This window comes from Plebeiibacterium marinum (assembly GCF_026013615.1).
Taxonomy (GTDB): Bacteria; Bacteroidota; Bacteroidia; order Bacteroidales; family Marinilabiliaceae; genus Saccharicrinis; species Saccharicrinis marinus_A.
This window is the reverse complement of the sequence record NZ_JAPDPI010000001.1, coordinates 115,343-173,013: the sequence shown is the minus strand read 5'-3', so window position 1 is coordinate 173,013 and position 57,671 is coordinate 115,343. Positions and strand designations below refer to the sequence as shown.

Genomic DNA, 57,671 nt, shown 5'->3' with positions numbered 1-57,671 from the left:
CTTTAGGACCAATTGTGATACTGAAGTAGTAGTTCATATGTATCAGGAGTATGGGGTAGCATGTCTTAATTTATTAAACGGACAATTTGCTTTTTCAATATGGGATACGCATAAAAAGGAGTTGTTTTTGGCTCGGGATAGAATGGGAATCAGGCCATTATATTATACCCGGCAAAAAGGTGAGTTTGTATATGGGTCAGAGATTAAAGCAATATTCGAGCATCCTTCTGTTGAACGGAAAATCGATTATAGGGGATTGCGGCAGGTTTATACTTTCTGGACTACTTTAACTCCTAATACTGCTTTTGAAGATGTTTTTGAAGTCCCGCCAGGTCATTATGCCTTGTATAGCCATGGGCAATTGCAGATAAAACCTTATTGGAATTTTAATTTTGATAAGAAGGTTTCATTAACCATAGAAGATGCTGTAGGGGAATTTAGAACCTTGTTTAAAGATGCTCTTTCATTAAGGATGAGAGCAGACGTTCCGGTTGCAGCATATTTAAGTGGCGGTTTGGATTCCACAAGTACTACCGCATTTATTAAGCAGATGTTTCCTGAGGCACTAAATACTTTTTCAATAGGATTTGAGGAAAAGGATTTTGATGAGTCAGATTTCCAGAAAGAGGTTGCAGATTATTTTAACACCCGTCATCATTCTGTGTCATTTAAAAATGACAATGTGGTTGATTTATTTGATAAAGTTATCTGGCATACAGAGATTCCTGTCCTTCGATCTGCTCCTTTTCCAATGTATAGGTTGTCTAAGTTGGTGAGAGATAATGGTATTAAGGTAGTTATTACAGGAGAAGGCGCTGATGAGATGCTTGGTGGGTACAATATCTTTAAAGAAACTATTATCAGGCATTTTTGGTCAAGAATACCTAATTCAAAAATAAGGCCCCTGCTGCTTAAAAAATTATATCCTTACATGCCCCAAATGCAGGGAGCAGGTAATAGCATGTTGAAGTTATTCTTTGGATATAAACTCCAGGAAAAGGATTCGCCGGCTTATTCACATTTGCTAAGATGGAACAATACTGGTAGGATTGTTAACCATTTGTCGGAAGACGTAAAATCCCTACTCAATGGGGAGAAATTAGTTGATTCATATGAATCACAGATCAAAAGCAGGATTGATGCTTATTCACCTTTAAATAAAGCTCAATATATAGAGTCAACAATTTTTATGTCGGGATATTTATTGTCATCTCAAGGAGATAGGGTTGCAATGGGTAATTCCGTTGAAGGACGTTATCCATTTTTAGATCATAGACTTATTGAGTTTTGTAATAGTTTGCCAGATGAGTTTAAACTAAAGGGTTTAAATGAAAAATTTCTTTTAAAAGAAGTTGTGAAAGATGTAATTCCGCAATCCGTTTTAAAAAGGCCAAAGCAAGCTTATAGGGCTCCAATAGCACAGGCTTTGCTAAATGATAAAAATGGATTTGTAGATGATATTTTAAATTCCTCAAGAGTTAAGAGTATTGGGGTTTTTAATAGTGAAAGTATTGGGAGTTTGTTGACAAAAATGCGAAAAAGTCCAACTATCTCGGAAATTGATAATATGGCTCTGATGGCTATGCTGTCTACTCAGGTTTTGCACGAGCAGTACATAGGAGGGTTTAGATATTTAAAAGATAGTGAGGTTCGCCAAGGGGTGGTGAGAAACTGAGCTGTTTTTAGCAGGTACTCCAAGAGCGACTTTGAGTCGCGCCCGGAGTAAAAAACATACAAAAAGCTAATGGCTATAATATAATAGTAACCTTTTGGTATTAAAGTTTATAAGTAAGATATATGTTGATCTTTATACTTTATACTTTATACTTTATACTTATTGTAAATTATGACTAAAAAACCTTTTTCAAAAGACATACTTCATTTAGAAAATATAGATGAAGTGATTGATGGAATTTGTGAGAAATTAAGAGAAGATGTTTATAAGCGTTTTCGCCGATATGGTGGTGTGATCGGTATTAGTGGGGGAATTGACTCTTCTGTTACCCTGGCTATAGCAACCAAAGCATTTGGATCGGATAAATTATTGGGGATAATGTTGCCAGAAACAGACTCTAGTCCGGAAAGTGAAGAGTTGGCCAGAGAATTGGCCAATAAATTTGGAGTGAAGAGTATTGTTGAAAATATTAGTGGTGCCTTAGAGGGATTTGGATGTTACAGGAGAAGGGATGAAGCTGTTGCTAGTGTTATTCCTGAATATAATCCTGTAACGGATAAAATGAAGGTGGTTATACCAGAGGAGTTCGTGAATAAAAATTTGCCACCGGTGCATTATGTGTCTGTTACATTTAAGGATGGTACGGAAAAGAAGGTGCGATTGCCAATGAAAGAGTACCTGCAAATTGTTGCTGCCTCAAATTTTAAACAACGCTGTAGGGCAAATATGCTTTATTATCATGCAGAGGCATTGAACTATGCAGTTTTGGGTACTCCAAATAAGCATGAGGTTCAGCAAGGTTTTTTTGTTAAGTATGGTGATGGGGCAGCTGATGTGATGCCAATAGGAAACTTATTTAAAACACAGGTGTATCAAATAGCCAGGCATTTAGGTGTTCCTGAGGCTATAATTAATAGAACTCCAACAACAGATACATATTCAGCAGAGCAAACACAAGAAGAATTTTTCTATCAGATGCCATTTGATAAAATGGACTTGCTGTGGTATGGCTGGGAAAATGATTACTCTCCGGAGGAGGTTGCTCCTGTTATGGAAATGACACCCGATGAGGTGAGCAAGATATTTAAAAACTTTGCCCGAAAACAGAAAACAACAGATTACCTTCGGACACCGCCATTGCATGATTATAATATTATGGAAGGTAGTTTGGTATAGTGCTGTGAGAATTAGGGTAGAGGTGAGTTAAGAGAATTGAGCTATAAGAGAAGGATTAATCTGAAAGATGTTTTTAAGTCTGTACTTCTTTTCTGATGTTATTAATCATTTTGTGTTCTTTGGGGTTAATCAAAAAACTAAAACTCATGAACTGTATAGATTATTTATTGCCAAAAGACATAAACAAGGATGACTTATTTGTTTTGGGACAGAGAGAGCCATTGACTTTTTATGATATTAGGAGAAAGGTAGCTTCGCTTGCTGTTGAATTGAAAAGTGAATTTGGATCTGGAAATAAGTTTGTATTGTTATCTCCAAACAATAATTACTTTATTATATGCTATCTGGCAATAATGAAATCGGGAAACGCAGTTATTCCATTGAATCCTGCAACAGAAAAAGAATCTTTGGACTTTGTAAAAGGACAAGCAGAAGTTAGGTTGGCTTTTATTCCTCAACTTTTACAAAAGAGGGTTCAGGTTTCTTTTGAGAATATTTGGGGTGAAGATGAATTGGAAAGGATATCTCTTGAAAACCCGGATGTATATTATGAAGAGGAAGGGGATTTTGATCCCAATACTCTGGCTCAGATAATATATACTTCGGGGTCAACTGCCATGCCCAAAGGGGTAATGATATCCCATAAAAACATTATAGCCAATACTTCCTCAATCATAGAATATCTTCAATTAACAGATGAGGATATTATGGAATGTGTGTTGCCATTCTTTTATTGCTATGGACTTTCGTTACTGCATACGCATCTTAAAGTAAAAGGAAAGATTGTTTTAAATAACAACTTTATTTTTTTAGGTTCAGTAATTAATGATTTTAAAAAATATAAGTGTACCGGATTTGCAGGTGTGCCAAGCCATTTTCAAATCTTGTTACGAAAATCAGATTCCTTTAAAAATGAGGTTCTCCCTGATTTAAGGTATGTTACCCAAGCTGGAGGTAAGTTACATACCGTGTTTATTGAAGAATTTAGGAAAGCTAAGCCGTTTACTAAGTTTATTGTAATGTATGGACAAACGGAAGCTACTGCACGATTGTCGTATCTTCCTGTTGATAGATTAGATGATAAGCTGGGGTCTATTGGCAAAGGTATTCCCGGAGTTGAGCTTAGGGTGGTGAATGAAAAAGGTGATCCTGTTAAAGCGGGTGAAGTTGGTGAAATTATTGCTAAAGGAGATAATGTGATGCGGGGCTATTATAAGGATGAGGAGTCGACTTCCGAAACAATAAAGAAGGGGTGGCTTTATACGGGAGATCTTGCAAAAGTGGATGAAGATGGTTTTATATACCATGCGGCCCGAAAAAAGGAAATCATCAAAGTAGGCGGTAGGAGGGTTAGTCCAAAGGAAATTGAGGAAGTCATAGTGTCAATGCCAGGAGTAGTTGATTGTACTATTGAAGCTGTTGCTGATGATGTTCTTGGCGAGGCCATTAAAGCTGTTCTTGTAAAAAATGAGTCTGCAAATGGATTATCAGGCGATGATGTGAAAGAGTTCTGTAGCACAAAGCTTGCTGCTTACAAAATACCACATATTGTTGAATTCACTACAAAAATGCAGGTTAACTCTGCAGGGAAGAAAGTGAAGGGGAAGATGTAAGGATAGGTAAATAGTCACTTGGTATTAGCTACTAGATCTGTAAACAAAACTAGTGACTAATGGCAAGTGACCGATAACCTATGTGTCTGATTTACTCCCTGTGGGTATAATAAGCATTGGCTTGTTGTGCCGGCATAATCAAAATATCATTTATATTGACGTGGCCAGGCCTGGTGACAACAAATTCAATAGAATCTGCAATATCTTGAGCAGATAAGGGAACTACACCTTTGTATACATTGTCAGCTTTATCCTGATCTCCATCAAAACGTACCAGGGAAAATTCTGTATCAACCATTCCCGGAGATACCGATGTTACTTTAATGTTGTACTTAAGCAGGTCAATACGCATTCCTTGGGTAATTGCGTTTACAGCATGTTTTGATGCGCAATAAACACTTCCTCCTTCATAAACGTTGATCCCTGCAATTGATGAGATGTTAACAATATGTCCATTCTTTCTTTCTGTCATTCCTTTGATAATTTCTTTCGAAAGAAAAAGGAGTCCGGTAATATTTGTGTCGATCATTTGTTTCCACTTGTCCCATGATGCATCATCAACCTTCTCCGCTCCGGCAGCAAGTCCTGCGTTGTTAATTAAAATATCAATTTTTTGCCATTCAACAGGAATCTTTTGCAATGCAGCCATAGTGTCTTCCTGATTTCTGATATCAAAACATAATGTAAGAACTTTAATTTTATGATTATTTTCTAAGGTGTTTTTTAATTTTATCAGCCGCTCTTCTCTTCTGCCTGTAATAATAGTATTGTATCCTAGTTTAGCAAGGGTTAATGTTGTTGCTTCTCCAATGCCGGATGTGGCTCCGGTAATTAATGCTATTTTGTTCATAACTATGTTTATTGAATGATTTCATTAATATATCTATCCTTTATATCAGCCTGTTTATAAAATGCTTCAATGCTACCTTTGATGTAATGCTTTTTTTTTATACTTTCAAAAGGTTAAAAAATGTTTAGAACAACATGTTTTTTATGCTGATTTTATGCCTAAAGATAGGCAACATTGAGTGTAAAATTATTGATCTTTTACAGTAGTAAAAAAAAGAAAGCATTATGGATAGTCGCCTTATTAGTCAAAATACCGAAAATGCCAACCTTACAGGAGCGGAACTTGAATTGATATCCGAGATTCTTCAGCGGGAACCCAATGAATTGGAATTAGATGTGTTTTCGCGCTTGTGGACAGAGCATGCCTCATATAAGAATTCGTTAAAATGGTTGGGCAAGCTGCCAAGAACTGGTGAAAATGTAATTGTGAAAGCGGGTGATGAGTCTGCCGGAGCTATTGATGTCGGAGATGGTTATGTTTGCGTGTTTAAGATAGAATCGCATAATCATCCCTGTTCTATCCAGCCCCGACTGGGAGCGCTTACTGGTTTGCGGGTGGTGAATCGGGATGTGTTTTCGATGGGTGTAAAACCAGTTGCCTTTCTTGATTCATTGCGGTTTGGAGAAGGGGATCGTGATACTGCAAAGTGGTTGTTCCGGGAAGTTGTTAACGGGATTAAAGATTTTGAAGAGCACATGAAAGTTCCCGTAGTAGGCGGAGAGGTGTATTTTGATAAAGGTTTTAATTCAAATCCCATAGTCAATAATATGACTGTTGGGCTTGGCCGCAAAGAAGATTTGATCTCGGGTATTGCTCAAGGTCAGGGAAATTTGATTATGGTTGCAGGGGCTTTAACAGGAAAAGAAGGTGTGGATAGTGACGCCTTTTCTGCTGATGTTATTTCCGGGAACGGATCAGGTACTTTTACTTATGATCAAATGCAGGATGCCAATATAGAAAGGAGTCTGTTGAAGGCAGTAAAAAGTTTGAATGAGAAAAAACTTGTGGTTGGTATACAAACCATTGGGGCAGGAGGTATTGTTGGGGCTGCTACTGAGATGGCAGCCAGGGGAAATTCTGGTGTTATCATGGATTGTAGTAAAATTCCGGTTAGGGATGAGGATATTACAGAAAGGGAAAGGCTGTTGTCAGAAACCTGGGGAAGGGTGTTGTTATGTGTTAAAGAAAGGGACTTGTCTGAAGTTCTGGAGATTTTACAACCAATGCAACTGGCTTCAGCTGTAATAGGTGAAGTTTCAGATGGTGATAGGTTGATATGTAAAAATAATGGAGATGTACTGGCTGAAATACCTGTTTCTTATGTAGGTTTGGGAGGGAAGGCTCCAATTTATGAGAGAGAAGTTCGTGAGCCTGGCGAAAACGAAATAAAATCTTTGTCTATTGAGGACATTCAGGAACCGGATCATTACCCAAAGGTAATCGCCGAACTGATGAAGAGCTTGAACCTTGTTTCCAAGAGCTACCTTAAAGATACTTTTGATCAATCGCTTCAAACTGAAAGTTTAAGTAATAAATACCCGTCTGATGCTTCGTTTGTTTTTGTTGAGGATGCGGGAAAAACATTGGCACTGACAGTGGATTGTAATTCTTATTACGTAGAAGCCGATCCTTATGTTGGAGCCCAGATTGCAGTGGCCGAGGCTGCTCGTAATATTATTTGTGGGGGAGGGGTGCCATTGGCAGTAACTGATTGCCTGAATTTTGGTAATCCATATGATCCTGAAGTTTTTTGGCAGTTTACCCAGTCTATAGAGGGCTTGTCGGAAGCTTGTAAGGCATTTAACACACCTGTGGTTAGTGGAAATGTTAGCTTTTATAACCAACGGTCTGTAGAAGGTCGGTTAACGGCTATTAGTCCTTGCCCGATAGTTGGAATGGTAGGGGTGGTTGAATCCAAGGAGCACCATACTGTATTGCCATTCAAACATAAGGGTGATATGATATTCTTAATAGGTACATCAAGAGATGATATCAATGCATCTGAGTATCTGAATTTCTATCATAAACAAAAAGGTCATGCTGCTCCCTATTTTAATATGGAAGAAGAACTTGAAGTTCAGGATGTAGTGAAAAGATTAATCCGTGATAATTTAGTCAGGTCTGTTCACGATGTTTCCTCAGGTGGGCTGTTCTTTAATTTATTGGAGTCAGCTATCCCACTTGATTTTGGTTTTGATATTACTACTGATGCTGAGGTCAGGAAAGATGCCTTTTTGTTTGGAGAATCCCAGAGTCGTATCGTAGTTTCTGTTTCGTCAGAAAAGCAGGATGATTTTGTTGATTTAATGTTGGAGGCAGAAACTCCATTCTCAGCACTGGGTCATGTAACAAAAGGTGAAATCAGAATTGATGATGAATCTTATGGGTACATAAAAGATTATAAAGAGCGCTTTGAGACACATCTGAAAAAATGGATGGATGAAGATTAGGGTATGTTTTGTATTGGTTAATTTGAAAAAAAAGTAACAAAGCCCGGTAAAGTGATTTGCCGGGTTTTGTTTTCTATATTAATAAGTAAACCTTATTTTTTAATGAAACGGGACGTCTTCTGGGTGTTGCTTATTTCTGTTTTTACAATATAAATACCCGAAGTCAGGCTTTCAATAGCAATTGGTTGTCCTGCTTTGTAGTTTTCTTTTGATATAACCTCAACCCCGGAAGTGTTGAATATTGTAATTTTATCAAATACTGTTGCGCCGTCACCAAGTACCTGAATCATTGTGCTGGCTGGGTTAGGCGAAACCGTAATTGTTGTGTTGCTTTTGTCAGTAATGGCAGATGAGATATCTTCTGCTACTTTTATTGTCCAGGTTTGGGTAGCAAAAGGATTTACTGTCTGGTTAATGGTGTAGGTAACATCATTGGTGAAGTCAACTACTGTGGAACCACTTGTTTGGGTAATGTCATTTACCTGCACTTCTGTATTGGCCGGTAGTGCATATGTGGCAACAAGTGAGCTTAAGTCAGTACCCTTAGGTACTGTTAATGTAACAATGCGGTTGTTGTAATCAATTTCACCATTCACATTCAGTGATTCAAAACTGAAAGCTTTAAAGTCGTGTTGGCGGTAAAGGTTTACATTCAGCTCATAGTGACAAGAGTAATCAGTCCATTTGTCAACTACAAGGTAATAGGTTTGTGCTGCATAACAATATCCGTCTGAAAAGCTTGCGATCCAGGTATCGTAACCTGTAGCTAATTCAACATCAAGGTCTGGATAATACTTGTCGAAAGTGCTTGGTTTTTCATTGATAAGGGCTATTCCTGGTTTTGGAGCAAACGATCCTGCATAGCTGGCCTCAACAGAAGCATCTACATACATCTGATTTTCAGTGGTGGTAAATGAATATACTATATCTTCAGCTTGCATGTAATTAGATATACTGAAACCTGTGCCGTAGTTGTTTATGTAATATACATACTCACTACTGTGGGAATAAGGAAATGAAGAGATCTGAAAAGGTTCATCATCCACATCTCCAATCAAGTAGTTCTTTACCTCTTCGGTATGTTCGTTATTACTTAAATCTTCATCACCATCCAGTGTTATTTTTCCAGTAATAATGTATGTTGCCCCGTCAGTACCCACAACGGCATAATTAGATGAGAAGGTGTATACCAGGTAGCCTCCTGGATTGATTGTTGATGTTACCGTTTCTTCTTTAAAAGTATCTCCTCCATCTTGCGAAAATCCAACGGTAAAGTTTGACACAGCCTCCAAACCAATGTTTTTTATTGTAAACCTAACGGTTTCACTATCTGTTAGGGCTCCTTTACTTCTGGGTGACGACCATGAAAAAATCTGAAGGTCTTTATTATATTGTGCCAATAGGTTTGTGTTGCTCAATAATAGTGATGCAATTAAAGAACAAGTTAAGAGTAATGTTTTTTTCATATGTTTTGTTTTTCTAATTATTTTATGGAGCATCTACGCTTAATTGGATTAAAGGTTTGCTGTGCATGATTATTTGGGAAAAACAAATATTCTATTCGAATGTTTTTGAATGGGGGATGTTTAAGGGTAATGTTTACAGTAGCGTGTTTATTAGAATGTGATTTTTAGTCAGTGAAATAGTTAGTTGGGTTCGAGAGTGTGGCATTGTTATTATTTCTTTTTTCTGATTAAAGTTGATAGATTTGTGGATATATAAAAACTGTAATATGTTAAGATTAATTATTGTTTCGGTATTGGTCTTGGCCGGTCATATTGTAATGGCACAAACGGCGGGCGATATTGTTAATGTTGGCGATAAAATGCCTGCATTTGCTTTTAAAACAGAATCAGGAAATGTTTCGTCATCTTCATTAAAGGGCAAGGTGGTGATGTTGAACTTTTTTGCAACCTGGTGTCCCCCTTGTAGAAAGGAGCTTCCTCACGTAGAAGAAAAAATATGGGGAAAGTATAAAAGTAATTCGGATTTTAAATTGATGGTTATTGGAAGGGAGCATACCCTTGAAGAAATTTCTGATTTTTCAGAGGGTAAATATACAATGCCTTTTTTTCCTGATGAAGGCAGGGAGATATTTGCCTTGTTTGCTGAAAATTCCATACCCAGAAACTACATCATCAATAGAGAGGGTGAAATAGTGTATGCTTCGGTTGGTTTTTCTGAAGAGTCGTTTGATGAACTGTTGAAAGTGTTGTCTTCCTTGTTGGAAGTGGAGTGAGGTTTGAAATGGTATTTTTAGCAACGGTTTAGTCCTTTTTTATTTAAAAGATATATCAGGATGCTATCAGCGTATGAAAAGGAAGGGTGAGTATCTTGTCGTATCACGAACTTTCTTATTTTTGCAGACATATTAAATTATAAATCTGTTTCATGACGGTAACACCTTATAAATCCTCATCTGAAGGAAAGAAAAAACAAATACGGGCCATGTTCAATAATATTGCGCCTAAATACGATTTTTTGAACCATTTTTTGTCGATGGGCATTGATAAAATATGGAGAAAAAGGGCCATTGGTTTACTGAAGGAATTAGAAAAGCCTGAAGTGTTGGATATTGCCACCGGAACAGGCGATTTGGCCATCGCATCTATGAAACTTAAACCTAAAAGAATTGTGGGATTGGACTTATCTCCGGAAATGTTAAAAGTTGGAGAAAGTAAAATACAGAAAAGGAACCTGCAGGAAGTTATTTCGATGGTAGAGGGAGATTCAGAAAATATGCCTTTTAAAGATGAAGAGTTTGATGCAGCAACGGTAGCTTTTGGTGTACGTAATTTTGAAAACCTGAACAAGGGATTGGTGGAGATTAATCGGGTGCTCAAAAAAGGGGGGAAGTTTATGGTGTTGGAGTTTTCAAATCCTTCCGGTTTTCCCTTTAAGCAGATTTATGGGTTTTATTCTACTAAGATATTACCGTGGTGGGGAGGTTTGTTGTCAAAAGACAAGGCTGCTTACACCTATTTGCCCAAATCAGTTGCAGCTTTCCCTGAAGGCGAAGCCTTTGTGGCCGAGTTGAATAAAGCCGGTTTTGAAAGTTTGAGAGTGTGGCGGCAAACATTTGGGATAGCAACCATATATTTTGCCCGGAAAAAAGCACAATAATTATTAAAAGAGTGAGTTTGTTTAATAAGTAGAGTTCGATTGAAATTGTAGGTTAAAATTAAATATTGTAGCCTTTGTTTGGACGGAATTATAATAGTTTAATAATAAAAGGATGATTAAAAGTGCTAAATATATATGTGTGGTTTTGTTTTTGATAATTCAATATTCAAATCTGGTGGCACAATCCTCTACTTCAAAAAAAGTTCCTAACCTAACAACTTTCGATGAGAAACCAGTCCACTTTGGATTTATCATTGGTTTTAATACTATGAATTTTACCATCCATCATTCTGGGTACTATGATGCAGATGCAGCTACGCCTGATGTGGGAGATGATGTCCCTATGTATACAGAAGTTCTGGATCTGACTCCCGGGATTAATTTAGGGATAGTATCCAGTTTCAGGTTAAGGAAAAATCTGAATTTAAGAATTTTGCCAGGAATCTCTTTCGGACAAAGGAATCTTACTTATACATATAATGATGGAAACCGAAATACAGAAATTGATAACCCTATAGTCAATGCAACTAGTAACAGGGATATCAATGAGCCACTAAAAATTAAATCTACTTTCATAGAAATGCCAATTCTGTTGAAATATGGTTCGGACAGAATGCATAATATAAAGCCTTATGTGGTGGCGGGGATTAACCCTCGTTTCGACCTGGCAAAAAATAAGCAGGATAGGATGCTGTTGCGAAATATGGATTTGTATTATGAGTTTGGTGTTGGTTTTGATTCATATCTGAATTTTTTCCGTCTTTCTACAGAATTAAAAATATCTATAGGGATGGCTGATGTTTTAAATCATGATGGAACAGGGGATGCAGTGGATTATCGTTATACCCAGTCCATAGATAAACTAACATCGCGTATTTTTGTGCTATCGTTTTTTTTTGAATAGGGGAAAGGTTGTGGCAGAGAGCTGATAGCTTATAGCCGGTAGCCTATAGCTGATAGCCAATAGGATCCGATCTTTATAAGCACCTTGTAATAAGATCGGTTCCTTATTTTGAAACAATAGCAAAGTCTCTGTATGTGAAAATCACTATTCGGGCATAGGTTTTAGTAACGCCCCGTCCTAACTGCTACCCGCTCGCTATTGGCTATCCGCTACCTGCTATCTGCTATAATCTATTGGCTATCCGCTAAAATTATTACTATCTTTGCCGCACAATTTTTAAATACGGATGAAGAAGGATATTGCATTAAGATTAACACCACAGGAAGCCTCAGATGAAAAGTTTTATAAGCCATTAGTGGCCAAAAAGATGAAGGTTAGCCCTGATAAAATTACTGCCATTAGGGTGCGAAAGCGTTCCATCGATGCACGCCAACGTCAGGTTATGGTGCAGTTGTATCTTGATGTATATGTAAATTCTCCGGCTCCTGATCCGGAAAAGACTGTTTTTGAATATCAGGATGTTTCATCTAAACCAGAAGTGATTGTTATTGGGGCTGGTCCCGGTGGATTGTTTACTGCTTTGCGATTAATAGAGCTTGGGTATAAGCCTATTGTATTGGAGCGTGGTAAAAGTATTAGCGACCGTAAAAAAGATATCGCCCTTTTAAATAGAAACCATCCGGTAAATCCTGAATCTAATTATGCCTTTGGAGAAGGTGGTGCCGGAACCTTTTCGGATGGAAAGTTATATACCCGTAGTACAAAGCGTGGCGATTTTAAAAAGATCTTAAATGTGCTTCATTTTCATGGTGCCCAGGATGATATTTTAATTGACTCGCATCCGCATATTGGTACAGATAAACTTCCAGGAGTCATAAAAAGTATGCGGGAATCCATTATCAATTCAGGAGGAGAAGTATTGTTTAATTCATGTGTGTCTGATTTACTAATCGAAGATGCACAAGTAAAAGGGGTGGTGCTAAAGGATTGTGCTAAAATTTATGGAGTGGCTGTAGTGTTGGCAACTGGCCATTCAGCACGCGACGTTTATGAAATGCTCCATCAAAAGTCTATCGAGGTTGAAGCAAAAACATGGGCTATGGGTGTTCGTGTGGAGCATCCGCAAGAATTGATTGATCAAATTCAATATCATAATCCTGAAGGAAGAGGGCCGTATTTGCCTGCAGCTTCCTATAGTTTTTCATGTCAGATTGAAGACAGGGGCGTGTATTCGTTTTGTATGTGTCCCGGAGGGTTTATTGTTCCTGCCATGACAGGCGAAAATGAAATGGTAGTCAATGGGATGTCGCCTTCAAAAAGGAACTCCCCCTTTGCCAATTCAGGCATGGTGGTTGAAATTAGGCCGGAGGACATACCTGCTGAGTTTAAAAAATATGGAGTGTTGGCAGGGTTGGAATATCAGAAAGAAGTGGAGCGGTTGTGCTTTATTAATGGAGGGAACAACTTGGTGGCACCAGCTCAGCGCCTAACCGATTTTGTGGATTCAAAGTTGTCTTTTGATTTGCCTGAAACATCCTACGTTCCGGGGGCTATTGCCTCTCCTTTGCATTTTGTTTTGCCTGAAGGAATTTCGAAAAGATTGCAAGGTGGGTTTAAGCAGTTTGGAAAATGGGCTAAAGGTTTTATAGATCCGGAGGCTATTGTTATGGGAACTGAGTCCCGTACGTCATCTCCAGTCAGAATCCCACGTGACCCTGTATCAATGCAGCATAAACAGATTAAGGGTTTGTTTCCTTGTGGTGAAGGGGCCGGTTACGCAGGGGGTATTGCATCATCTGCCATTGATGGTGAAAGATGTGCAGAGGCTGTGGCTAGGATGATAGGCGGGCAATAAACTGCATCAAATTACAATATTATATTCATCTTTATTATTGCTCCCCCCTTTAAGTCTGGCTGTTTAAATCCTTCTTCTGAATTCGCTTAGGGTTATGGCTGTTGCTGTAGATACATTTAATGATTCAGAGAACTCCTGGTTCAATGAAAAAGAAGGGATTAATAGTTTATCAGAAATCAAATTCTCTATTTTCGGAGAGATGCCTTTTCCTTCGTTACCCATTACAATAATTCCATGGCCGGAAAGTCTTTTTTCATAAATACTTGTGCCATCTAAGAAGGTACCATATACGGCGATGTTTTGGGATTTGGCTTCCTTGATAAATTCTTCCAGGTTAGTATAAATCACTTTTACCCGGGAAATAGCTCCCATAGTAGCCTGAACCACTTTAGGGTTAAATGCATCGGCGGTATTGTTGGAGCAAACAATATAGTCAACTCCAAACCAGTCAGCAAGCCTGATGATAGTGCCCAGGTTTCCTGGATCCTGAATATCATCCAAAGCAATTGTTAGGTTTTCTCCAAATAAGGAGTCACAATGCTTTGCTGAAGGAATTTTGCAAATAGCCACAACCGGCGAGGGATTTTTTAGCTGACTTATTTTTTTTAGCTGAATCAGGTCGCATTCCTGAATCTCATCTGCTTTTATTTCCTTGTGGGCATCAATCCAGTTCTTTGTGGCAAAAATCCATTTTATATTTATAGAAGAGTTAACAATGTCTCCAACCAATTTTTCACCTTCAGCAATAAAAAGTTGGTTTAAGTCGCGGTATTTTTTTTTCGATAACGAATTAATGAGTTTTATTTTGCTCTGGCTAATCATTTTTTCTTTTATTAGATGTAGGCAAAATTAATTTATTCCATTGGAATTAGATACTTTTGCATAAAATTTGAGTGCGGGTGTCAAAAAAAACAGCATCATTTTATTTTTATCTGATACATTAGCAAAATAAAAGTTAGCGCATACCTTGAAAAATATTTTTTTTTATATAGTCCTTTTTTTATTGGTCACAGGATGTAGCACGGTTAAGCATGTGCCCGATAATCATTATTTGTTGGATAAGGTAGAGGTTCATAGTAGTGCCCGTAATATACCAAAGGAAAAGTTTAAACCATATATTAAACAAAATCAGAATGTGCGAATTCTTGGGATGTTTAAATTTCATTTGTGGCTCTATAACCTGGCGGGTAAAGATTCAACAAAGGGTATTAATAAGTGGTTAAAAAGAATTGGGGAGGAGCCTGTTTTATTTGATGATTTTCTATCTGCTCAAACAGCATCGCAACTAAAGCTCTTTATGTATAATAAAGGATATTATCATTCCGATGTTGATACTATCATAAAAAAGAAGAGGAAGAAAGCTAAGGTAGAATATAAAATTAACTCAGGAAGGCAGTTTGAAATCAATGAAATTGGTTTTAGAGCTGAGGATGCAGTTATAGATAGTTTGATTCAGGAGGAGGTTGGAAATAGCCTGCTAAAAAAAGGAAAGCCATTTGATGTGTCTATTCATGATGCGGAAAGGGAGAGGATTATGCGCATCTTGAAGGATAAAGGCTATTATGGCTTTTCAAAGGAGTTTGTGTATTTCAAGGTGGATACAACCGTGGGCAATTACATGGTTAATGATTCAGTGTTGATTAAAAGTATACGAAAACAGAACGCAGGAGGGAAAGACTTCTTGTATGAACATCCTCTTTATAAAATTAACGATGTTTTCTTTCGAATGAATTTTGACTCCCATAGGGCTTTAAACGAAAAGGAGGACTATTACTCCCGGTTTGATACCTTGGTATATGGAGATTTTAATTTTCTATACATTGATAATCTCAAGGTGAAGCCAGAGGTATTGGTGAATTCAACCTTTATATCACCAGGGCAGTTGTATCAGGCTGACAGGGTTGATAAAACAAAGGCACTACTATCTGGATTAAAACTGTATCGTTTTATTAATATACGATTTGAGGAGCTAACAGAAGAGGATGAGGAAGATGGTAATAAGTTGCTTAATTGTTATATACAACTAATGCCGGCCAAGTTTCAGTCATATTCCATAGACATTGAGGGGTTAAATTCTTCAGGAAACCTTGGGGCAGGAGGTAATTTGGAGTATAAGCATAAAAACTTATTTAAAGGGGCAGAAGAGTTTACTTTTAATATAGGGGGATCTATGCAAAAGCAACTCACAAGGCAGAAAGAACAGTTTAATACAACAGAGTTTGGGGTGGAAACCAGTATAGTGTTTCCTAAGTTTTGGATGCCATTTAAAATTAAAAGGTTCCGACAGCGGTTTAATCCAAAAACTTCCTTGTCGGCTGCATATAATTACCAGCATCGTCCTGATTATACCAGGACTATTGCTAATGGTAAAATTAGTTATTTGTGGAATTCCAGTAAAAGGGTTTCGCATCAGGTTACTCCAATTGGTGTAAACTTTGTGTTGATTCCGACTATCGACTCTGATTTTTTAGACGATATTGAAGGAAATTACCTATGGTACTCATATCAGGATCACCTTGTGACCAATACAACATACTCTATTGTTTATAATCAGCAGGAGGTTGATAAAAGAAAGGATTTTTGGTATGTTAACTGGAACCTGGAAGAAGCCGGGAATTTTTTGAATATGTGGTCAAGTGTATTCTCTGAAAAACCAGCTGAAGATTATTATACTGTTCTGGGTATTCGGTATGCACAATATGTTCAAAGTGATATTGATATTAGATACCATCATTATTTAAACAAGATCAATAGTCTGGCCTATCGATTTCATCTGGGTGTTGGATACCCTTATGGGAATTATAAAGTGCTTCCGTTTGAGAAAAGGTATTTTGCTGGAGGTGCCAATAGTTTAAGAGCATGGCCTGTGCGTGGTGTTGGTCCTGGTTCTTACAGTGCTGATGATGCAGATTATTTTAATCAAACCGGGGATATTAAGCTGGAAGTGAATGCAGAATATCGATTTAAGTTGTTTTGGATTTTGGAAGGAGCTTTGTTTTTAGATGTTGGTAATATTTATACTATCCGAAGTGATATTAGTCCTGAGGGAGGCTTGTTCAGGTTTAATGATTTTACAGAAAAACTTGCTGTGGGAACAGGAATGGGTATGCGGTTTGATTTTAAATACTTCATTTTCCGACTTGATACTGGGATGAAGCTGCGTGATCCGGTTGAAATAAAGGGTGAAAGATGGATTCCGGGAAGCAGAAAATATGTTTGGGATGATTTTGCATTTAATTTTGCTATTGGATATCCGTTTTAGTATCGGTATATCAAATGTACTGGTATAATCATAAATAAAGTGTTTTTCAAAAATAAAATAAAAAAAGGCAACCCTGTTGGGGTTGCCTTTTAATTTTATATGCTAATGTATTAAAATTACGCTTTGTCAGCAGATCCTAATACGTTAATATTTTTGTGCATGTAAAGCTCTTTTAAAGTGTCGCGAGCAGGACCTAAATATTTTCTTGGGTCAAACTCACCTGGGTTTTCAGAGAAAACTTTACGAACTGCAGCTGTCATAGCCAAACGACCATCAGAGTCGATGTTGATCTTACATACAGCAGATTTAGCAGCTTTGCGTAACTGATCTTCAGGAATACCAATAGCCGCTTTAAGAGCACCACCATATTGGTTGATTGTAGCAACGTGTTCTTGAGGTACTGAAGATGAACCGTGAAGAACAATTGGGAATCCAGGGATACGTTTTTCGATTTCTTCAAGGATATCAAATTTCAATGGAGGAGGAACTAATACTCCGTCTTCATTTTTAGTACATTGCTCTGGAGTAAATTTGTGAGCTCCGTGAGAAGTACCAATTGAGATAGCTAATGAATCAACACCAGTTTTCTTAACAAATTCTTCAACCTCTTCAGGTTTTGTGTAAGTTGACTCTTCAGCAACAACGTCATCTTCAACTCCAGCTAGTACACCAAGCTCGCCTTCTACAGTTACACCATGTGCATGAGCATACTCAACTACTTTTTTTGTCAATTCAATGTTTTCTTCAAATGAGTGGTGCGAACCATCAATCATAACAGATGAAAATCCATTGTCGATACACTCTTTACAAATTTCAAATGTGTCACCATGGTCAAGGTGTAATACAACAGGAATTTCATATCCTAGTTCTTTTACATATTCAACAGCACCTTTGGCCATGTTTCTTAAAAGAGTAGCGTTAGCATACTTTCTTGCACCAGCCGATACTTGAAGAATTACAGGTGATTTTGTTTCAACACAAGCTTGAAGAATTGCTTGCATTTGCTCTAAGTTGTTGAAGTTGTAAGCTGGAATAGCATATCCACCTTCTACAGCTTTTTGGAACAGATCCTTTGGAGACGAAAGTCCTAGATCTTTGTAATTTACTGCCATTTTAAATTGTTTATTTGATTAATTTGCTTTTATATTTTAATTCTTTTTGCTTTCAAGTAGTTGTAATTATTCAAAGAATTGCCTGTTTTCGTAGTTTTTGAATTTCAAGTCGCAAATGTAAATATTCCTGACTTGTTATCCAATAAATTAACGTGATTAAAGTCATATTTTTATTGCATCTAATTAGGGAGAAAATTAATCGTTCTCCGGGGCACTGAACTTTTGAGGTTATTTATTGTTGACAATAAGAAAAGAATGGTAGAAATTTACCTTCTGTTTAATTTATTAAGAAAGAAATCATGGGAAAAGTATTTGATGTTATAAAACCAGGGGTTGTAACTGGTGATGATGTAGCAAAATTGTTTCAGGTTGCCAAAGAAAATGGTTTTGCGTTACCGGCTGTAAATGTTGTAGGTACAGATTCAATTAATGGTGTAATGGAGGCTGCAAAAGTGGTAAATTCTCCCGTAATAATTCAGCTCTCCAATGGAGGTGCTGCTTTTTATGCTGGTAAAGGGATTGGTTTGGAGGGTCAACAGGGACAAGTCTTGGGTGCGGTATCAGCCGCTAAGCATGTTCACTTGCTGGCTGAGGCCTACGAGATACCAGTAATTCTTCATACAGATCATGCTGCTAAAAAACTGCTTCCTTGGATTGATGGTTTGTTGGATGCTGGAGAAAAGCACTTTGCTGAAACCGGAAAACCTTTATTTAGTTCTCATATGCTTGATCTTTCAGAAGAGCCTCTTGCTGAAAACTTAGCTACTTGCAAGAAGTATTTTGAAAGAATGAACAAAATTGGAATGACTATCGAGATAGAGCTGGGTATTACAGGTGGAGAAGAAGATGGAGTGGATAACTCGGATGTTGATAATGCACTTCTTTATACTCAACCAGAAGAAGTAAATCAAGCTTTTGAAGTATTGAGCCAGGTGGGTTCTAACTTTACAATTGCAGCTTCGTTTGGTAATGTGCATGGGGTTTATAAGCCAGGTAACGTGGTGCTTACTCCCAAAATCCTTGATAACTCTCAAAAATACATTGAAGAGAAACATGGTCTTGGGGCTAATCCTGTAAACTTTGTGTTTCATGGAGGATCAGGCTCTACTTTAGAAGAAATACGTGAGGCTATAGGCTATGGTGTGGTAAAAATGAATATTGATACAGATACACAATGGGCCACCTGGGATGGTATCCGTAAGTTTGAGGCTGAAAATCATGATTATCTTCAAGGACAGATTGGTAACCCTGATGGTGATGATAAGCCGAATAAGAAATACTACGATCCACGCGTGTGGTTGCGTAAAGGTCAGGTATCTTTGGTTGAAAGACTGAAAGTGGCATTTGAGGATCTTAAATGTGTGGATGTATTGTAAGGAAAAATAGACCTTTTTATTAGAAAAGCCTTCATCGTTTAGATGGGGGCTTTGTTTTTATATAGTTTTTTAGTTTTTTTACCGGCCTAAGTTTTAATTACTCAAAGAGAGAATATTTAGATGTTTCTATAATAGTATCAACCCAACTGGAATTCAGAAGTGGTTATCTTTGTAGTTTTGTCTAAGTGTATCATGTCTCTTATCTAATTATATATTTTCATGGCTCAAAATAGAGATAGTTTTAGTAATAAATTTGGTGTTATTGCTGCAGCAGCCGGATCTGCAATTGGTTTAGGAAATATTTGGCGTTTCCCATATGTCTTAGGTGAAAATGGCGGCGGGGCATTCTTGCTTATCTACCTGTTTTTTATTCTTGCGATCGGGATACCTGTTATGGTTTCGGAATTACTGATAGGGCGTCGGGCTCAAAAAAGTGTGTTTGGTGCTTTTCAGGCTTTGGCACCGCAATTGCCTTTTTTTAGGATAGTTGGTGTTATGGGGGTGGCCGCTGCTTTTTTAATATTGTCATTTTATGCAGTTGTAGCCGGGTGGACAGTGGAGTATACAGTTCTTGCAGCTGGAAATCAGCTAGCTGATAAAACGCCGGATCAGTTATCAGTTATTTTTGAAGATTTCTCAACATCAATATGGCGACCAATATTTTATCTTATTGTTTTTATGGCCATGACAGCCGGAATTGTTATGGGGGGGGTGAAAAATGGTATAGAGAAGTATACTAAGGTGTTAATGCCGGTTTTGCTTGTAATAATAGTGGTGTTGTGTATAAACTCCTTGTTACTTGAGGGTGCAATGGAAGGTATTGGTTTTTTGTTTCATCCCGATTTTTCAAAAATTAACAGTAACGTGATTCTCGAAGCACTTGGTCAGGCTTTCTTTTCATTAAGTATAGGAATGGGTATTATTGCAACTTATGGTTCGTATATTCAGAAAAAAGAAAATCTTTTAAATACTGCTGTGTCGGTTTCATTTGCAGATACATTGATTGCGGTTTTGGCAGGTGTGGCTATTTTTCCTGCTGTATTTGCATTTGGTATAAAGCCAGATGCAGGGCCAGGATTGGTATTTGAAACTTTACCTAATATATTTAATCAAATGGCAGGGGGATATTTCTTTGCGATTGCCTTTTTTGTATTGCTTCTCATAGCAGCACTTACCTCTTCGGTTTCCCTATTGGAGGTTGTTGTTGCCTATATTACTGAAGAACTTCATCTAAAAAGGAAAAAAGCAACCGTTTTAGGTGCTGTTTTGGTTACTGTACTTGGTGTGTTTTGCGTAGTTTATCCTGTGTTGTTTAGTTCTTTTGATAAAACCACATCAAATATCCTGTTGCCATTGAGCGGGATTCTTATTTCTGTGTTTGTTGGATGGTTTTTAAGTAAAAATCAAGTGCGGGAAGAATTAGAATCACATGGAGGCAAGTTTAGGCTGATGAAGGTGTTGATGATCATATTAAAAGTGTTTGCACCGATTGCTATTGCGTTTGTGTTTTTAAATAAAATAGGGCTTATTTAGGTTGTCTAATATCAAAAATAAATGGAAAGCAGGGATAGTTTTAGTAGCAAATTTGGGATAATTGCAGCCGCAGCTGGTTCTGCAATCGGTTTAGGAAATATTTGGCGTTTCCCATATGTTTTAGGTGAAAATGGAGGAGGTGCATTTTTACTGATTTATCTTGTTTTTATTTTTCTGATAGGAGTTCCTGTTATGCTCTCCGAATTAGTTATAGGGAGAAAATCGCAAAGGAGTGTATTTGGAGCATTTAAGGTTTTGGCTCCTGATGCAAAGTTTTTTCGTTTAGTAGGGGTGATGGGAGTGTTGGCTGCCTTTCTTATTCTTTCTTTTTATTCTGTTGTTGCAGGTTGGACGGTTAATTATACTTTATTGGCTTTAGGAGGACAACTGTCTGATAAAAGCCCTGATCAACTATCTGTGTTGTTTGAGGATTTTTCCGGAGCAGTTTGGAGACCTATGGTTTATATGATAGTGTTTATGGTTTTAACGGCCTTGATAGTTGCAGGCGGGGTAAAAAAGGGAATTGAGAAGTATACAAAAATATTGATGCCGGTGTTGCTGTTTATAATAGCTATCCTTTGTGTAAAATCAATTACGTTAAAAGGAGCTGGCGGTGGCTTGAGTTTTTTGTTTAAGCCTGATTTTTCCAAAATTACTGCAGATGTTGTTTTTGAAGCGCTAGGTCAGGCGTTTTTTTCATTGAGTATTGGAATGGGAGCGATTGCCACTTACGGTTCCTATGTACGGAAAAAAGAGAATCTTTTAAATACTGCGATTTCTGTTTCGTTTGCAGATACTTTGATTGCTGTTTTGGCAGGGGTGGCAATATTTCCTGCAGTATTTGCTTTCGGTATTAAACCAGATGTGGGACCGGGGTTGGTGTTTGTTACATTACCTAATGTTTTTAATCAGATGGTGGGAGGCTATTTTTTTTCAGTGGCATTTTTTGTGTTGCTTTTTATTGCTGCATTAACTTCATCTGTATCTATGTTGGAGGTAGTGGTTTCTTATTTTTCGGAGGAATTAAAAATGTCAAGAAGAGGGGCTGCCTTGTTGGGTGCAGCCTTGATTACTGTGCTCGGTGCTGTTTGTGTGCTTGTTCCTTCTGTATTTAGTCAGTTTAACACGATTTCTTCAGACTATTTGCTACCGCTGGGAGGTGTCTTGATTTCAGTTTTTGCAGGATGGGTGTTAGGGCGAAAAAAGGTGCAGGAAGAGCTGGAGGCCCATGGCAAAAGTGTTCGGTTTGTTGGCCTGTTGGTGATTATCCTGAAAGTGTTTGCGCCGATTGCTATTACATTTGTGTTTTTAAATAATCTGGGTATTATATAATGATGTAATTATTTCTTTATCAACAAACCTAATCAAATTATGTGGAAAGATTTCTTTTATTACTCGCGCAGTGAACAGCGGGGGATTGTCGTCCTGGTTGTTGTCCTTGTTTTGGTGATTGGGGTGCGTATTGCACTTCCTTTTATGTTTGACTCTCCTGTGTTGTCGGAGGAGCAAAAAGCGTTTTTGATAAAAGGTAAAGCTATAAATGATAGTATCTCTAAGTGTAAAACAAAATCTAATAGTGTCGCTATTTTAAATGGTGTAGTCCCTGAAAATAATTTGGAGAAAGAAGTCGCAGATACACCATTAGTATGGATTAACTTAAATTCTGTGGACTCTTCGTTTTGGAATTTAAATATTAATGACGACTTTTTTAGGGATAGCATTAATGTGTTTTTGGAAAAATACAAATGTCTAAAATCTCTTCCCTTGCGTAAGGTTAAGCAGTATAGTGACGGGCAATTGTTTCGGTGGATTAAGAAAAACTCGTGTTTGAAAAAACAAGAGTTGCTTGTGGAAAAGATAGACTTAAATATGGCAGATACAGTTCAGTTAAAGAGGATCAGAGGGATTGGTAGCGTATTATCAAAAAGAATCATTAAATACCGAAACTTATTAGGGGGGTATGTTTCAAAAGAACAATTAAAGGAAGTGTATGGAATATCTCCGGAATTGTATGGGAGAGTCAAAGATGATTTTTCTGTTTCAGATGGAAATGTAAGGCGTTTTAACTTGCATAAAGACAAGATTAGTGAAATTAGCAGGCATCCATATTTTAAGTATGAACAAGTGGTGGAGTTAGTTAATCTTTCACGCAAAAATAAATTGAAAACAGACCATAAGGTAAGTGGGTTTAATTCAATTTCAGAAGCGCAGTGGGTAAAAATGAAGCAGTATCTTATTTTTGATTAATATTGGAGGTGCAAAATTGAAGGGCTCTTTATATATGTTTCAGAGTGGGTTACAAAAAATATTTTTCAAAAAATTTGCTGCAATGAATAAACTTTAGTTTCTTTGTACCCGCAAATATTCAGGGGATAAGCTGTTTCGATAGTTAAAACTGCTGATTATTTGGGTGTTAGTAGTTAAAATATTACAGAAAATATAAAATCAAAGGAGAAGATTATGATTGTTATTCCGATTAAAGAAGGCGAAAACATTGAAAGAGCATTGAAGAAATTCAAAAGAAAATTTGAAAAGACAGGTGCAATGCGTGAATTACGTTCACGTCAGGCTTTTACAAAACCTTCTGTAGTAAGAAGAGAGGAAGTTAAAAAGGCAATTTATATTCAACAATTGCAACAAAACGAGGAATAGAAAAATATTTGAGGGCTTTTGCTGGAAAATTATTATATTCGTTAATAAGAACAGTAAGAATAAGTCCTGGATGATTTCAATTCAATCGTTTTTAAGATATTTAGAGTTCGAGAAGCGCAGTTCTCAATATACATTGGTTTCATATCGCTGCGATCTCGAACAATTTATTTCTTTTTCGGAAGAAAAAGAAATAGATGAGGTTGCGCTTGTCACCAGGAAGCATGTTCGTAATTGGATTGTAGATTTGGTGGGAAAAGGTTTAGCTCCTAAAAGTGTTAGCCGAAAAGTTACTTCGCTAAAGTCATACTTCAAATTCCAGATGAGAGAAGGAATAGTTGAGGTAAATCCAGTTGATGGCGTGCCGGTTCCTCGGTTGCCAAAGAAAATACCAGTTTTTGTTAGGGATTCAGAAATGGATCTTTTGTTGGATAGAATTCCGTTTCCAAATAGTTATGAAGGGGTTCGGGATAAATTGATTCTTGAGCTTTTTTATGGTTCAGGTATGCGTTTGTCCGAACTTGTGGGATTAAGAGATCAGAATTTTGATTTGAAACAAGGGGTGGTTAGGGTAATCGGTAAGTTTAATAAAGAAAGACTGATTCCTATGTATCCATCTTTGGTTAATATGATTAATGATTATCGGAGATTCCGGGATGATGTTTTTGGGAAGGAAAATGTAGTAGCTTTCTTTCTTACTAAAAAAGGTGAGGCTGTGTATCACAAGCTTGTGTATAGGGTTGTGAATAAATATCTGGCAATGGTTACTACCTTGCATAAAAAAAGCCCTCATGTGTTGCGGCATTCGTTTGCAACCTCATTGTTGAATGCAGGGGCGGATTTAAATGCGATAAAGGAGCTTTTGGGTCATTCTAATTTGAATGCCACCCAGGTGTATACGCATAGTAGTGTTGAGAAAATTACCAATATATACAATCAGGCCCATCCGCGGTCTTAAATAAATGGAGGATTTAATATGAATATTACAATTCAATCAGTAAAGTTTGATGCTGCCGATCATCTACAAGAGTTTATCGAGCAAAAAGTGAGTAAATTGGATGTTTTTTTCGATGGAATTATTGATGCCGAAGTAATTCTTAAGTTGGATAAGTCGGAAACAACTGAAAATAAGGTGGCAGAGATTAGTTTGAATGTACCTGGATCTGAAATGTTTGCCAAAAAACAATCAAAAACATTTGAAGAATCTGTAGATCTTTCTTGTGAAGCGCTTCGTAAGCAATTGATTAAGAAGAAAGAAAAGGTAAAAGCAAAATAATTTAAAAAAAGTGATATATTTTTGTTGTATTAAAAAAATATTATACATTTGCACACCGTTTTAGGAAAGTGATATTTTTGATACACTAAAATAAAATAATAAGATAGGCTGGTTGTTGAAAAAGTAATCAGCCTATTGAATGAAAAGCCTTTTAAAGAAAAGGTGTTTTGGGGGAGATACCAAAGTGGCCAACTGGGGCGGACTGTAACTCCGCTGACTTTCGTCTTCGTAGGTTCGAATCCTGCTCTCCCCACAAGAACCAGAACAAAATATTGAAATAGTTATCGGGAAATCAGAGTTTTTGATGAAATATTCATTACCTTTGTAGCCCGAATCAAAAGCGGGAGTAGCTCAGCTGATAGAGCATTAGCCTTCCAAGCTAAGGGTCGCGGGTTTGAATCCCGTCTCCCGCTCAATCCGCCGATGTAGCTCAGGGGTAGAGCGTTTCCTTGGTAAGGAAGAGGTCATGGGTTCAAATCCCATCATTGGCTCTATTCTGGTTCGGAGTAAAAATATAAATAAGTTAATATCTAATTGTCTAATTATTCGAGTTATGGCTAAAGAACATTTTGACAGGTCAAAGCCTCACGTGAACATCGGTACAATTGGTCACGTAGACCATGGTAAAACAACCTTAACAGCTGCTATTACAAAAGTGTTGGCAGATGCTGGATTGTCTGAAGCAAAGGATTTTGATCAGATTGATAATGCTCCTGAAGAGAAAGAAAGGGGTATTACAATTAACACTGCTCACGTTGAGTATCAAACAGAAAATCGTCACTATGCACACGTTGACTGTCCAGGTCACGCCGATTATGTAAAGAACATGGTAACTGGTGCTGCTCAGATGGACGGTGCTATCATCGTAGTTGCTGCTACTGACGGTCCTATGCCTCAAACTCGTGAACACATCCTATTAGCTCGTCAGGTAAACGTTCCTAGACTAGTAGTGTTCATGAACAAAGTTGACATGGTTGACGATGAGGAGTTATTGGAACTTGTAGAAATGGAAATCCGTGAACTATTAGACTTCTATGAGTTTGATGGTGATAATACTCCAGTTATCCAAGGTTCTGCTCTTGGTGGATTAAACGGAGATGAGAAATGGGTTGGTAAAATCATGGAGTTAATGGCTGCTGTAGATGAGTGGATTCCACTTCCTCCACGTGATATTGACAAGCCTTTCTTGATGCCTATTGAGGATGTATTCTCTATTACTGGTCGTGGTACTGTTGCTACTGGTCGTATTGAGTCAGGTATCATCCACACAGGTGATGAAATGCAGATTATCGGTTTAGGTGCAGAAGGTAAAAAGACTGTTTGTACTGGTGTTGAGATGTTCCGTAAGATTCTTGACGAAGGACAAGCTGGTGATAACGTAGGTCTATTGCTTCGTGGTATCGATAAGAATGAAATTAAAAGAGGTATGGTTCTTGGAGCTCCAGGGTTAATCACTCCTCATACTAAATTCAAAGCTGAGGTTTATATCTTGAAGAAAGAAGAAGGTGGTCGTCACACTCCTTTCCACAACAAGTATCGTCCTCAATTCTACCTACGTACTCTTGATGTAACTGGTGAAATTTCTTTACCAGAAGGAACAGAAATGGTAATGCCTGGTGATAACGTAACTATCACAGTAGAGCTTATCTACCCTGTTGCTATCGATCAAGGTCTTCGTTTCGCTATCCGTGAGGGTGGTAGAACAGTAGGTGCTGGTCAGGTAACTGAAATTATTGAGTAATCAATATATGAATGAAATGGAAGGTTAAGCCTTCCATTTTCATACACGAGAGTAGTTCAGTTGGTAGAGCACTGGTCTCCAAAACCAGGTGTCGGGAGTTCGAGTCTCTCCTCTCGTGCTAAGCCGGATAAAAACTTATAAAGGTGGTTATCCGGCAAGTTCATGAATAGGAATGATGATATTTGTTTTTCATTCAATTTAGATAACAAATTAAAGAGAAATCTTGTGAGCAAAATAGTAAATTACCTTAAGGACGTTCAAAACGAATTAGTGAACAAAACTTCATGGCCAACCTGGTCGGAGTTGCAAAGTAGTGCTTTAGTTGTAATGGCTGCGTCTGCTATTATTGCTGCTATTGTTTTTGGAATGGACATTTCTTTTGAAAAGGTTCTGAATATGGTATATAAACAACTTTACTAATATATTGTAGAGATGGGTAATGTTGATAAGAAATGGTATGTTTTAAGAGCCATAGGGGGTAAGGAAAAGAAAGTTAAGGAAAGTGTAGAGAATGAAATCGATCGCCTTAATTTGCAAGATTATATTTCACAAGTGCTGATTCCTACAGAAAAAGTTTTTCAGATTCGTAATGGAAAAAAGATTGCGAAAGAGCGTAATTTCTTTCCCGGTTATGTTATGATTGAAGCTGCATTGGTAGGAGAAATTCCTCATATCTTAAAAAGCATTCCAAATGTTATTGGATTTCTTGGTGACAGAGATAATAGTGCGGTTCCGTTGAGAGCTTCTGAAGTGAATAGGATGCTTGGTAAGGTGGATGAATTGGCTGATACTGAAAACGCAGAATTAGATGTGCCATACTATGTTGGAGAAACAGTAAAAGTAACTGATGGTCCGTTTAATGGTTTTAATGGTATCATTGAAGAAGTGAATGAAGAAAAGAGAAAGCTTAAAGTAATGGTAAAAATCTTCGGAAGAAAAACACCATTGGAGTTAAGCTTTTTACAAGTAGAGAAAGAATCATAAATTTTGTTTTGGCTTGTATGTTTAAGCTTCCATAAAAGAAAATATTCTTTTATCACTACAAGCAGGAAAAATAAAATTTAGTCTTTATATATATAAATAACTAATTAGAATTGCTACATGGCTAAACAAGTAGAAACTTTTATCAAATTGCAGATAAAAGGTGGAGCAGCAAACCCTTCACCACCGGTTGGACCTGCTTTAGGTGCAAAAGGTGTTAATATTATGGAGTTTTGTAAGCAATTCAATGCCAGAACTCAGGAAAAAGCAGGTAAAGTTTTACCAGTTGTTATTTCGGTGTATACAGATAAGTCTTTTGACTTTGTTATTAAAACACCACCAGCAGCTGTTCAACTTTTAGATGCTGCTAAGCTTAAAGGAGGTTCTCCTGAGCCAAACCGTAAAAAGGTTGGTTCAGTAACTTGGGACCAGGTTAAAGCTATTGCTGAGGATAAGATGGCAGATTTGAATTGTTTTACAGTTAGCTCTGGTATGAAGATGGTTGCTGGAACTGCCAGAAGTATGGGTATCACCGTTGAAGGTGAGTTCCCTGGTGATAATTAATTAATACCATTTTGGAGTTATGACAAAACTAACAAAAAATAAGAAGTTAGCGTTAGATAAAATCGAAGCCGGAAAGCAATATTCGCTTGAGGAGGCAGCCAAATTGGTAAAAGAAATTACCACTACAAAATTTGATGCTTCGGTAGATGTTGATGTACGGTTAGGTGTTGATCCAAGAAAAGCCAACCAAATGGTAAGGGGTGTTTGTGCCTTACCTCATGGAACTGGTAAACAAATTCGTGTTTTAGTGTTGTGTACTCCCGATAAAGAGGAGGAAGCAAAAGCTGCAGGTGCGGATTATGTTGGATTGGATGAATACGTGGAAAAAATCAAAGGTGGCTGGACTGATGTAGATGTTATTATTACTATGCCTAGTGTGATGGCTAAAGTAGGACAATTAGGACGTGTTTTAGGTCCTCGTGGTCTTATGCCAAACCCTAAAAGTGGTACAGTAACAATGGAAATCGGGAAAGCTGTTAATGAAGTTAAAGCTGGTAAAATCGACTTTAAAGTTGATAAATTCGGTATAATTCATGCTTCTATTGGTAAAGTATCCTTTGATGAAACTAAAATTGTTGAGAATGCTAAAGAGTTTTTAAATGTAATTTTGAAACTTAAGCCTTCTGCAGCAAAAGGTACTTACATTAAAAGCATTAGTCTTTCAAGTACCATGAGTCCCGGTATTCGTGTCGAAACCAAAGCGGCTGAAGCCTAATGTTTAACTAACAGAAAAAAGGAATCATGAATAAGGAAGATAAAAGCTTACTTGTAAAAGAACTTACCCAAAATATTGCTGATTATAGCCATTTTTATGTGGTTGATGCAGGGGATATGAATTCGGGTAAAACTAGTGATCTTCGTAGAGAGTGTTTCAAGAAAGAAATCAAAATGATGGTAGTTAAAAATACCCTTTTTGAAAAAGCTCTTGAAGCGACAGAAGGAGATTTTGCACCATTATATGATGCTTTAGTAGGTTCTACAGCTATTTTCTTTTCAAACGTGGGTAATGTACCAGCAAAACTTATTAAGGAATTTGCAAAGGCTAACAAAAAGCCGGTTTTAAAAGGTGCTTACGTTGAAGAGTGCTTATATGTTGGAGAAGAGAATTTAGAGGCTCTTGTTAACATTAAGTCGAAAGACGAACTTATTGGAGATATTATTGCTCTATTACAGTCACCAGCGAAGAATGTTATTTCTGCACTTCAATCAGGTGGCAACACAATACATGGCGTATTGAAAACATTGGCAGAAAGAGAATAAAAAAAAGTAAAAAATTAATATTTAATAAATAAAAAAATGGCAGATTTAAAGAAGCTTGCTGAAGAATTAGTTAACTTAACAGTAAAAGACGTTAACGAACTTGCTGAGATCCTTAAAGAAGAATATGGTATTGAACCTGCTGCTGCGGCTGTTGCTGTTGCTGGACCTGCAGCTGGTGGTGAGGCTGCTGCTGCTGAAGAGCAAACAGAATTCGACGTAATTCTTAAATCAGCTGGTTCTTCTAAACTAGCTATCGTTAAGCTTGTTAAAGAAATGACTGGCGTTGGTCTAAAAGAAGCTAAAGAATTAGTTGACAAAGCTCCTGCACCATTAAAAGAAAAAGTTTCTAAAGAAGAAGCTGAAGCATTAAAAACTCAATTAACTGAGGCTGGAGCAGAAGTTGAACTTAAGTAATTACTACTACCTAATATAGGGAACGGTTTAGGGACTTATCGGAGATAAGTTCCTAAGCCTTTTTATGCATTTATGTTATTAAGTTCAATAAATTTGCTGATAAATGACTCCAAATACCACAAGCGAAAGGATTAGCTTTGCTTCAATCAAAAATCAGTTAGATTACCCTGATTTTTTAGAAGTGCAATTAAAATCATTCCGTGATTTTTTCCAACTTGGTACTACTCTTGAGGAACGAAGAGAAGAGAAGTTGTATCAGGTTTTTCAAGAAAACTTTCCAATCACGGATACCAGAAACAACTTTGTACTTGAGTTTCTTGACTTCGGTATTGACCCTCCTCGATACACCATTCAGGAATGTATCGAACGTGGACTTACTTTTAGTGTACCATTAAAAGCTAAGTTAAAGTTATATTGTACCGATCCTGAACACGAAGATTTTGATACAGTAGTTCAAGACGTATATCTTGGAACTGTACCTTATATGACCGATAAAGGTAGTTTCATCATTAATGGTGCAGAAAGAGTTGTAGTTTCCCAACTTCACCGTTCACCTGGTGTATTCTTTGGTCAAAGTACTCATGCCAATGGTACCAAATTGTATTCTGCCAGGATTATCCCATTTAAAGGTTCCTGGATAGAGTTTGCTACCGATATAAACAGTGTGATGTATGCCTATATTGATAGGAAGAAAAAATTACCTGTAACTACACTTTTACGTGCTATTGGCTATGAAAGTGATAAAGAAATTCTTGAAATCTTTGATTTGGCTGATGAAATCAAAGTTTCGAAGTCAGGCTTAAAGAAAGTTGTTGGTAGAAAATTAGCTGCCCGTGTCCTTAAAACTTGGATTGAGGATTTTGTGGATGAAGATACCGGTGAAGTTGTTTCAATTGAAAGAAATGAAGTAATCATTGATCGTGAAACAATAATTGAACCTGAACACATAGATGAAATAGTTGATTCTGGTGCAAAAACTATTTTAGTTCATAAAGAGAACCAGAATCTTTCAGATTTTGCTATTATTTATAATACACTTCAAAAGGATCCTTGTAACTCCGAAAAAGAAGCTGTATTACATATATATCGTCAGTTGCGTAATGCTGAGCCACCAGATGAGGCTACAGCTCGTGATGTAATTGATAAATTGTTCTTCTCTGACAAGCGTTACGACTTAGGAGAGGTAGGACGTTATCGTTTGAATAAGAAATTAGGTTTAGAAACAGAAATGGATACGAAAGTATTGACTAAATCTGATATTATTCAAATTATTAAGTATTTGATTGAGTTGATCAATTCTAAAACTGAGGTTGATGATATTGACCACTTAAGTAACAGACGTGTTCGTACTGTAGGTGAGCAATTAGGAAACCAGTTTGGAGTTGGTTTGGCACGTATGGCCCGTACCATTCGTGAAAGAATGAATGTTCGCGACAATGAGGTTTTTACACCTATTGAATTGATCAATAGTAAAACATTGTCTTCAGTTATTAACAGTTTCTTTGGAACTAATGCTTTATCTCAGTTTATGGATCAAACAAATCCATTGGCCGAGATTACTCATAAACGTAGGATGTCTGCCTTAGGACCTGGTGGTCTTTCGAGGGAAAGAGCTGGTTTTGAGGTTCGAGATGTACACTATACGCATTATGGTCGTTTGTGTCCGATTGAAACACCTGAGGGACCAAATATCGGTTTGATTTCTTCACTTTGTGTTTTTGCAAAAATTAACCCGCTAGGTTTCATTGAAACACCTTATCGTAAGGTTGCTGAAGGTACTGTAGATCTTTCAGAAAATGGTGTGGAGTATCTTAGTGCAGAAGAAGAGGAAGAATTAATCATTGCTCAGGCTAATGCGCCGTTAGATGAACAAGGTAATTTCGTAAACAGTCGTGTTAAAGCCCGTCTGGAAGCTGATTATCCAGTTGCGGCACCAGAAGAGATTCACTTAATGGATGTGGCACCTAACCAGATTGCTTCTGTAGCTGCATCGTTAATTCCTTTCCTTGAGCACGATGATGCGAACCGTGCATTGATGGGATCTAACATGATGCGTCAGGCTGTACCATTGTTAAGGCCTGAAGCTCCAATTGTAGGTACAGGATTGGAAGGTAAGTTAATACGTGACTCAAGAACTAACATCGTTGCAGAGAAAGATGGGGTAATTGAGTATGTAGATGCTGAAGAAATTGTAATAAAATACGATTTGAGTGAGGATGAGAAATTTGTAAGTTTTGATTCCGAAACTAAAAGATATAAAATCACAAAGTATCAAAAAACCAACCAAAGTACTTGTATTGATCTTAAGCCTTTGGTTGTTACTGGTCAAAGAGTGACTACAGGGCAAATTCTTACTCAAGGATATTCGACTGAGAAAGGGGAATTGGCCTTAGGACGTAACCTTAAAGTGGCATTTATGCCTTGGAAAGGTTATAACTTTGAGGATGCAATTGTGATTTCAGAAAGGGTAGTTAGAGAAGATATATTTACTTCTTTACATATTGATGAATATTCGCTTGAAGTAAGGGATACAAAACGAGGTTTGGAAGAATTGACTTCTGATATTCCTAATGTAAGTGAAGAAGCAACAAAAGACCTTGACGAGAATGGTTTAATCAGGGTTGGAGCTCATGTTAAGCCAGGTGATATTTTGATTGGTAAGATCACTCCTAAAGGAGAAAGTGATCCTACTCCAGAGGAAAAATTACTTAGGGCAATTTTTGGTGAAAAGGCAGGTGATGTTAAAGATGCATCATTAAAAGCTTCTCCGTCGTTATCGGGAGTAGTAATTGATAAAAAGTTGTTCTCTCGTATCATTAAAGATAGAAAAGCGAGATCAACAGATAAACCTTTGATAGCTAAAATTGATGAGGAATTTGACCGCTCTGTTGCTGAATTAAGAAACCGTTTGGTTGACAAATTATTTGTGTTGGTTAACGGTAAAACTTCTCAAGGTGTTCAGGATTATTTTGGAGTTGATGTGGTTTCTAAGGGAACCAAGTTTACTCAAAAAATATTGATGGATATTGATTATCACAATATTGATCCTAATAAGTGGACTACAGACGTGGATAAAAATGAAATGATTCAAAAGGTTATTCATAATTATCTGCTTAAGTTCCAGGAATACGAAGCGAAAGAAAAGCGTCAAAAATATAATATTACTATTGGAGATGAACTTCCAGCAGGTATCGTTCAGCTAGCAAAAGTTTATATTGCTAAAAAACGTAAGATTACTGTTGGTGATAAAATGGCAGGTCGTCACGGTAATAAGGGTATTGTGTCACGTATTGTTCGTGTGGAAGATATGCCTTTCCTTGAAGACGGAACTCCGGTTGATATAGTTCTTAACCCTCTTGGTGTACCATCAAGGATGAACCTTGGACAGATTTATGAAACTGTACTAGGTTGGGCTGGTAAAGAATTGGGAGTTAAGTTTGCTACTCCAATTTTTGATGGAGCTAAGTTTAGTGATATGGATGAATGGACATCTAAAGCTGGTGTTCCTAACTATGGTAAGAGTTATTTATATGATGGGGGTACTGGTAACAGATTCCACCAGCCTGCAACAGTAGGTGTTATTTATATGCTTAAGTTAGGTCACATGGTTGAAGATAAAATGCACGCCCGTTCAATCGGACCTTACTCGCTTATTACGCAGCAACCACTTGGAGGTAAAGCTCAGTTTGGTGGTCAGCGTTTTGGAGAGATGGAAGTTTGGGCATTGGAGGCATTTGGTGCAGCTAATATCCTTCAGGAAATCCTTACTGTGAAGTCGGATGACGTTATGGGACGTGCAAAAGCTTATGAAGCTATTGTGAAGGGAGATTCACTTCCAACGCCTGGCATTCCGGAATCACTTAATGTATTGTTACATGAACTTAGAGGTCTTGGTTTAAGTGTAAACCTTGATTAAAAACCTTATTGTCATTGAATAATGCTGGTCATTATTCAATGATTGCCTTATTTGTTTTAAATTTAATAGACGTCGACATATGGCATTCAGAAGAGATCAGAAAGTAAAGAGTAATTTTACAAAAATCTCTATCGGGTTAGCTTCGCCGGAAGAGATCCTTGAAAGATCGAGCGGTGAGGTTTTAAAACCTGAGACCATTAACTATAGAACTTATAAACCAGAACGTGACGGATTATTCTGTGAAAGAATTTTTGGTCCGGTTAAGGATTATGAGTGTCACTGTGGTAAATATAAAAGAATTAGATATAGAGGTATCGTTTGTGACCGATGTGGAGTTGAGGTTACAGAAAAGAAGGTACGTCGTGAAAGAATGGGACACATTTCTTTAGTGGTTCCCGTTGCGCATATTTGGTACTTTAAATCATTACCTAATAAAATTGGATATTTATTAGGTTTACCTACAAAGAAATTAGATTCCATTATTTACTACGAAAGATACGTAGTAATTCAAGCTGGTATTAAGGCAGAGGATGGTATCCAGTATATGGATTTCCTTACTGAAGAAGAGTATTTGGATATTTTAGATACCCTGCCAAAGGAAAACCAGTATTTAGAAGATGATGATCCAAACAAGTTTATCGCTAAAATGGGTGCTGAAGCATTGCACATGATTTTAGGTCGTCTAGATTTAGATGGGTTATCGTATGATTTAAGACACAAAGCAAACACAGAGACTTCTCAGCAAAGAAAGAATGAAGCTCTTAAACGTTTGCAGGTTGTTGAATCTTTTAGAGAATCTGCAGGGAGAAACCGTCCTGAATGGATGGTTGTTAAAGTTGTTCCTGTTATTCCACCAGAATTGCGTCCTTTAGTACCATTGGATGGTGGTAGGTTTGCAACCTCAGATCTTAATGACTTATATAGAAGGGTTATTATCAGAAATAACCGTTTGAAGAGACTTATTGAAATCAAAGCTCCTGAAGTTATTTTACGTAATGAGAAACGTATGCTTCAGGAATCTGTGGATTCATTATTTGATAACTCGCGTAAAGCAAATGCAGTTAAAACAGATGCCAATCGTCCTTTAAAATCATTAAGTGATAGCTTGAAGGGTAAGCAAGGACGTTTCCGTCAAAACTTACTTGGTAAGAGGGTTGACTATTCTGCTCGTTCTGTAATTGTTGTAGGTCCTGAGTTGAAGATGCACGAATGTGGTCTTCCCAAAGGAATGGCTGCAGAGTTATATAAACCTTTTGTAATTAGGAAATTAATTGAAAGGGGAATTGTTAAGACAGTAAAGTCTGCAAAGAAAATTGTTGACAGAAAAGATCCTGTAGTATGGGATATTCTTGAAAACGTGCTTAAAGGACACCCGGTACTGCTTAACCGTGCTCCTACTCTTCACCGTTTAGGTATTCAGGCATTCCAGCCAAAATTGATCGAAGGAAAAGCAATTCAGCTACACCCTCTTTCGTGTGCTGCATTTAATGCTGACTTTGATGGTGACCAGATGGCTGTCCATCTTCCATTAGGACATGCTGCTATCTTGGAAGCTCAAATGTTAATGCTGGCCTCTCAAAATATTCTAAACCCTGCGAATGGTGCACCTATTACGGTTCCATCTCAGGATATGGTTTTGGGTCTGTATTATATGACCAAAGCTCGTGAAGGGGCTAAAGGTGAAGGATTAACTTTCTATTCACTTGAAGAAGTGAAAATTGCATTTAATGAAGGTCAGGTTGACTTGCATGCAATTGTTAAAGTAAAAGGGTATGACCTAAATTCTGAAGGTGTACCTGAATTACAGATTATTGAGTCAACAGTAGGTCGTATTTTATTTAATGAATTTGCTCCAAGAGAAGCCGGATTTATTAATGATGTATTGACTAAAAAAGCACTAAGGGATATTATTGGTAGGGTGCAAAAAGTGTGTGGTACTCCACGTACAGCAGCCTTCCTTGACGATATTAAGAACCTTGGTTACCGAATGGCATTCGAAGGGGGGCTTTCGTTTAACCTGGGTGATGTTATTATTCCTGAAGCCAAAAATAAAATGGTGGAAGAGGGATATGCTGAAGTTGAAGAAGTATTGAATAACTATAACATGGGATTCATTACTAACAACGAACGTTATAATCAGATTATTGATATCTGGACACACGTAAATGCTCGTTTGACAAATACTTTGATGACTCAGTTGAGTTCAGACAGACAAGGGTTTAACTCTGTTTATATGATGCTTGATTCAGGAGCGAGGGGATCTAAGGAGCAGATTCGTCAGTTATCAGGTATGAGGGGTCTGATGGCAAAACCACAGAAGTCTGGTGCTGAGGGTGGTCAGATTATTGAAAACCCGATTCTTTCTAACTTTAAAGAGGGACTTTCGGTACTTGAGTACTTTATTTCTACTCACGGTGCTCGTAAGGGTCTTGCGGATACCGCTCTTAAAACAGCCGATGCGGGTTATTTGACACGTCGTTTGGTTGATGTATCGCAGGATGTTATTATCACTGAAGATGATTGTGGTACTTTAAGAGGATTGACAGCTACGGCTATTAAAAATAACGAAGATGTAGTTGCTACTTTGTATGAGCGTATACTTGGTCGTGTTTCTGTACACGATGTATACCATCCATCAACCGGTAAAATGATTGTGAAGTCGGGAGAGGAAATTGACGAAGTAAAAGCTAGAATCATTGAAGATTCACCTCTTGAAAGAGTAGAGATCCGTTCTGTACTTACCTGTGAGTCGAAACAAGGGGTTTGTGCCAAGTGTTACGGACGTAACCTTGCGACAGGAGGCTTTGTGCATATCGGAGAAGCAGTTGGTGTTATCGCAGCGCAGTCAATTGGTGAACCGGGTACACAGCTTACTCTTCGTACGTTCCACGTAGGGGGTACTGCAGGTAATATTTCTTCAGAAAACAGTATTGTTGCTAAATATGATGGTATTGTTGAAATTGAAGAATTAAGAACTGTACCAATTAAAGATGATACAGATAAAGAAATTGATATTGTGATCGGCCGTTTGGCAGAGTTACGTATTATCGATAAAAATACAGGTATAGCATTAGCTAACCATCCTATTTCTTATGGTTCTAAGTTGTATATTAAGAATGGGGCAGAGGTTAAGTCAGGCGATTTGATCTGTGAATGGGATCCATATAATGCCGTAATTATTTCTGAAAAAGCAGGTTCTGTTAGTTTTGATAATATGCTTGAAGGTATTACTTATAAGGAAGAGTCTGATGAACAGACTGGTTTCCGTGAAAAAGTAATCATTGAGACAAGAGATAAAACTAAGAACCCGGCATTAAGAATTGTTGACGATTCTGGTGAAATTCTGAAAACTTTCAACTTACCGGTAGGTGCACACGTTGCTGTTGAAGAAGGTGCCAAAGCTGCAGTTGGTGAAATTGTAGCTAAGATTCCTAGAGCTGTTGGTAAAGCAGGTGATATTACAGGGGGTCTTCCTCGAGTTACCGAGCTGTTTGAGGCTCGTAACCCATCTAACCCTGCTGTTGTTTCTGAAATTGATGGTGAAGTATCGTTTGGTAAGATCAAGAGGGGTAACCGTGAAATTATCGTGACATCTAAAAACGGACAGGTTAAGAAATATTTGGTTCCTCTGTCTAAACAAATTCTTGTACAGGAGAATGATTATGTTCGTGCGGGTATTCCATTGTCCGATGGAGCTACTACACCTTCAGATATTCTTCATATCATGGGGCCAACAGCGGTTCAGGAGTATATCGTTAATGAGGTACAGGATGTATACCGTTTACAGGGTGTGAAGATTAACGATAAACACTTTGAGATTATCGTTCGTCAGATGATGCGTAAAGTAGAAATTGTAGATCCGGGTGATACTAAGTTCCTTGAAAAACAAATCGTTGACAAACTTGAGTTTATGCATGAAAATGACCATATCTTTAGTAAGAAAGTGGTTGTTGATGCAGGAGACTCTGAGAACTTGAGAGCAGGTCAGATTATTACGATGCGTAGATTAAGAGATGAAAATTCTCAATTAAAACGTAAAGACCTTAAGATTGTTGAAGCAAGGGATGCCGTTCCTGCAACATCAAGTCAGGTTCTTCAAGGTATTACAAGAGCAGCACTTCAAACTAAGAGCTTTATGTCAGCAGCTTCCTTCCAGGAAACTACTAAAGTACTTAATGAAGCAGCTATCTCAGGTAAGATTGACAGGTTAGAAGGACTAAAAGAAAATGTAATTTGTGGACACTTAATTCCTGCTGGTACAGGTCAAAGAGCACTATCTAACTTAGTGGTTGGTTCACAGGAAGAATTTGATAGTCTGGTAGCTAAGGAGTCAGAAGTAGAAGAAGAACAAGAATAATTTATTCTGCTAAATATTATAAAAGGGAAGTATCATGATACTTCCCTTTTTTTATTGATTGTGGATTTATATTTTTACAAATAAAAACGTTATGGAAGAGAAGAAAAATAAGAACCAACTAAATATTGAGCTTAATGAGGAAGTTGCTCAGGGTGTATATTCAAACCTCGCAGTTATAACACATTCGCCCTCTGAATTTGTATTAGATTTTATAAGAGTGATGCCTGGTGTACCTAAGGCTCAGGTAAAATCACGAATTGTAGTAACCCCGGAACATGCTAAAAGGTTGATGTTGGCCTTGAAGGATAATATCCAAAGGTATGAATCTATGCACGGGCCTATTAAAAATATAGAAGATGGGCATCCGGGAGGAGGGGGATCGATTCCTATGAATTTTGGAGGAACCACTCCTCAGGCATAATACATATTTATTTTCAGGGGTGTAAAACAAGCGTTTTTATACCCTTTTTTTACGGAATACCTTATGCGAAATCTAGTCGTTGTATTGTTAATTGTACTTACCAATCTGAGTTCATGTAAATCCCAATCAAATCCGGTTATAGCACCAGGAGCTTATAGTATGGGTGAATATCTGCCTCTAATAATGGGTAAAAAGGTTGGTTTGCTTGTTAATCATTCTTCTTTGGTAGGTAATGTGCATTTATTGGATACATTGATCAGTTTAGATGTCAATATTTCCAAAGTGTTTGCACCTGAACATGGTTTTAGAGGAGTTAATGATGCTGGGGAGCATGTTTCAAATGAAGTAGATGCCAAAACGGGGATACCTATTGTTTCATTATTTGGCAGAAATAAAAAGCCTACGCTTAATCAGCTTGAAGGAATTGACGTTGTGTTGTTCGATTTGCAGGATGTGGGTGTACGTTTTTATACCTACATCAGTACCATGCATTATATGATGGAAGCCTGTGCTGAAGCAGGGGTGAGCTTTGTTGTTTTGGACAGGCCTAATCCTAATGGGGATTATTATGCCGGACCGGTTTTGAATCCTGAATTTTCTTCATTTGTTGGAATGCATCCCATTCCAGTAGTGCATGGATTAACTGTGGGAGAACTGGCAGGAATGATTAATGGGGAAGGTTGGTTAAAAGGTGGCTTAAAGTGTGATTTAAGAGTGATAAAGGCCAAGAACTGGGATCATAATATACCTTATGAATTACCGGTTAAACCCTCTCCCAATTTGCCGAATCATTTATCTGTTAGATTATATCCCTCTCTGTGTTTTTTTGAGGCAACTAATGTTAGCATAGGAAGGGGAACGTTTTTCCCATTTCAAGTTATTGGATATCCCAACCCGACTTTGGGTAATTTTTCTTTTACTCCCAAAAGTATTGAAGGTATGTCAAAGAGTCCAAAGCAACAAAATGTTACATGTTATGGAATAGATTTAAGGGATACAGGGAATATTCCCAATTTTACTTTCAGTTATTTTGTAGATATGTATGAGAAGCTAGGAAAAGAACCCGGCTTTGAACTTAACGAAAGGTGGTTTAATCTGCTGGCAGGTAATGATATAATTCTTAAAGAGATTAAGCAAGGGGTGTCTTTGACCGAGGTTGCTTTATTATGGCAAGAAGATTTGGATCATTATGGCAAGTTAAGGGATAAGTATCTTCTTTATTCAAAGGAAGATGGGAGTGAACTACCTTCTGTTGATACTAATGAATAAGTAATTTGTTTTTCAGATATATGAATTTTGATAATATTCATGCATAATAAACTAACCATAATTCTTTCCGCTTTATATCTTGATATTTTGGCTTTTTTGTAGAACTGTGAAAATGTAATAGATTCATTTTTGCTTAAAAAATCCAGCAGGAATTTTTCAGCGTGGTTTATCTGAAAGAGGTTTTCTTTATTTTTCTTTTTAGCTTTCCAGTATTCCAAAAGTATTTTGTTTGCCAGTAAATTCTGGTCCTTTACCCTGACATATACCAGGTATTTGTTTTCTTTATTGGGTGCTTTGTGTGGTTTTTCTATACTTGGAGGTATAATAATTTCCATTACAGTTTTTCCTTCAGATTGCCATTCGAAAACTTGAAAATTAACAGGAGGCCTGCAATACATCTGAGCTGCAGCCTCAATCATGTAAAACTCTTCTTCAGAAGAAACGCCTGCAATTTTTCCATTGTCTTTTACCCCAACCAATAAGCTTCCTCCTTCAGTATTAGCAAAAGCAGCTAATGATCTGGCAATTTTTTTTGAATCGTTTATGGCATATTTGAAATCCTGATGCAAGTGTTCTCCCTGATCAATCTTCTCTTGAAGTTTTTTGTTTCTCATTAATAAAGGTATTTGTTACAAAAATATAAGATTTCACTTTTACTCACAATTAATCTGCTAATAGTAAAATGTGAGTGTAACTGCTTATCTTATAATGTGTCTAAATAATAAAACATGACAATCATCAGCTTAAAGGATGTTAATAATTCTTAATTTATTAAAGAAATTATTCTTTAATAAAGCTTTTTATTACCAAAATCACTTAATATGTCTGAAATTACTAACCTGGTAAAATCGTTAGCTGAAAAGCATGGACGATATCAAGAGAGTCTGTTACCCATACTACAAGGGGTAATAGAGCAACAAAAATTTCTTTCAGAGGAGGCTATGGTGGAGATTGCTCGAGAGCTGGATATTTCTGCGGCACGAGTCTTTGGAACAGCATCCTTCTACTCTTTTTTGAATACAAGGCCCCTTGGGCAATACGTAATTAGGGTATGCCGAACAATTACTTGTATGATGCATGGAAAAAACCAGATCATTCAGGAGCTTGAGAAATGCCTGAAAATTAAACTAGGGGAAACTACGTTAGATGGCAAGTTTACTTTGCTGGAAACAAATTGTTTGGGGCAGTGCCATAAAGGGCCGGCAATGCTGGTTAATGATGAGCCATATACGCAGTTAACCCCGGAAAAGGTAAGAGACATTATACAGTCATTAAAAATGAATGAAGCTTCTAAATTGTCGAACCCGGATTTAAATTAGAAAGATATGCCAAAGAAAAACCTCAAAAGACTGGATCTGATTTTCAAGAATGAGCTTGATGGAGAGCAAATACTTGAGAAAACAATCAAGAGATCAAAACAGGACATTATTAATGATCTTATTATTTCAGGGTTGAAAGGACGAGGGGGAGCAGGATACCCTACTGGATTAAAGTGGAAGCTGGCAGGTGAATCAGAAGGGGATATGAAATATGTTATCTGTAATGCGGATGAAGGAGAGCCCGGCACATTTAAGGATAGGGAAATATTAACCCAGGTTCCTATGAAAGTTTTAATTGGGATGGCTGTTTGTGCAAAAGTGATTGGTGCCCATCAAGGATTTATATATTTAAGAGGAGAGTATAAGTTTCTGCTTGATAATTTAAATGAAGTTATTGATGATTTTCATGTGTTATTAAATAAAATAGGATTCGATTTTCGGGTAAAAGTGTTTTTAGGGAGTGGTGCTTATATCTGTGGTGAAGAGAGCGCTTTGTTTGAGAGTATGGAGGGGCATAGGGGAGAGCCCAGGAATAAACCTCCATACCCTACTCAATCAGGATATAGAAAAATGCCCACAGTAATCAATAATGTGGAAACCCTGGCTCATACATATTCAATATTTAAATATGGACCTGATAAGTTTAAGGATTTGGGAGTTCAGGATTCAAGGGGTTCGAAAGTGTTCTCTGTTTCAGGAGATACCCCTACCCCCGGGATTTATGAATTGGAGTTTGGAATGTCTCTTCAAAAGTTTGTAGAAGATTTTGGAGATGGGGATGCTAAAGCGGTGCAAGTAGGTGGTGCTTCGGGTTTTTGTGTGCCCCGTAAAAAGTTTGGCAGAACAGTAATTGGTTATCAGGGGAAACTCACCGGGGAATCTTTACCGACAGGGGGGTCTATGATGATTTTCAATTCTTCAAGGAGTATGTATAATGTACTGCACAATTACCTTGAGTTTTTTGTAGAGGAAAGTTGTGGGCAGTGTACTCCATGTCGCGTTGGAACTCAGCAGCTTTTGTTGGGAATTGAAGCGGTAAAGAGGGGAGAGCGTCCATCGGAGTATCTGGACAAGTTACTTAAACTGGCAGAAAACATGAGAGTAACTGCAAAGTGTGGTCTTGGTCAGTCGGTTGCAAACTCCTTTTCTTCTATTGTAGAAAATTTTAAAGAAGAAATGATTTATTAATCATTTAATGTATCGGTTATGAGTAAAATAAATTTAGTTATAGATCATATACAGGTTAGCGTTGAGTCAGGTTCTACTATTTTAGAAGCTGCTAAGAAAATGAATATCAAAATCCCTACCTTGTGCCATCATGAGGATCTGTGTGTGGCAGGTAACTGCCGTGTTTGCATGGTAGAGCAAGTGGGAAGTGACAGGCTATTGCCCTCATGTGCAACACCGGCTGCAGAGGGTATGGAAATCTTAACAAACAGTTTAAAAGTGAGGAATGCAAGGAAGAGTGTGATTGAGTTGTTGGTTTCTGAGCACAGGGCAGAGTGTACCCGGTGTTATAAAAATGGCACCTGTGAGTTGCAGCACCTTTCATCTGAATATCTGATAGGTGAAGATAGTTTAATTGACCTGGTGCCATTAAAGGAGTTTACTATTGATTATTTTTCTCCTTCAATTATTAAGGATGATTCAAAATGTATACGTTGCCAGCGTTGTGTTCGTTCCTGCGATCAATTACAGAATATAGGAGCTTTGTCTGTTGCCTATAAAGGGCAGAAGATGAAGATTGCTTCCTTTTTTGAGAAGCCTATGTATGAAGTGGTTTGTACCAACTGCGGTCAGTGTGTGAATCGTTGTCCGACAGGGGCACTGATAGAACGCAATTATATAGATGAAGTTTGGTCAGCAATAAATGATCCCCAAAAACATTTGGTTGTACAAACAGCTCCTGCTGTTAGGATTGCTTTAGGTGAGGCATTGGGAATGGAGCCTGGTAAAATAGTGACCGGCAAGATGGTAGCTGCACTTCGTCGATTAGGATTTGATTCGGTGTTGGATACGGACTTTTCGGCAGATTTAACCATTATTGAAGAGGGAAATGAATTGCTTCAGCGGCTGAAAGGTGCTTTAGTGGATAAGGATCCTAATGTAAAGCTTCCAATGACTACCTCATGTTCTCCTGGATGGATAAAATATATTGAGCATATGTATCCACAGTTATTGGGCAATGTGTCTACTGCAAAATCACCTCAGCAAATGTTTGGGGCCTTAGCAAAGACCTATTACGCAAACAAAATCAATGTGGAACCTGAAAATATGGTTTCGGTATCAGTGATGCCTTGTACCGCAAAAAAATATGAAGCCAATCGCCCGGAGATGCATTCGAGTGGGTATAAAGATGTTGATTTGGTATTGACTACACGGGAGTTGGCCAGGATGATTCAGCAGGCTGGTATTGATTTTCTTGCTCTCGAAAATGAGGAATACGATTCAATTATGGGAATGTCGACCGGAGCTGCTGTAATATTCGGAGCAACCGGTGGGGTGATGGAGGCCGCATTGCGCACCGCCTATGAGGTTGTAACGGGAAGAGATGTGCCCTTTGATGGTTTGAATATTTTACCGGTAAGAGGAATGGAAGAAGTAAAAGAGGCTTCAATAAAGATTGAAAATCCATTGCCGGCATGGGCTTTTTTGGATGGGGTAGAGTTGAAAACGTGTGTGGCACATGGTTTAGCGAATGCCAAAAAGGTGATGGATCGTGTTGTAAAAGGAGAGGCAAATTATCATTTTATTGAGATAATGGCCTGCCCTGGAGGATGCCTGGGTGGTGGAGGGCAGCCTATTCCTACAAATAAAGAAATCAGGGAAAAGAGAACCCGGGCCATATACGAGGAAGATGCCGGAAAACCTATACGGAAATCTCATGAAAATCCTGAGGTAATCAAGATTTATGATGAGTTTTTGGTTAAACCGCTGGGGCATAAATCACACGAATTGTTACATACTTCTTATACAGAAAGAAATAGGTATTGATAAAGTGGGCTGATGCCCGCTGGTATTAGTCGTGAAATATTAATTGACTGTCTGATATTGTTCGGACAGTCTTTTTTTGTATTTTGAAAGCTTTGTATAACCCTGTTTATACATTAAGGTCAAATAATAATAAGCATATGCAAAACGAACATTCTATCACAATATGTATGGGAAGCTCATGCTTTTCGAGAGGTAATAAAGAGGTGTTGGCTATAGTTAAAAAATTTTTAGCTGAGCATGACTTAGAAAAATCAGTTTTTTTTAAAGGTGAGTTGTGTACCGGCAATTGTGAAAAAGGCCCGGTGTTAAAAGTGGATGATGAGGAGTTTAATTCAGTTAATCCGGATAAAGTGTATGATATCCTGGCTAAATATTTTAATGTTTAAAAGTAATTTTCAATGGCTCCATTAATTGAAGTTGACAAGGATAAATGTAATTTAAGCTTTACCTGTATCAGGGCATGTCCTGCTAAAGCAATAAAAATAGCAGATAATCATGCAAATATCATTCATGATAAATGTATTGGTTGTGGCAATTGCGTAGTTGTGTGTGCCCAAAATGCCATCGTTTACAGGAAAGAAGAGGATTCTGTTTCTGAATTTATTAATAGTCCTGTAAAAGTTGCCGCGATATGTGATCCTGCACTGTCTGGCGAATTTACTGATATTTCTGATTACCGCAAGTTTGTTGGTATGATAAGGGCTTTAGGCTTTGATTATGTGGGAGAAGTGGCATTTGGTGTGGATTTGGTTGCATCACGGTATAAAGACTTGTTGGAGAATTTTCAGGGGAAATACTATCTGACAACACACTGCCCTTCGGTTCGTTCATTTGTTGAAAAGTACAGGCCAAATATGGTTGAAAACCTCGCTCCGATTGTACCTCCGTATGTTGCGATGGCAAAAGTGATGCGGAAAAGATATGGTGAGGATATAAAGGTGGTTTATTTAACGGCTTGTGTTTCTGCTAAAGATGATGCAAGGAGTTTTTCTGCCACAGATGGAAAAGTTAATGCGGTAATATCTTTCACCGAACTCAGGGAGCTATTTGCACAACACGGTATAAATGAGTCTTCAGTAGAGTTTAGCGATTTTGATGCGCCTGTAGGTCGGAAAGGGGCTCTTTATTCTATTCCTCACGGATTGTGGCAAGCAGTAGATCTGTCTCAGGATATGTTAAATAGCAGTATCATCTCAACAGAAGGAAGAAATAATTTTATTCAGTCATTATCTGAGTTTTCAGAAGATACAAACCTCAACCAGCATTTGGATCTGTATTATTGTGAAGGATGTGCTATGGGGCCGGGAATGTCTTCTGGTGCAAAGAAGTTTACCCGGCAGTCAAATATTATCAGGTACGTTGAAAAAAGATTAAATGAAATTGATTGCGACCAGTGGCGTGCTGATATGGTAGAGTTCAGGGATCTGGATCTTTCACGTTCATTTAAAATTACCGACCGCAGATTGCCTAAACCATCAGAAGAAGACGTGCAAAGGGTTTTGCACGATATGGGCAAGGGCGATTTGAGAGACCAGTTAGGGTGTGGGGCTTGTGGCTATCCATCATGCAAGGAGTTTGCCGTGGCATATTGTCAGGGACTTACAAATTTTGAAATGTGTTATTCTTATTCAATTAAGAGTTTACATACTTATATTAATAAAGTTCATGCTGCCAATGAAAAGCTTAAAAATACCAAGGAGGCACTTCGGGAAAGTGAAGAATTGGCTTTAAAGGAAGGGAAATCAGCCCGTGAAGCAGCAGATACCATGACTGCTATGTTAAATAAGTTAAGGGCAGGGGTTGTGATGGTTGATGCTCAGATGAATATTATTGAATCTAACCAAAGCTTTGTTGATATGATGGGTGAGGATGCCCAGCAGTTAAACGAAGTAATACCCGGGCTAAAAGGCGCAGATATTAATAGTCTGTTGCCATTCGGGAAGTTGTTTGCATCAGTAATGCAAACGGGACAAGAGGTGAAAAATAGGGATATAACAGTAGGTGATAATATCTTGAATGTGTCGGTTTTTGCTATCAAAAAGCACCAGATAGTGGGAGGGATTATCAGGGATTTAACCGCTCCGGAAGTTAGGAAAGAGGAGATTATTAATCGGGCACGTATTGTTATCAGGGACAACCTTCAAACAGTGCAGCAAATTGCCTTTTTGCTTGGCGAAAGTGCCTCAAAAACAGAAAAAGTGTTGAATTCTATTATTGAAGCTCAAAAAATAGGCGATAGTCATGGAAGTTAAAGAGGCTGATTTTTATTTGGATATTAATTGTAGTCAGAACAATCACCATGGGGAATTTATATGTGGGGATGTGTTTATTTCTCGCCGTATTAAGGAAGATGGTCGGACAATTGCAGTGCTGTCTGATGGGATGGGGAGTGGCGTAAAGGCCAATGTTTTGGCAACCTTAACCGCTTCTATGGGTATTAATTTTACCATAGAGCATAAAGAGGTTCAAAAAACAGCCGAAATTATCATGAATACCTTACCCGTTTGTAGTGTAAGGAAAGTAAGTTATTCAACCTTCACCATAATTGATGTGGAAGATGACGGAAGTACTACCATTGTAGAGTATGATAATCCTCGTTGCTTAATTATGAGAACCCACCGCCCCTATGACCCGGGCTGGGAAGAGGTTACCCTTAATAGCCAGAGGAATAAAGGTAAAAAGCTATATACCTGCCACTTTAAGGCGCGAAAAGAAGATAGGATTTTCTTCTGGTCGGATGGTATTATTCAGTCAGGTATGGGGAGTAAAACCTTGCCATTTGGTTGGGGAAGGGACGAAGTTGAAAACTATGTTGTAAAGAGTGTGAAAAATACGCCTTTTATTTCCTCGTCAAAGCTGTCAAAAAAAATAATTAATATGGCATCATTAAATGATGGGGGAAGTCCCCTGGATGATTCTTCTTGCGGAATTATCTATTTCAGGGAACCTCGGAAACTTTTGTTTGTAACTGGTCCGCCATATGAAGAAGAAAAAGATGCAGATTTTTCGATTAAAGTTCAAAGGTTTGGTGGGAAGAAAATTGTTAGTGGAGGAACCACAGCCGAAATTGTTGCCAGAGAGTTGGGGTTGAAGTTTTCGGCCAGCCTGGAAATGCTGGATCCGGATTTACCACCGACTGCCCAAATGGAAGGGGTTGATCTGGTAACAGAAGGCATATTGACCTTAGGGAAAGTAGTGCGTATCCTCGAAAACTTTTATAAAGATGATGTTTTGGGTAAAGGGCCTGCTTTTCAAATTGTTAAGATGTTTTTGGAAAGTGATAAGATTCATATCATTAATGGTACCAGGATTAATGTTGCACATCAGGATCCAAACCTTCCGGTAGAACTAGAAATACGTCGTACTGTGGTGAAAAGAATTGCCAGGTTGCTCGAAGAAAAGTTTTTAAAGGAAGTCTCCATTGAATATGTATAATTTATAATCAATCAAAATTATATGGGTATAAGGGCAGGTATATATTGGTTTTAAAATGGAATGCTTTGGGTGGTGTGTGTAATGTTCAGGTTTTCAGGTGTGTGTGTGTGTTTTGGGAGGTGTGTAAAAGTGCATAAATATGCAAAAACATAATGATGTAAGTTTTAACAATTGTTAAGTTATTTAGATTGGTTATTTATTACGTTAATGAACAAAATCCTCTTTTTTTTTTCACAGGATACCGCGTATTTTGCAAGTCAATTCTTGAAAAATTTCTTTAATTGAAGTTATCAAGTTTATTTTAAAAGAATTAAGTCCTTTATTGAATGAAAATTAGTGAGATTGTCAGAATCCTGAATGCTAAGGTTGCATGTGGTCAAGCACATGTTGATATGGATATAGAGCGTGGTTTTGCAAGCGATCTTATGAGTGATGTCCTTACATTGGATACAGATAAGATGGTTTTAATAACCGGACTTGCTAATATGCAAACGATAAGAACGGTTGAGATGGCTGATGTTCAGTGTGTGCTGTTTGTTAGGAATAAACAAATTAGTGCCGATATGTTAGAGCTGGCAAAGGAACACGACATGATTTTGCTACAATGTAAATACTCAATGTTTAATGCGGTAGGTATGCTTTACGAAGCCGGGTTGAAACCAGTTTATTAGGGTTTATATATGGAATTTGTATACGAAGTTGAAGGCGGTGATTTTACAAAGGCAGGTAATGCTTCAAGTGCTGTAAAAAAAACACTGAAGCAGCTTAATGTCAGTCCTAAAATTGTAAAGCGAATAGTTGTTGCTCTTTATGAAGCAGAAGTGAATATTGTAGCACATGCCTATAAAGGGACTATCAGTGTAAATATCAATCAGGATCAGATCCATATAGTGTTGGATGATGTTGGGCCTGGAATCCCGGATATTGACCTGGCTATGCAGGAAGGATATTCCACGGCATCTTCTAAAGTTAGGGAAATGGGTTTTGGGGCAGGAATGGGGTTGCCAAACATTAAAAAAAATGTTGATGATTTAAAGGTATCCAGTGAGGTTGATAAAGGAACTAAAGTAGAGATGAAAACTTATTTATAAAAAAAGCTGAATGGCAAAACAACAAATATATCATGCCTTAAAGGTTGACCAGGATATTTGTTATGGTTGTACACATTGTATGAACGTGTGTCCTACCGAAGCTATTCGCATCAATGAAGGAAAAGCACGTATCCTGAAAAAACGTTGTGTAGACTGTGGTGAGTGCTTAAAGGTTTGTCCGGTAGATGCTATCTATGTAGAACAGGATGACCTTGAAAAGATTTTTGATTATGAGTGCAGGGTAGCCCTTGTGCCAGCCGTTTTTACAGGACAGTTTCCAACAGCTATTACCGAGGAAGAGATTTTTAGCGAAATGAAAGAACTTGGGTTTACCCATGTGTTTCAGGCTGAATTTATGGTGGATATGATCAACAATCTGATGAATGAACAGATTGCCCAAAATGATGAAAAGCCATTGATCTCAACTTTTTGTCCTGCCATCGTTCGATTAATTCAAGTTAAATTTCCGGCACTTATTGATAATATAGCCGCAGTAAAACCTCCAGTCGATGCCTCTGCTGCTTTCTACAAAAAGATGCTTTGCAAGCAGGGTATCCCAGAGAGTCAAATCGGAATTTTCTACATTACGCCATGTGCCGCAAAAATTGCTGCAATAAAAGGCTTTGGTCAGAATACCAATGAAGTTATTGATGGAGTGATCAATATGAGCTATATCTCCAATAAGCTATATCATAAAATAAAAAACAGAAAAGACTCATTAAAGGATTTACCGGTTCTTCCCCACTTGTCGAGTAAAGCTGTTCAGTGGAGCCTTACGCACGGGGAGTCTGACCATATGAATGGTCGTTCTCTGGCCGTGGATGAAATTCATAATGTGATAGAGTTTTTAGGCCGGTTAGAGGATGAAGAAATACCCGAACTGGATTTTCTGGAACTCAGGGCGTGTGACCAGGGGTGTGCCGGAGGTGCCCTGTTGCAAGGGAACCGGTTTTTAACTGTAGAGCGTTTAAAAATTAGGGCTAATCAGTTAGAGAATGATGATGAGCAGAATGATGATTTACAGGAATATAAAGATATTCTACAGGATAAAGATTTATTTATTACAAAAATAGACCCGCTTCCGGCAATGTCATTGGATCAGGATTTTAATGAAGCATTGAAAAAAATGGAGCGAATTCGTAACTTAATGTGCTATTTGCCTGGGATAGATTGTGGAGCATGTGGGTCGCCAAATTGCCAATCGTTGGCTGAAGATATTGTTCAACGTAAAGCAAACTTGTCTAATTGCGTGTTTATGCAACGTATGATGGAGAAAAACAGGAAGTTAAGCGGGGAGCATGCTACCCGTATTATCGAAAAAACCTGGGGAAATCAGCGACTGGATAAGGATTGCAGTAAAAAAGGAGCAAAAAATGAAGGTATGTGATTTAGTTGAAAAACTCAATTTAACAGTTTTTTGTGGTGAACAAGGTATAAACAACGAGGTGGAAGGTGCCTATACATCAGATTTGTTAAGTGATGTTATGGGTAATGTGGACGAGGGACAGGTTTGGATTACCTTGCAAACACACAGAAATATTATGGCTATTGCCTCTTTAAAGGAAGTTGCGGCTATTATTTTGGTTAAGGGATATAAGCCTGAACAGGCAGCCATTGATCAAAGCAATGAGGAAGGCATTCCGATATTAGGAACGGACATGGAAACCTTTGAGGCTTCCGGGGTTTTGTTCACACTCCTAAATGAAGAGAAAGGAAAGTATGGTGCTTTTTAAGATAAGATAAAATTGTAATAATTTTCTTTTGGTTATGAAAGAATTCAGGGCTGATTTACATATTCATACAGTGCTCTCACCCTGTGGGAGCCTGGAAATGAGTCCTGAAGTTATTATAGAGGAGGCACTAAGCAAGAAATTAGACATAATAGGAATCGCCGACCATAACAGTACCAGGCAAAGTGAGGTTATCAGAAAGTTGGGAGAAAAGTTTGGTATTGTGGTTTTGTGTGGGGCAGAGGTGAATACCAGAGAAGACGTTCATTGTTTGGCATTTTTTGAGAGTCCCGGGCAATTAAAGGAATTTCAGAATTACCTTGATGAGCATTTGCCAGTAGTGCACAATAAAGCAGAATTGTTCGGAGATCAGGTGTGGGTGGATGATAAAGGGAATATTTTAGGAGAAGAAGAGCGTTTGTTGATTGTTGGCTTAGATCAATCAATAGATGAAGTGGCAGAAAAGGTGGATAGTATGAACGGGATTTTTATCCCTGCGCACATTGATCGTCCCAGGAATAGTATCAATAGTCAGCTTGGTTTTTTATCACCGGATTTAAAAGTATCTGGTATAGAAATAAGCAGGGTGGCAAATTATCAGGATGTGGTAATCCGGTATCCCTGGGTTTGTAATTATTCAATAATTACCAATTCAGATGCGCATACACCAGAAGATATAGGAGTGGCATATACAACCTATTTGCTGGAGGAACCTAGTATTAATGAAATAAAAAAGGCCTTGAATAATGAAGATGGGCGAAGAATTATAAATGTCAGTTTAAAAAGATAACCATGCGTGATATTTCAATGCATATCCTCGATATTTCAGGAAACTCGGTGAGGGCTAAGGCTTCATTGGTTGAGGTGTCTGTTGTTGAAAAGACAAAAGAGGATACTCTGGTGTTAAAAGTAAAGGATGATGGCTGTGGTATGGATGAAGCTACCATAAAAAATGCTTTGGATCCGTTTTTTACATCGCGCAAAACCAGAAAAGTAGGATTGGGAATTCCTTTGCTACAGCAAAATGCCCAGCTTTCTGATGGCCGGTTGATAATTAAGTCGGAGCCAGGCCAGGGAACGGAGCTTGAGGCTGTTTTTGTGAGATCCCACATTGACAGGCCTCCACTTGGAGATTTGCCTGGTACTATCAGCTTGATGGCATCAGGAAATCCTGCAGTGGAATTTATTTATAAACATGTGCTTGATAAAGAGGAGTATGTTTTTGATACCAGAGAGGTGAAAAGCATATTGGAAGGTGTGGAAATTACAGAGCCGGGGGTGGTTAAGTTTTTAAAGCAGATGATAGAAGAGAATTTGATTGATATTGGGGTTGAGCTGTGAGTAGAAAGCGAAGAGTAGAAAGTTCATATAGTGGGTGGCTTTACAGTGCAAACCTTAAGAACTTTATAAACTTTAAGAACTTTAAGAACTTTCAACTTTATAAACTATACAAACTGAATAAGAGAAACTATTTACAAACTATAATAAATGCAAAATGACGAAAGTTAAAACCTTAGACGATCTAAAAAAAATGAGGAATGAGCTTCAATCGAAGCTTACTCTTCGTGAAAAAAGTGATCATCCGGAAAAAATGGTTCAGATTAAGGTTTCAATGGCAACTTGTGGTATTGCATCAGGAGCTAAGGAAACAATGAATTATCTGATTGAAGAGTTGGATAACCGTGCGGTTGATGCGGTTGTTACACAGACTGGTTGTATGGGATATTGTCATTCCGAACCAACCATTGAAGTGCATGTGCCGGGCACAGAACCTGTGGTTTACGGTCATGTAGATACCAAAAAAGCTGAAGAGATCATCACTAAGCATATTATTGGTGGTGAGCTTGTTGATGGTGTTATTCCGGTCAGCTACACAACTCCTAATGAAGATGAAAACGAAAAGTAAATTTGAATCATGGCCAAGTATAATAATCACATATTAGTTTGTGGGGGAACGGGATGCCGTGCCTCGCAAAGTGAAGAAATTGTCGAAAACTTAAAACAGGCAGTTTCTGACAATAGCCTTGAGAATGAAATCCAGGTAGTTCGAACAGGATGTTTTGGGTTCTGTGAAAAAGGACCTATTGTTAAAATGATCCCTGATAACACTTTTTACGTTCAGGTAACCCCGGAAGATGCCGGAGAAATTATTTCTGAACATATTGTGAAAGGTCGTAAAGTGGAACGTTTGCTCTTTACGGATCCTGAAAACAATGAGCATATTGCAGACTCTAAGCATATGGGATTCTATAAAAAACAGATACGTATTGCTTTACGTAACTGTGGTTTTATTAATCCTGAAAATATTGATGAATATATAGCTCGGGATGGATATGCTGCCCTGGGAAAGGTGTTGTCTGAAATGACTCCGGAAGAAGCTATTAAAGAAATAAAGGATTCTGGTCTTCGCGGACGTGGGGGCGGTGGATTTCCAACAGGTTTAAAGTGGGAAATCACGCACAATGTTGAAGGAGATGAGAAATATGTAGTTTGTAATGCAGATGAGGGAGACCCGGGTGCATTTATGGATCGCTCAATTCTTGAGGGAGATCCGCATTCAGTACTTGAGGCAATGGCTATTTGTGGATATTGTATAGGCGGAAGTAATGGTTTAATTTATATCCGTGCCGAGTATCCATTGGCGATTGAGCGTTTGAAAATAGCTATTGAGCAAGCACGTGAATTAGGTGTTATAGGTAAAGATATTTTTGGAACAGGATTCGATTTTGATGTAGAGTTACGTTATGGTGCTGGTGCTTTTGTATGTGGTGAGGAAACATCGTTAATCCACTCAATGGAAGGTTTGCGAGGGGAGCCTACGGTAAAACCACCATTCCCGTCAGTGAGTGGGTATAAGGGTAAGCCAACTAACGTAAACAATGTTGAAACATTTGCCAATATTCCTGTAATAATAAACAATGGTGCTAAATGGTTTAGCTCAATTGGAACGGAAAAGAGTAAGGGAACCAAAGTGTTTGCCCTTGCTGGTAAAATCAATAATGTTGGTTTAATTGAGGTGCCAATGGGAATTACTCTTCGTGAAGTGATTTTTGATATTGGAGGAGGAATCAAAGATGGTAAAAAGTTTAAAGCAGTTCAAACCGGAGGCCCTTCTGGTGGTTGCTTAACCGAAAAACATCTTGATATTCCTATTGATTACGATAACCTGATAGCCTCGGGATCGATGATGGGATCCGGAGGTATGATTGTTATGGATGAGGATGACTGTATGGTGTCTGTAGCTAAGTTTTATCTTGATTTTACAGTAGAGGAGTCATGTGGTAAATGTGCGCCTTGTAGAATTGGTAATAAGCGTTTGTACGAAATGCTGGATAAAATTACCAAAGGAAATGCTACTGAAGATGATCTGGGAATTCTTCGCAACCTGGCGAATGTAATTAAAGATACGTCTCTTTGTGGTTTGGGACAAACCTCTCCTAATCCGGTTCTTTCAACAATGGATAACTTTGCAGATGAATATCTTGCTCACGTTAAGGATGCTAAATGCCCTGCAGGTCAGTGTAAAGACTTAATGGAGTATGTTATTAATCCGGAAACCTGTGTGGGTTGTACATTGTGTTCAAGAGTTTGTCCGGTTGATGCTATTTCAGGAGATAAAAAGCAACCTCATGAGATTGATACAACTGTTTGTATTAAGTGTGGTGCTTGTATGGAGAAATGTAAGTTCAATGCAATCAGCATCCAGTAATTCAAAAAGATCGTATAACAATGGATATTGTAAAATTAAATATAGATAACAAACCTGTAGTAGTTGAAAAAGGTACTACAATTTTGGAAGCGGCAAAGTCTGTAGGTGTTAATGTGCCTACCTTGTGCCATATGAAACTTCACGATGTTGGCTACGAGAATAATCCCGGAGGTTGTCGTATTTGTGTGGTAGAGGTTGAAGGAAGAAGAAACCTGGCTCCTGCATGTAAAACGGAATGTACAGAGGGAATGGATATTAATACCCATTCTTTAAGGGTTATCAATGCCCGTCGTACAGTGATGGAGTTAATTCTTTCAGACCACCCGGCAGAGTGTTTAACATGTGTAAAAAACGGAAAGTGTGATTTGCAAACAATGGCTCAGGATTTAGGAATACGTGAGATTCCTTTTGAAGGTGAGCAATCGCACTATAAAGAAGATAAGTCGCCATCTATTATTCGCGATATGGACAAATGTATCATGTGTCGCAGATGTGAAATGGTGTGTAATGAGGTTCAAACTGTAGGATGTCTTTCTGCTATAAACCGAGGGTTTGAATCGGTTGTGGCTCCTGCTTTTGAAATGGATCTTGAGAAGTCAACCTGTACTTATTGCGGTCAGTGTGTGGCGGTTTGTCCAACAGGAGCACTTTCTGAGGTAGATAATACCAGAAAAGTGATTGCTTCATTGGTTGATCCTTCTAAAACAGTTATTGTACAAACGGCTCCTGCAGTTCGTGCTGCTCTAGGTGAAGAGTTTGATATGGAGCCGGGTACTTTGGTGACTGGTAAGATGACTTCGGCACTTAAAAAGTTAGGCTTTGATAAGGTATTTGATACCGATTTTGCTGCCGACCTTACCATTATGGAAGAGGGTACGGAGTTATTGGGACGTTTGCAAAAGCATTTGGCCGGAGATAAGGATGTTAAGCTTCCTATACTGACATCTTGTTGCCCGGGATGGGTAAATTTCTTTGAAAGTAATTTCCCTGATATGCTAGACGTGCCATCAACGGCTAAATCGCCGCAGCAAATGTTTGGTGCTGTAGCAAAAACGTATTTGGCCGATCAAATGGGTATCAAGCGAGAAGACATGATTGTGGTTTCAGTGATGCCTTGTGTTGCTAAGAAATATGAGTCAGGTCGTCCTGAGTTTGCAGTGGATGGTAATCCTGATGTTGATTTTTCAATTACAACACGAGAGTTGGCTCAAATGATTAAAGGAGCAAATATTAATTTTGACGACTTAACAGACGAGGAGTTCGATAATCCTATGGGAGAATCAACCGGAGCAGCTGTTATTTTTGCTAACACCGGAGGGGTTATCGAAGCTGCAGTGCGTACTGCCTATGAAGTTCAAACGAAAAAGAAACTCGAAAAAGTTGATTTTGAAGAACTTCGTGGGTTTGAAGGAATTCGTTCGGCAACTGTAGATTTTGATGGTCTTCCGATTAAGATTGGTATTGCGCATGGATTGGGTAATGCCCGCAAGTTATTAGAAGATGTTCAGGCCGGGAAGTCAGAATTCCATGCCATTGAAATTATGGCTTGTCCTGGAGGATGTATTGGTGGTGCTGGTCAACCTTATCACCATGGCGATACAACTATTTTAAAGAAAAGGGCAGAGGCTATCTATCGTGAAGATGAAGGGAAAGAAATCCGTAAGTCGCACGAAAATCCATTCATCGTAAAATTATACGAAGAATTTTTAGGGGAACCTTGTGGAGAGCTGTCGCATAAATTGCTTCATACTCACTATTTTGATAAGAAAAAGAAAGTTGAAATTAATAACGACTAACAGTTATGGCAGAAATAAAATTAGCTGAAAGCAAAGTTCAGGAACTAAAAGAGGTTTGCAAAAAGTTTAATTACGATAAAGGCGAATTAATAAATGTACTTCATGCAGCACAGGGGATCTTCGGATATTTGCCTGCTGAAGTTCAGGAGGTAGTAGCCGATCAATTAAATGTGAATATTGCTCATGTATATGGTGTAGTTACTTTCTATTCTTTCTTTACCATGACTCCTAAAGGGAAGCACCCTATTTCTATTTGTATGGGTACTGCTTGTTATGTTCGAGGAGCTGAGAAAGTATTGGATGAATTTAAACGCCTGTTGGATGTTAAGGTTGGTGAAACAACTCCCGATGGTAAATTCTCTGTAAGTAGCTTGCGTTGTGTGGGTGCTTGTGGTCTGGCACCGGTTGTTACGGTAGGCGAAAAGGTTTACGGTAGGGTTGCTCCGGAGGATGTTAAAGATATCCTGGCCGAGTATAAGTAGAGTGTAGGGCAAAGTGCTGTTGGCATAGAGCCTGATTAGAATATTGAAGTCCGTTCTGCATCTGTAGAACGGACTTTTATATATAAAATTATGGATCATACTATAGTTAGTATTTTTTGCCAGGGCGATCTTTAACAAAATTCCATATCTCCATATTCATGTCATCGTGGAACATCCATTGAATAACATGTCCTCCTCCCTCATAAATGATAATTGTATTGTTTGGAAAAACCAGGTCTGCCAGGTTGGTTTTTTCTTCATTTAATGGAGAAGAGAAAAAACATAGTTTTGGGTAGTCCCAGTTTACAATAGAGTTTACGTATTCGTCTCTCACGTAATAGCCTGTGTTGGCCATGATGTCCGTTGGGAAGTCGGCGAAGTAGGATCCCCATTCCTTTAATTCTTCTGCATCCGGGCCGGATAAAAAATCAGGAATCAGGTTTTTTACTAAAACGGATTTAATATTTGAATCCCATGTCAGCATGAAATTATATGTGTCGTTATTGTTTTGTATTAAAGCAGTTCTTTCTTCAGGATCTGTTGGCCATGGGTTAAGCCATCCATCAATCACAATAAGTTTGTACATCATTCCCGGGTTTTGGCGTTCAAACATGGCCAACACTTTTGGTCCCATGCTAAATCCAACACCTACAAATTTGTGGATGCCTTCTTTTTTAATGACGGTATACATTGCTTCAGCCATTAATTCCATGGTGTATTGGGGGCCTGTAGCATCCGGTTTGATGGGAGTTGCAGGAGATGGCGCATCGCTCCACCCGGTTCCAGGTAAGTCAATATAGATACATCTTGCTTTGTCCCTGAAATAGTCAAATTGTTTTGAATAAACAGTATGGGGATTAGTCCAGCCGGGAATAAACACCATGTCAATGGGGCCTTTGCCAATAATGCGGTAGTGTATGTTCAGTCCGGTTTCTTTCATTGTAACAAACCGTTCGTGGTCAAGACCCGGGGCTTCATGGTTTACGATTGTCGTTTTTTTTAACAGGGCATCTGGTGCCACAATTTCATCTTGTTTTTCACAGCCCGTAAATAAGCCAATACAAGCAGTAAAAAACAATAGTTTCAAAAGATTTTTCATGACTGTACTGTTTTTGTTAATACTAATTTCTTAAGTGTTAACAAAGTTACAGCCCACCAGGAGCGGGTGCTTATCAATTATGTTGTTATGGGTGTAAATATTTTTTTATACCGCTAAGTTTTTTGTTTTTCAGAATTTTTGACATGATATTTTAACACGCCTATTTTCTCCAGAAACTTTAAAAAGCGTGGGTCATCTCTGAGAAAGTCGAAATCAGGGTTTGATACGGCTAAGCTGGT

50 protein-coding genes and 4 tRNA genes (2 of these 54 running past the window's edge) are annotated in these 57,671 nt (G+C 38.0%); 47 read left to right on the top strand and 7 right to left on the bottom strand.

All coding sequences use genetic code 11. The features are described from left to right. The 3 genes from asnB to OM074_RS00705 all read left to right on the top strand — a co-directional run. Window positions 1–1,675, top strand: the 3' portion of a protein-coding gene (asnB, locus tag OM074_RS00715) for an asparagine synthase (glutamine-hydrolyzing) (RefSeq protein WP_301197343.1). Its footprint begins 278 nt before the window's first position; the window shows 1,675 of its 1,953 coding nt (coding positions 279–1,953); its start codon lies beyond the left edge, outside the window; the stop codon is at window positions 1,673–1,675. Window positions 1,676–1,846: 171 nt separating this feature from the next. Further along, entirely contained in the window at window positions 1,847–2,851 is a 1,005-nt protein-coding gene (nadE, locus tag OM074_RS00710) for an NAD(+) synthase (RefSeq protein WP_301197342.1), read from the top strand. Between the two features lie 146 nt (window positions 2,852–2,997). Next, window positions 2,998–4,464: a class I adenylate-forming enzyme family protein gene (locus OM074_RS00705; RefSeq protein WP_301197341.1), complete on the top strand. Its 1,467-nt coding sequence runs from the start codon at window positions 2,998–3,000 to the stop codon at window positions 4,462–4,464. A 91-nt stretch (window positions 4,465–4,555) separates the two neighbouring features. On the opposite strand, the gene OM074_RS00700 is transcribed toward OM074_RS00705, so the two are convergent. After that, complete coding sequence (locus OM074_RS00700; RefSeq protein ID WP_301197340.1) at window positions 4,556–5,314, bottom strand: SDR family NAD(P)-dependent oxidoreductase; 759 nt, start codon at window positions 5,312–5,314, stop codon at window positions 4,556–4,558. Window positions 5,315–5,538: 224 nt separating this feature from the next. On the opposite strand from OM074_RS00700, the gene purL reads away from it, so the two are divergent. Beyond that, window positions 5,539–7,764 (top strand): phosphoribosylformylglycinamidine synthase subunit PurL, encoded by a 2,226-nt coding sequence (purL, locus tag OM074_RS00695; protein ID WP_301197339.1) that lies wholly within the window; start codon window positions 5,539–5,541, stop codon window positions 7,762–7,764. Window positions 7,765–7,856: 92 nt separating this feature from the next. Here purL and OM074_RS00690 read toward each other — a convergent pair whose 3' ends face one another. Next, entirely contained in the window at window positions 7,857–9,230 is a 1,374-nt protein-coding gene (locus tag OM074_RS00690; RefSeq protein ID WP_301197338.1) for an SGBP N-terminal domain-containing protein, read from the bottom strand. A 266-nt stretch (window positions 9,231–9,496) separates the two neighbouring features. Between OM074_RS00690 and OM074_RS00685 the strand changes: the two genes are divergently transcribed. The 4 genes from OM074_RS00685 (at window position 9,497) to OM074_RS00670 (ending at window position 13,646) form a co-directional block, all read left to right on the top strand. Further along, complete coding sequence (locus OM074_RS00685) at window positions 9,497–10,003, top strand: TlpA family protein disulfide reductase (RefSeq protein ID WP_301197337.1); 507 nt, start codon at window positions 9,497–9,499, stop codon at window positions 10,001–10,003. A gap of 152 nt (window positions 10,004–10,155) precedes the next feature. Next, on the top strand, window positions 10,156–10,887 hold the full coding sequence (gene ubiE / locus OM074_RS00680; protein WP_301197336.1) for a bifunctional demethylmenaquinone methyltransferase/2-methoxy-6-polyprenyl-1,4-benzoquinol methylase UbiE: 732 nt from the start codon (window positions 10,156–10,158) through the stop codon (window positions 10,885–10,887). 112 nt (window positions 10,888–10,999) lie between these two features. Further along, window positions 11,000–11,791, top strand: a complete 792-nt coding sequence (gene porT / locus OM074_RS00675; RefSeq protein WP_301197335.1) for a type IX secretion/gliding motility protein PorT/SprT — start codon at window positions 11,000–11,002, stop codon at window positions 11,789–11,791. 286 nt (window positions 11,792–12,077) lie between these two features. Then, entirely contained in the window at window positions 12,078–13,646 is a 1,569-nt protein-coding gene (locus tag OM074_RS00670) for an NAD(P)/FAD-dependent oxidoreductase (RefSeq protein WP_301197334.1), read from the top strand. A 63-nt stretch (window positions 13,647–13,709) separates the two neighbouring features. Here the strand turns inward: OM074_RS00670 and OM074_RS00665 are convergent, their stop codons facing one another. Then, window positions 13,710–14,468: a TrmH family RNA methyltransferase gene (locus OM074_RS00665; RefSeq protein ID WP_301197333.1), complete on the bottom strand. Its 759-nt coding sequence runs from the start codon at window positions 14,466–14,468 to the stop codon at window positions 13,710–13,712. Window positions 14,469–14,613: 145 nt separating this feature from the next. Between OM074_RS00665 and tamL the strand changes: the two genes are divergently transcribed. Then, window positions 14,614–16,908, top strand: a complete 2,295-nt coding sequence (gene tamL / locus OM074_RS00660) for a translocation and assembly module lipoprotein TamL (RefSeq protein ID WP_301197332.1) — start codon at window positions 14,614–14,616, stop codon at window positions 16,906–16,908. Window positions 16,909–17,024: 116 nt separating this feature from the next. On the opposite strand, the gene OM074_RS00655 is transcribed toward tamL, so the two are convergent. Beyond that, a complete protein-coding gene (locus tag OM074_RS00655; RefSeq protein WP_301197331.1) occupies window positions 17,025–18,020 on the bottom strand; it encodes a class II fructose-bisphosphate aldolase in 996 nt (331 codons plus the stop codon). Window positions 18,021–18,319: 299 nt separating this feature from the next. Between OM074_RS00655 and fbaA the strand changes: the two genes are divergently transcribed. The 22 genes from fbaA to OM074_RS00545 all read left to right on the top strand — a co-directional run bounded on the left by fbaA (window position 18,320) and on the right by OM074_RS00545 (window position 39,777). Beyond that, a complete protein-coding gene (gene fbaA, locus OM074_RS00650; RefSeq protein ID WP_301197330.1) occupies window positions 18,320–19,396 on the top strand; it encodes a class II fructose-bisphosphate aldolase in 1,077 nt (358 codons plus the stop codon). A 219-nt stretch (window positions 19,397–19,615) separates the two neighbouring features. Then, the gene (locus tag OM074_RS00645) at window positions 19,616–20,929 is read left to right on the top strand and encodes a sodium-dependent transporter (RefSeq protein WP_301197329.1); all 1,314 of its coding nucleotides are present in this window, start codon (window positions 19,616–19,618) and stop codon (window positions 20,927–20,929) included. A 21-nt stretch (window positions 20,930–20,950) separates the two neighbouring features. Beyond that, window positions 20,951–22,261, top strand: a complete 1,311-nt coding sequence (locus tag OM074_RS00640) for a sodium-dependent transporter (protein ID WP_301197328.1) — start codon at window positions 20,951–20,953, stop codon at window positions 22,259–22,261. 39 nt (window positions 22,262–22,300) lie between these two features. Next, complete coding sequence (locus tag OM074_RS00635; protein WP_301197327.1) at window positions 22,301–23,176, top strand: ComEA family DNA-binding protein; 876 nt, start codon at window positions 22,301–22,303, stop codon at window positions 23,174–23,176. A 213-nt stretch (window positions 23,177–23,389) separates the two neighbouring features. Then, on the top strand, window positions 23,390–23,581 hold the full coding sequence (gene rpsU / locus OM074_RS00630) for a 30S ribosomal protein S21 (protein ID WP_301197326.1): 192 nt from the start codon (window positions 23,390–23,392) through the stop codon (window positions 23,579–23,581). 70 nt (window positions 23,582–23,651) lie between these two features. Continuing rightward, window positions 23,652–24,536 carry a tyrosine-type recombinase/integrase gene (locus tag OM074_RS00625; protein ID WP_301197325.1) on the top strand — a complete coding sequence of 295 codons (885 nt, stop codon included), beginning with the start codon at window positions 23,652–23,654 and terminating at the stop codon, window positions 24,534–24,536. An 18-nt stretch (window positions 24,537–24,554) separates the two neighbouring features. Continuing rightward, window positions 24,555–24,854, top strand: a complete 300-nt coding sequence (gene hpf / locus OM074_RS00620; RefSeq protein ID WP_301197324.1) for a ribosome hibernation-promoting factor, HPF/YfiA family — start codon at window positions 24,555–24,557, stop codon at window positions 24,852–24,854. Between the two features lie 170 nt (window positions 24,855–25,024). Beyond that, window positions 25,025–25,107, top strand: a tRNA-Tyr gene (locus OM074_RS00615). Between the two features lie 87 nt (window positions 25,108–25,194). Then, a tRNA-Gly gene (locus tag OM074_RS00610) sits at window positions 25,195–25,267 on the top strand. Window positions 25,268–25,273: 6 nt separating this feature from the next. Further along, window positions 25,274–25,345, top strand: a tRNA-Thr gene (locus OM074_RS00605). A gap of 62 nt (window positions 25,346–25,407) precedes the next feature. Further along, the gene (gene tuf, locus OM074_RS00600) at window positions 25,408–26,595 is read left to right on the top strand and encodes an elongation factor Tu (RefSeq protein WP_301197323.1); all 1,188 of its coding nucleotides are present in this window, start codon (window positions 25,408–25,410) and stop codon (window positions 26,593–26,595) included. Window positions 26,596–26,640: 45 nt separating this feature from the next. Continuing rightward, window positions 26,641–26,713: transfer RNA gene (locus OM074_RS00595), tRNA-Trp, on the top strand. Window positions 26,714–26,820: 107 nt separating this feature from the next. Further along, on the top strand, window positions 26,821–27,015 hold the full coding sequence (gene secE / locus OM074_RS00590) for a preprotein translocase subunit SecE (protein WP_301197322.1): 195 nt from the start codon (window positions 26,821–26,823) through the stop codon (window positions 27,013–27,015). Window positions 27,016–27,027: 12 nt separating this feature from the next. Next, on the top strand, window positions 27,028–27,579 hold the full coding sequence (gene nusG, locus OM074_RS00585) for a transcription termination/antitermination protein NusG (RefSeq protein ID WP_301197321.1): 552 nt from the start codon (window positions 27,028–27,030) through the stop codon (window positions 27,577–27,579). A 117-nt stretch (window positions 27,580–27,696) separates the two neighbouring features. After that, entirely contained in the window at window positions 27,697–28,140 is a 444-nt protein-coding gene (gene rplK, locus OM074_RS00580; RefSeq protein ID WP_301197320.1) for a 50S ribosomal protein L11, read from the top strand. A 19-nt stretch (window positions 28,141–28,159) separates the two neighbouring features. After that, window positions 28,160–28,855: a 50S ribosomal protein L1 gene (gene rplA / locus OM074_RS00575; protein WP_301197319.1), complete on the top strand. Its 696-nt coding sequence runs from the start codon at window positions 28,160–28,162 to the stop codon at window positions 28,853–28,855. A 26-nt stretch (window positions 28,856–28,881) separates the two neighbouring features. Beyond that, on the top strand, window positions 28,882–29,400 hold the full coding sequence (rplJ, locus tag OM074_RS00570) for a 50S ribosomal protein L10 (protein ID WP_301197318.1): 519 nt from the start codon (window positions 28,882–28,884) through the stop codon (window positions 29,398–29,400). 36 nt (window positions 29,401–29,436) lie between these two features. Continuing rightward, window positions 29,437–29,814: a 50S ribosomal protein L7/L12 gene (rplL, locus tag OM074_RS00565; RefSeq protein ID WP_301197317.1), complete on the top strand. Its 378-nt coding sequence runs from the start codon at window positions 29,437–29,439 to the stop codon at window positions 29,812–29,814. A 103-nt stretch (window positions 29,815–29,917) separates the two neighbouring features. Next, on the top strand, window positions 29,918–33,730 hold the full coding sequence (gene rpoB, locus OM074_RS00560) for a DNA-directed RNA polymerase subunit beta (RefSeq protein WP_301197316.1): 3,813 nt from the start codon (window positions 29,918–29,920) through the stop codon (window positions 33,728–33,730). Between the two features lie 79 nt (window positions 33,731–33,809). After that, entirely contained in the window at window positions 33,810–38,087 is a 4,278-nt protein-coding gene (gene rpoC, locus OM074_RS00555; protein ID WP_301197315.1) for a DNA-directed RNA polymerase subunit beta', read from the top strand. A gap of 91 nt (window positions 38,088–38,178) precedes the next feature. After that, window positions 38,179–38,508 carry a DUF3467 domain-containing protein gene (locus OM074_RS00550; RefSeq protein ID WP_301197314.1) on the top strand — a complete coding sequence of 110 codons (330 nt, stop codon included), beginning with the start codon at window positions 38,179–38,181 and terminating at the stop codon, window positions 38,506–38,508. Between the two features lie 63 nt (window positions 38,509–38,571). After that, a complete protein-coding gene (locus tag OM074_RS00545; RefSeq protein ID WP_301197313.1) occupies window positions 38,572–39,777 on the top strand; it encodes an exo-beta-N-acetylmuramidase NamZ family protein in 1,206 nt (401 codons plus the stop codon). Here OM074_RS00545 and OM074_RS00540 read toward each other — a convergent pair. Beyond that, window positions 39,726–40,391, bottom strand: coding sequence for an AlbA family DNA-binding domain-containing protein (locus OM074_RS00540; protein WP_301197312.1), 666 nt, complete (start codon window positions 40,389–40,391; stop codon window positions 39,726–39,728). The two genes, OM074_RS00545 and OM074_RS00540, sit on opposite strands and share 52 nt — an antisense overlap. Before the next feature lie 207 nt (window positions 40,392–40,598). Between OM074_RS00540 and nuoE the strand changes: the two genes are divergently transcribed. From nuoE to OM074_RS00460, 16 genes are all read left to right on the top strand, one after another. After that, on the top strand, window positions 40,599–41,096 hold the full coding sequence (gene nuoE / locus OM074_RS00535) for an NADH-quinone oxidoreductase subunit NuoE (protein WP_301197311.1): 498 nt from the start codon (window positions 40,599–40,601) through the stop codon (window positions 41,094–41,096). Between the two features lie 6 nt (window positions 41,097–41,102). Then, complete coding sequence (locus OM074_RS00530; protein WP_301197310.1) at window positions 41,103–42,284, top strand: NADH-ubiquinone oxidoreductase-F iron-sulfur binding region domain-containing protein; 1,182 nt, start codon at window positions 41,103–41,105, stop codon at window positions 42,282–42,284. A gap of 18 nt (window positions 42,285–42,302) precedes the next feature. Beyond that, window positions 42,303–44,090, top strand: coding sequence for an NADH-dependent [FeFe] hydrogenase, group A6 (locus OM074_RS00525; protein ID WP_301197309.1), 1,788 nt, complete (start codon window positions 42,303–42,305; stop codon window positions 44,088–44,090). A 137-nt stretch (window positions 44,091–44,227) separates the two neighbouring features. Continuing rightward, a complete protein-coding gene (locus OM074_RS00520) occupies window positions 44,228–44,476 on the top strand; it encodes a (2Fe-2S) ferredoxin domain-containing protein (RefSeq protein WP_301197308.1) in 249 nt (82 codons plus the stop codon). A gap of 12 nt (window positions 44,477–44,488) precedes the next feature. Further along, complete coding sequence (locus OM074_RS00515; RefSeq protein ID WP_301197307.1) at window positions 44,489–46,342, top strand: [Fe-Fe] hydrogenase large subunit C-terminal domain-containing protein; 1,854 nt, start codon at window positions 44,489–44,491, stop codon at window positions 46,340–46,342. Next, window positions 46,332–47,525, top strand: coding sequence for a SpoIIE family protein phosphatase (locus OM074_RS00510; protein ID WP_301197306.1), 1,194 nt, complete (start codon window positions 46,332–46,334; stop codon window positions 47,523–47,525). The genes OM074_RS00515 and OM074_RS00510 overlap by 11 nt, the downstream gene beginning before the upstream one ends. 326 nt (window positions 47,526–47,851) lie before the next feature. Further along, window positions 47,852–48,196 carry a DRTGG domain-containing protein gene (locus OM074_RS00505; RefSeq protein ID WP_301197305.1) on the top strand — a complete coding sequence of 115 codons (345 nt, stop codon included), beginning with the start codon at window positions 47,852–47,854 and terminating at the stop codon, window positions 48,194–48,196. A 9-nt stretch (window positions 48,197–48,205) separates the two neighbouring features. Next, on the top strand, window positions 48,206–48,616 hold the full coding sequence (locus OM074_RS00500) for an ATP-binding protein (RefSeq protein ID WP_301197304.1): 411 nt from the start codon (window positions 48,206–48,208) through the stop codon (window positions 48,614–48,616). A 10-nt stretch (window positions 48,617–48,626) separates the two neighbouring features. Further along, window positions 48,627–50,003: a [Fe-Fe] hydrogenase large subunit C-terminal domain-containing protein gene (locus tag OM074_RS00495; protein ID WP_301197303.1), complete on the top strand. Its 1,377-nt coding sequence runs from the start codon at window positions 48,627–48,629 to the stop codon at window positions 50,001–50,003. Continuing rightward, the gene (locus OM074_RS00490; protein ID WP_301197302.1) at window positions 49,990–50,349 is read left to right on the top strand and encodes a DRTGG domain-containing protein; all 360 of its coding nucleotides are present in this window, start codon (window positions 49,990–49,992) and stop codon (window positions 50,347–50,349) included. The genes OM074_RS00495 and OM074_RS00490 overlap by 14 nt, the downstream gene beginning before the upstream one ends. A 34-nt stretch (window positions 50,350–50,383) precedes the next feature. Continuing rightward, window positions 50,384–51,136, top strand: a complete 753-nt coding sequence (locus OM074_RS00485; protein ID WP_301197301.1) for a PHP domain-containing protein — start codon at window positions 50,384–50,386, stop codon at window positions 51,134–51,136. Between the two features lie 2 nt (window positions 51,137–51,138). Further along, on the top strand, window positions 51,139–51,687 hold the full coding sequence (locus tag OM074_RS00480; protein ID WP_301197300.1) for an ATP-binding protein: 549 nt from the start codon (window positions 51,139–51,141) through the stop codon (window positions 51,685–51,687). A gap of 154 nt (window positions 51,688–51,841) precedes the next feature. Beyond that, the gene (locus OM074_RS00475; RefSeq protein WP_301197299.1) at window positions 51,842–52,252 is read left to right on the top strand and encodes a (2Fe-2S) ferredoxin domain-containing protein; all 411 of its coding nucleotides are present in this window, start codon (window positions 51,842–51,844) and stop codon (window positions 52,250–52,252) included. Window positions 52,253–52,261: 9 nt separating this feature from the next. Next, window positions 52,262–54,055 carry an NADH-quinone oxidoreductase subunit NuoF gene (locus OM074_RS00470; RefSeq protein WP_301197298.1) on the top strand — a complete coding sequence of 598 codons (1,794 nt, stop codon included), beginning with the start codon at window positions 52,262–52,264 and terminating at the stop codon, window positions 54,053–54,055. A 20-nt stretch (window positions 54,056–54,075) separates the two neighbouring features. Beyond that, window positions 54,076–55,851 (top strand): NADH-dependent [FeFe] hydrogenase, group A6, encoded by a 1,776-nt coding sequence (locus tag OM074_RS00465; protein WP_301197297.1) that lies wholly within the window; start codon window positions 54,076–54,078, stop codon window positions 55,849–55,851. 5 nt (window positions 55,852–55,856) lie between these two features. Continuing rightward, window positions 55,857–56,333, top strand: a complete 477-nt coding sequence (locus OM074_RS00460) for an NADH-quinone oxidoreductase subunit NuoE family protein (RefSeq protein ID WP_301197296.1) — start codon at window positions 55,857–55,859, stop codon at window positions 56,331–56,333. Between the two features lie 106 nt (window positions 56,334–56,439). On the opposite strand, the gene OM074_RS00455 is transcribed toward OM074_RS00460, so the two are convergent. Together OM074_RS00455 and OM074_RS00450 are read right to left on the bottom strand one after the other, a co-directional pair. Beyond that, window positions 56,440–57,432: an alpha/beta hydrolase gene (locus OM074_RS00455; protein ID WP_301197295.1), complete on the bottom strand. Its 993-nt coding sequence runs from the start codon at window positions 57,430–57,432 to the stop codon at window positions 56,440–56,442. A gap of 113 nt (window positions 57,433–57,545) precedes the next feature. After that, window positions 57,546–57,671, bottom strand: the final stretch of a protein-coding gene (locus OM074_RS00450) for a helix-turn-helix domain-containing protein (protein ID WP_301197294.1). It continues 1,833 nt past the right edge of the window; the window shows 126 of its 1,959 coding nt (coding positions 1,834–1,959); its start codon lies off the right edge, out of view; its stop codon occupies window positions 57,546–57,548.

What these genes read in the sequence shown, in the direction of transcription:
- ubiE (WP_301197336.1), top strand. Translation starts at nt 10,156, where the DNA reads ATGACGGTAACACCTTATAAATCCTCATCTGAAGGAAAGAAAAAACAA.
- OM074_RS00495 (WP_301197303.1), top strand. Translation starts at nt 48,627, where the DNA reads ATGGCAAAACAACAAATATATCATGCCTTAAAGGTTGACCAGGATATT.
- OM074_RS00470 (WP_301197298.1), top strand. Translation starts at nt 52,262, where the DNA reads ATGGCCAAGTATAATAATCACATATTAGTTTGTGGGGGAACGGGATGC.
- OM074_RS00460 (WP_301197296.1), top strand. Translation starts at nt 55,857, where the DNA reads ATGGCAGAAATAAAATTAGCTGAAAGCAAAGTTCAGGAACTAAAAGAG.
- rplL (WP_301197317.1), top strand. Translation starts at nt 29,437, where the DNA reads ATGGCAGATTTAAAGAAGCTTGCTGAAGAATTAGTTAACTTAACAGTA.
- nadE (WP_301197342.1), top strand. Translation starts at nt 1,847, where the DNA reads ATGACTAAAAAACCTTTTTCAAAAGACATACTTCATTTAGAAAATATA.
- fbaA (WP_301197330.1), top strand. Translation starts at nt 18,320, where the DNA reads ATGGGAAAAGTATTTGATGTTATAAAACCAGGGGTTGTAACTGGTGAT.
- OM074_RS00655 (WP_301197331.1), bottom strand. Translation starts at nt 18,020, where the DNA reads ATGGCAGTAAATTACAAAGATCTAGGACTTTCGTCTCCAAAGGATCTG.
- OM074_RS00545 (WP_301197313.1), top strand. Translation starts at nt 38,572, where the DNA reads ATGCGAAATCTAGTCGTTGTATTGTTAATTGTACTTACCAATCTGAGT.
- OM074_RS00635 (WP_301197327.1), top strand. Translation starts at nt 22,301, where the DNA reads ATGTGGAAAGATTTCTTTTATTACTCGCGCAGTGAACAGCGGGGGATT.
- porT (WP_301197335.1), top strand. Translation starts at nt 11,000, where the DNA reads ATGATTAAAAGTGCTAAATATATATGTGTGGTTTTGTTTTTGATAATT.
- OM074_RS00480 (WP_301197300.1), top strand. Translation starts at nt 51,139, where the DNA reads ATGCGTGATATTTCAATGCATATCCTCGATATTTCAGGAAACTCGGTG.
- OM074_RS00515 (WP_301197307.1), top strand. Translation starts at nt 44,489, where the DNA reads ATGGCTCCATTAATTGAAGTTGACAAGGATAAATGTAATTTAAGCTTT.
- OM074_RS00505 (WP_301197305.1), top strand. Translation starts at nt 47,852, where the DNA reads ATGAAAATTAGTGAGATTGTCAGAATCCTGAATGCTAAGGTTGCATGT.
- OM074_RS00510 (WP_301197306.1), top strand. Translation starts at nt 46,332, where the DNA reads ATGGAAGTTAAAGAGGCTGATTTTTATTTGGATATTAATTGTAGTCAG.
- OM074_RS00475 (WP_301197299.1), top strand. Translation starts at nt 51,842, where the DNA reads ATGACGAAAGTTAAAACCTTAGACGATCTAAAAAAAATGAGGAATGAG.
- hpf (WP_301197324.1), top strand. Translation starts at nt 24,555, where the DNA reads ATGAATATTACAATTCAATCAGTAAAGTTTGATGCTGCCGATCATCTA.
- OM074_RS00670 (WP_301197334.1), top strand. Translation starts at nt 12,078, where the DNA reads ATGAAGAAGGATATTGCATTAAGATTAACACCACAGGAAGCCTCAGAT.
- rpsU (WP_301197326.1), top strand. Translation starts at nt 23,390, where the DNA reads ATGATTGTTATTCCGATTAAAGAAGGCGAAAACATTGAAAGAGCATTG.
- OM074_RS00525 (WP_301197309.1), top strand. Translation starts at nt 42,303, where the DNA reads ATGAGTAAAATAAATTTAGTTATAGATCATATACAGGTTAGCGTTGAG.
- OM074_RS00645 (WP_301197329.1), top strand. Translation starts at nt 19,616, where the DNA reads ATGGCTCAAAATAGAGATAGTTTTAGTAATAAATTTGGTGTTATTGCT.
- purL (WP_301197339.1), top strand. Translation starts at nt 5,539, where the DNA reads ATGGATAGTCGCCTTATTAGTCAAAATACCGAAAATGCCAACCTTACA.
- nuoE (WP_301197311.1), top strand. Translation starts at nt 40,599, where the DNA reads ATGTCTGAAATTACTAACCTGGTAAAATCGTTAGCTGAAAAGCATGGA.
- rpoB (WP_301197316.1), top strand. Translation starts at nt 29,918, where the DNA reads ATGACTCCAAATACCACAAGCGAAAGGATTAGCTTTGCTTCAATCAAA.
- OM074_RS00550 (WP_301197314.1), top strand. Translation starts at nt 38,179, where the DNA reads ATGGAAGAGAAGAAAAATAAGAACCAACTAAATATTGAGCTTAATGAG.
- OM074_RS00640 (WP_301197328.1), top strand. Translation starts at nt 20,951, where the DNA reads ATGGAAAGCAGGGATAGTTTTAGTAGCAAATTTGGGATAATTGCAGCC.
- OM074_RS00540 (WP_301197312.1), bottom strand. Translation starts at nt 40,391, where the DNA reads ATGAGAAACAAAAAACTTCAAGAGAAGATTGATCAGGGAGAACACTTG.
- OM074_RS00705 (WP_301197341.1), top strand. Translation starts at nt 2,998, where the DNA reads ATGAACTGTATAGATTATTTATTGCCAAAAGACATAAACAAGGATGAC.
- rplK (WP_301197320.1), top strand. Translation starts at nt 27,697, where the DNA reads ATGGCTAAACAAGTAGAAACTTTTATCAAATTGCAGATAAAAGGTGGA.
- OM074_RS00685 (WP_301197337.1), top strand. Translation starts at nt 9,497, where the DNA reads ATGTTAAGATTAATTATTGTTTCGGTATTGGTCTTGGCCGGTCATATT.
- OM074_RS00485 (WP_301197301.1), top strand. Translation starts at nt 50,384, where the DNA reads ATGAAAGAATTCAGGGCTGATTTACATATTCATACAGTGCTCTCACCC.
- OM074_RS00490 (WP_301197302.1), top strand. Translation starts at nt 49,990, where the DNA reads ATGAAGGTATGTGATTTAGTTGAAAAACTCAATTTAACAGTTTTTTGT.
- rplJ (WP_301197318.1), top strand. Translation starts at nt 28,882, where the DNA reads ATGAATAAGGAAGATAAAAGCTTACTTGTAAAAGAACTTACCCAAAAT.
- OM074_RS00625 (WP_301197325.1), top strand. Translation starts at nt 23,652, where the DNA reads ATGATTTCAATTCAATCGTTTTTAAGATATTTAGAGTTCGAGAAGCGC.
- OM074_RS00665 (WP_301197333.1), bottom strand. Translation starts at nt 14,468, where the DNA reads ATGATTAGCCAGAGCAAAATAAAACTCATTAATTCGTTATCGAAAAAA.
- OM074_RS00500 (WP_301197304.1), top strand. Translation starts at nt 48,206, where the DNA reads ATGGAATTTGTATACGAAGTTGAAGGCGGTGATTTTACAAAGGCAGGT.
- rpoC (WP_301197315.1), top strand. Translation starts at nt 33,810, where the DNA reads ATGGCATTCAGAAGAGATCAGAAAGTAAAGAGTAATTTTACAAAAATC.
- tuf (WP_301197323.1), top strand. Translation starts at nt 25,408, where the DNA reads ATGGCTAAAGAACATTTTGACAGGTCAAAGCCTCACGTGAACATCGGT.
- OM074_RS00465 (WP_301197297.1), top strand. Translation starts at nt 54,076, where the DNA reads ATGGATATTGTAAAATTAAATATAGATAACAAACCTGTAGTAGTTGAA.
- OM074_RS00455 (WP_301197295.1), bottom strand. Translation starts at nt 57,432, where the DNA reads ATGAAAAATCTTTTGAAACTATTGTTTTTTACTGCTTGTATTGGCTTA.
- nusG (WP_301197321.1), top strand. Translation starts at nt 27,028, where the DNA reads ATGGGTAATGTTGATAAGAAATGGTATGTTTTAAGAGCCATAGGGGGT.
- OM074_RS00520 (WP_301197308.1), top strand. Translation starts at nt 44,228, where the DNA reads ATGCAAAACGAACATTCTATCACAATATGTATGGGAAGCTCATGCTTT.
- OM074_RS00690 (WP_301197338.1), bottom strand. Translation starts at nt 9,230, where the DNA reads ATGAAAAAAACATTACTCTTAACTTGTTCTTTAATTGCATCACTATTA.
- OM074_RS00700 (WP_301197340.1), bottom strand. Translation starts at nt 5,314, where the DNA reads ATGAACAAAATAGCATTAATTACCGGAGCCACATCCGGCATTGGAGAA.
- OM074_RS00530 (WP_301197310.1), top strand. Translation starts at nt 41,103, where the DNA reads ATGCCAAAGAAAAACCTCAAAAGACTGGATCTGATTTTCAAGAATGAG.
- rplA (WP_301197319.1), top strand. Translation starts at nt 28,160, where the DNA reads ATGACAAAACTAACAAAAAATAAGAAGTTAGCGTTAGATAAAATCGAA.